At 61.2% G+C, this 57,296-nt stretch carries 53 protein-coding genes (1 of these 53 running past the window's edge); 22 read left to right on the plus strand and 31 right to left on the minus strand.

Translation table 11 applies throughout. The features are described from left to right. Positions 1-524: 524 nt before the first annotated feature. Both VGN12_00250 and VGN12_00255 read right to left on the minus strand, forming a co-directional pair. Positions 525-2,438, minus strand: coding sequence for a tetratricopeptide repeat protein (locus VGN12_00250; GenBank protein HEY4307853.1), 1,914 nt, complete (start codon positions 2,436-2,438; stop codon positions 525-527). 100 nt (positions 2,439-2,538) lie between these two features. Further along, a complete protein-coding gene (locus VGN12_00255) occupies positions 2,539-4,779 on the minus strand; it encodes a tetratricopeptide repeat protein (GenBank protein ID HEY4307854.1) in 2,241 nt (746 codons plus the stop codon). Between the two features lie 179 nt (positions 4,780-4,958). Between VGN12_00255 and VGN12_00260 the strand changes: the two genes are divergently transcribed. Together VGN12_00260 and VGN12_00265 are read left to right on the plus strand one after the other, a co-directional pair. Then, positions 4,959-6,158 (plus strand): serine hydrolase, encoded by a 1,200-nt coding sequence (locus tag VGN12_00260; protein HEY4307855.1) that lies wholly within the window; start codon positions 4,959-4,961, stop codon positions 6,156-6,158. A 289-nt stretch (positions 6,159-6,447) separates the two neighbouring features. After that, positions 6,448-6,714, plus strand: coding sequence for a hypothetical protein (locus VGN12_00265; protein ID HEY4307856.1), 267 nt, complete (start codon positions 6,448-6,450; stop codon positions 6,712-6,714). A 557-nt stretch (positions 6,715-7,271) separates the two neighbouring features. Here VGN12_00265 and VGN12_00270 read toward each other — a convergent pair. After that, a complete protein-coding gene (locus tag VGN12_00270; protein ID HEY4307857.1) occupies positions 7,272-7,634 on the minus strand; it encodes a PilZ domain-containing protein in 363 nt (120 codons plus the stop codon). A gap of 395 nt (positions 7,635-8,029) precedes the next feature. On the opposite strand from VGN12_00270, the gene VGN12_00275 reads away from it, so the two are divergent. Both VGN12_00275 and VGN12_00280 read left to right on the plus strand, forming a co-directional pair. Then, positions 8,030-8,635, plus strand: a complete 606-nt coding sequence (locus VGN12_00275) for a hypothetical protein (protein ID HEY4307858.1) — start codon at positions 8,030-8,032, stop codon at positions 8,633-8,635. Positions 8,636-9,155: 520 nt separating this feature from the next. Further along, entirely contained in the window at positions 9,156-10,895 is a 1,740-nt protein-coding gene (locus VGN12_00280) for an ammonium transporter (protein ID HEY4307859.1), read from the plus strand. Positions 10,896-11,044: 149 nt separating this feature from the next. Here the strand turns inward: VGN12_00280 and VGN12_00285 are convergent, their stop codons facing one another. The 3 genes from VGN12_00285 to VGN12_00295 all read right to left on the minus strand — a co-directional run bounded on the left by VGN12_00285 (position 11,045) and on the right by VGN12_00295 (position 12,805). Continuing rightward, entirely contained in the window at positions 11,045-11,776 is a 732-nt protein-coding gene (locus VGN12_00285; protein ID HEY4307860.1) for a (5-formylfuran-3-yl)methyl phosphate synthase, read from the minus strand. Next, on the minus strand, positions 11,776-12,318 hold the full coding sequence (locus VGN12_00290) for a hypothetical protein (protein HEY4307861.1): 543 nt from the start codon (positions 12,316-12,318) through the stop codon (positions 11,776-11,778). Before VGN12_00290 ends, VGN12_00285 begins: the two co-directional genes overlap by 1 nt. Positions 12,319-12,466: 148 nt before the next feature. Continuing rightward, positions 12,467-12,805, minus strand: a complete 339-nt coding sequence (locus tag VGN12_00295; protein ID HEY4307862.1) for a YnfA family protein — start codon at positions 12,803-12,805, stop codon at positions 12,467-12,469. 31 nt (positions 12,806-12,836) lie between these two features. Between VGN12_00295 and VGN12_00300 the strand changes: the two genes are divergently transcribed. The 3 genes from VGN12_00300 to VGN12_00310 all read left to right on the plus strand — a co-directional run bounded on the left by VGN12_00300 (position 12,837) and on the right by VGN12_00310 (position 16,037). Next, on the plus strand, positions 12,837-13,109 hold the full coding sequence (locus VGN12_00300; protein ID HEY4307863.1) for a hypothetical protein: 273 nt from the start codon (positions 12,837-12,839) through the stop codon (positions 13,107-13,109). Then, positions 13,106-14,680: a sodium:proton antiporter gene (locus VGN12_00305; GenBank protein HEY4307864.1), complete on the plus strand. Its 1,575-nt coding sequence runs from the start codon at positions 13,106-13,108 to the stop codon at positions 14,678-14,680. The genes VGN12_00300 and VGN12_00305 overlap by 4 nt, the downstream gene beginning before the upstream one ends. Before the next feature lie 175 nt (positions 14,681-14,855). Next, positions 14,856-16,037, plus strand: coding sequence for an HRDC domain-containing protein (locus tag VGN12_00310; protein ID HEY4307865.1), 1,182 nt, complete (start codon positions 14,856-14,858; stop codon positions 16,035-16,037). Positions 16,038-16,088: 51 nt separating this feature from the next. Here VGN12_00310 and VGN12_00315 read toward each other — a convergent pair whose 3' ends face one another. From VGN12_00315 to VGN12_00325, 3 genes are all read right to left on the minus strand, one after another. Then, positions 16,089-17,141 (minus strand): DUF6655 family protein, encoded by a 1,053-nt coding sequence (locus VGN12_00315; GenBank protein ID HEY4307866.1) that lies wholly within the window; start codon positions 17,139-17,141, stop codon positions 16,089-16,091. A 250-nt stretch (positions 17,142-17,391) separates the two neighbouring features. Beyond that, positions 17,392-19,326, minus strand: a complete 1,935-nt coding sequence (locus VGN12_00320) for a hypothetical protein (GenBank protein HEY4307867.1) — start codon at positions 19,324-19,326, stop codon at positions 17,392-17,394. Between the two features lie 271 nt (positions 19,327-19,597). After that, a complete protein-coding gene (locus tag VGN12_00325) occupies positions 19,598-20,161 on the minus strand; it encodes a hypothetical protein (protein ID HEY4307868.1) in 564 nt (187 codons plus the stop codon). Between the two features lie 340 nt (positions 20,162-20,501). Here VGN12_00325 and VGN12_00330 point away from each other — a divergent pair, with 340 nt between their 5' ends. From VGN12_00330 to VGN12_00345, 4 genes are all read left to right on the plus strand, one after another. After that, positions 20,502-20,819, plus strand: coding sequence for a hypothetical protein (locus VGN12_00330; protein ID HEY4307869.1), 318 nt, complete (start codon positions 20,502-20,504; stop codon positions 20,817-20,819). Between the two features lie 532 nt (positions 20,820-21,351). Next, complete coding sequence (locus VGN12_00335) at positions 21,352-22,194, plus strand: glycosyltransferase (protein ID HEY4307870.1); 843 nt, start codon at positions 21,352-21,354, stop codon at positions 22,192-22,194. 268 nt (positions 22,195-22,462) lie between these two features. Continuing rightward, positions 22,463-23,431, plus strand: a complete 969-nt coding sequence (locus VGN12_00340) for a ChbG/HpnK family deacetylase (protein HEY4307871.1) — start codon at positions 22,463-22,465, stop codon at positions 23,429-23,431. 40 nt (positions 23,432-23,471) lie between these two features. Then, positions 23,472-24,743: a glycosyltransferase family 87 protein gene (locus tag VGN12_00345; protein ID HEY4307872.1), complete on the plus strand. Its 1,272-nt coding sequence runs from the start codon at positions 23,472-23,474 to the stop codon at positions 24,741-24,743. A 39-nt stretch (positions 24,744-24,782) separates the two neighbouring features. Here VGN12_00345 and VGN12_00350 read toward each other — a convergent pair whose 3' ends face one another. Next, a complete protein-coding gene (locus tag VGN12_00350; GenBank protein HEY4307873.1) occupies positions 24,783-25,010 on the minus strand; it encodes a DUF1992 domain-containing protein in 228 nt (75 codons plus the stop codon). 146 nt (positions 25,011-25,156) lie between these two features. Between VGN12_00350 and VGN12_00355 the strand changes: the two genes are divergently transcribed. Further along, positions 25,157-25,471 carry a hypothetical protein gene (locus VGN12_00355; GenBank protein HEY4307874.1) on the plus strand — a complete coding sequence of 105 codons (315 nt, stop codon included), beginning with the start codon at positions 25,157-25,159 and terminating at the stop codon, positions 25,469-25,471. Positions 25,472-25,576: 105 nt separating this feature from the next. After that, positions 25,577-27,046, plus strand: coding sequence for a cardiolipin synthase (gene cls, locus VGN12_00360; protein HEY4307875.1), 1,470 nt, complete (start codon positions 25,577-25,579; stop codon positions 27,044-27,046). Positions 27,047-27,289: 243 nt separating this feature from the next. Here cls and VGN12_00365 read toward each other — a convergent pair whose 3' ends face one another. Then, positions 27,290-28,114: a PIG-L family deacetylase gene (locus VGN12_00365; GenBank protein HEY4307876.1), complete on the minus strand. Its 825-nt coding sequence runs from the start codon at positions 28,112-28,114 to the stop codon at positions 27,290-27,292. 187 nt (positions 28,115-28,301) lie between these two features. Here VGN12_00365 and VGN12_00370 point away from each other — a divergent pair, with 187 nt between their 5' ends. Continuing rightward, complete coding sequence (locus VGN12_00370; GenBank protein HEY4307877.1) at positions 28,302-28,529, plus strand: hypothetical protein; 228 nt, start codon at positions 28,302-28,304, stop codon at positions 28,527-28,529. A 42-nt stretch (positions 28,530-28,571) separates the two neighbouring features. Here the strand turns inward: VGN12_00370 and VGN12_00375 are convergent, their stop codons facing one another. Next, positions 28,572-29,771 carry a DUF1028 domain-containing protein gene (locus VGN12_00375; protein HEY4307878.1) on the minus strand — a complete coding sequence of 400 codons (1,200 nt, stop codon included), beginning with the start codon at positions 29,769-29,771 and terminating at the stop codon, positions 28,572-28,574. Between the two features lie 228 nt (positions 29,772-29,999). Here VGN12_00375 and VGN12_00380 point away from each other — a divergent pair, with 228 nt between their 5' ends. After that, positions 30,000-30,287, plus strand: a complete 288-nt coding sequence (locus tag VGN12_00380) for a hypothetical protein (GenBank protein HEY4307879.1) — start codon at positions 30,000-30,002, stop codon at positions 30,285-30,287. 14 nt (positions 30,288-30,301) lie between these two features. Here VGN12_00380 and VGN12_00385 read toward each other — a convergent pair whose 3' ends face one another. Beyond that, positions 30,302-30,769 carry a RidA family protein gene (locus VGN12_00385; protein ID HEY4307880.1) on the minus strand — a complete coding sequence of 156 codons (468 nt, stop codon included), beginning with the start codon at positions 30,767-30,769 and terminating at the stop codon, positions 30,302-30,304. A gap of 136 nt (positions 30,770-30,905) precedes the next feature. Then, on the minus strand, positions 30,906-31,328 hold the full coding sequence (gene hisI, locus VGN12_00390; protein HEY4307881.1) for a phosphoribosyl-AMP cyclohydrolase: 423 nt from the start codon (positions 31,326-31,328) through the stop codon (positions 30,906-30,908). A 502-nt stretch (positions 31,329-31,830) separates the two neighbouring features. On the opposite strand from hisI, the gene VGN12_00395 reads away from it, so the two are divergent. Together VGN12_00395 and VGN12_00400 are read left to right on the plus strand one after the other, a co-directional pair. Beyond that, entirely contained in the window at positions 31,831-32,526 is a 696-nt protein-coding gene (locus VGN12_00395) for a glycosyltransferase (protein ID HEY4307882.1), read from the plus strand. A 712-nt stretch (positions 32,527-33,238) separates the two neighbouring features. Further along, positions 33,239-33,910 carry a hypothetical protein gene (locus VGN12_00400; GenBank protein HEY4307883.1) on the plus strand — a complete coding sequence of 224 codons (672 nt, stop codon included), beginning with the start codon at positions 33,239-33,241 and terminating at the stop codon, positions 33,908-33,910. A 105-nt stretch (positions 33,911-34,015) separates the two neighbouring features. On the opposite strand, the gene pheT is transcribed toward VGN12_00400, so the two are convergent. The 8 genes from pheT to VGN12_00440 form a co-directional block, all read right to left on the minus strand. Beyond that, entirely contained in the window at positions 34,016-36,052 is a 2,037-nt protein-coding gene (gene pheT / locus VGN12_00405; protein HEY4307884.1) for a phenylalanine--tRNA ligase subunit beta, read from the minus strand. A gap of 55 nt (positions 36,053-36,107) precedes the next feature. Beyond that, positions 36,108-37,202: a phenylalanine--tRNA ligase subunit alpha gene (gene pheS / locus VGN12_00410; GenBank protein HEY4307885.1), complete on the minus strand. Its 1,095-nt coding sequence runs from the start codon at positions 37,200-37,202 to the stop codon at positions 36,108-36,110. Between the two features lie 344 nt (positions 37,203-37,546). Next, complete coding sequence (gene rplT / locus VGN12_00415) at positions 37,547-37,906, minus strand: 50S ribosomal protein L20 (protein ID HEY4307886.1); 360 nt, start codon at positions 37,904-37,906, stop codon at positions 37,547-37,549. A 195-nt stretch (positions 37,907-38,101) separates the two neighbouring features. After that, entirely contained in the window at positions 38,102-38,305 is a 204-nt protein-coding gene (rpmI, locus tag VGN12_00420; GenBank protein HEY4307887.1) for a 50S ribosomal protein L35, read from the minus strand. Positions 38,306-38,779: 474 nt separating this feature from the next. Next, complete coding sequence (locus VGN12_00425) at positions 38,780-39,187, minus strand: hypothetical protein (GenBank protein ID HEY4307888.1); 408 nt, start codon at positions 39,185-39,187, stop codon at positions 38,780-38,782. Between the two features lie 97 nt (positions 39,188-39,284). Next, positions 39,285-39,674 carry a hypothetical protein gene (locus tag VGN12_00430; protein HEY4307889.1) on the minus strand — a complete coding sequence of 130 codons (390 nt, stop codon included), beginning with the start codon at positions 39,672-39,674 and terminating at the stop codon, positions 39,285-39,287. Between the two features lie 569 nt (positions 39,675-40,243). Beyond that, a complete protein-coding gene (locus VGN12_00435; protein HEY4307890.1) occupies positions 40,244-41,149 on the minus strand; it encodes a tetratricopeptide repeat protein in 906 nt (301 codons plus the stop codon). Then, positions 41,146-41,664: a hypothetical protein gene (locus VGN12_00440; GenBank protein HEY4307891.1), complete on the minus strand. Its 519-nt coding sequence runs from the start codon at positions 41,662-41,664 to the stop codon at positions 41,146-41,148. Before VGN12_00440 ends, VGN12_00435 begins: the two co-directional genes overlap by 4 nt. Positions 41,665-41,781: 117 nt before the next feature. Here VGN12_00440 and VGN12_00445 point away from each other — a divergent pair, with 117 nt between their 5' ends. Continuing rightward, positions 41,782-42,558 (plus strand): class I SAM-dependent methyltransferase, encoded by a 777-nt coding sequence (locus VGN12_00445; GenBank protein HEY4307892.1) that lies wholly within the window; start codon positions 41,782-41,784, stop codon positions 42,556-42,558. A 205-nt stretch (positions 42,559-42,763) separates the two neighbouring features. On the opposite strand, the gene VGN12_00450 is transcribed toward VGN12_00445, so the two are convergent. Beyond that, positions 42,764-43,507, minus strand: coding sequence for an NAD-dependent deacylase (locus tag VGN12_00450; protein ID HEY4307893.1), 744 nt, complete (start codon positions 43,505-43,507; stop codon positions 42,764-42,766). Positions 43,508-43,881: 374 nt separating this feature from the next. Here VGN12_00450 and VGN12_00455 point away from each other — a divergent pair, with 374 nt between their 5' ends. Next, on the plus strand, positions 43,882-45,471 hold the full coding sequence (locus VGN12_00455; protein ID HEY4307894.1) for a hypothetical protein: 1,590 nt from the start codon (positions 43,882-43,884) through the stop codon (positions 45,469-45,471). A gap of 77 nt (positions 45,472-45,548) precedes the next feature. Here VGN12_00455 and VGN12_00460 read toward each other — a convergent pair whose 3' ends face one another. The 3 genes from VGN12_00460 to floA form a co-directional block, all read right to left on the minus strand. After that, on the minus strand, positions 45,549-47,150 hold the full coding sequence (locus VGN12_00460) for a C25 family cysteine peptidase (GenBank protein HEY4307895.1): 1,602 nt from the start codon (positions 47,148-47,150) through the stop codon (positions 45,549-45,551). Positions 47,151-47,280: 130 nt separating this feature from the next. Continuing rightward, positions 47,281-48,066 carry a formylglycine-generating enzyme family protein gene (locus VGN12_00465; GenBank protein ID HEY4307896.1) on the minus strand — a complete coding sequence of 262 codons (786 nt, stop codon included), beginning with the start codon at positions 48,064-48,066 and terminating at the stop codon, positions 47,281-47,283. A gap of 115 nt (positions 48,067-48,181) precedes the next feature. Continuing rightward, positions 48,182-49,165: a flotillin-like protein FloA gene (gene floA, locus VGN12_00470; GenBank protein ID HEY4307897.1), complete on the minus strand. Its 984-nt coding sequence runs from the start codon at positions 49,163-49,165 to the stop codon at positions 48,182-48,184. Positions 49,166-49,660: 495 nt separating this feature from the next. On the opposite strand from floA, the gene VGN12_00475 reads away from it, so the two are divergent. After that, complete coding sequence (locus VGN12_00475) at positions 49,661-50,221, plus strand: hypothetical protein (GenBank protein HEY4307898.1); 561 nt, start codon at positions 49,661-49,663, stop codon at positions 50,219-50,221. Between the two features lie 269 nt (positions 50,222-50,490). Here the strand turns inward: VGN12_00475 and VGN12_00480 are convergent, their stop codons facing one another. The 3 genes from VGN12_00480 to VGN12_00490 all read right to left on the minus strand — a co-directional run bounded on the left by VGN12_00480 (position 50,491) and on the right by VGN12_00490 (position 52,887). After that, entirely contained in the window at positions 50,491-50,721 is a 231-nt protein-coding gene (locus VGN12_00480) for a hypothetical protein (protein HEY4307899.1), read from the minus strand. Between the two features lie 35 nt (positions 50,722-50,756). After that, complete coding sequence (locus tag VGN12_00485) at positions 50,757-51,902, minus strand: hypothetical protein (protein ID HEY4307900.1); 1,146 nt, start codon at positions 51,900-51,902, stop codon at positions 50,757-50,759. 277 nt (positions 51,903-52,179) lie between these two features. Beyond that, the gene (locus VGN12_00490; GenBank protein HEY4307901.1) at positions 52,180-52,887 is read right to left on the minus strand and encodes a DUF1559 domain-containing protein; all 708 of its coding nucleotides are present in this window, start codon (positions 52,885-52,887) and stop codon (positions 52,180-52,182) included. A gap of 292 nt (positions 52,888-53,179) precedes the next feature. Here VGN12_00490 and VGN12_00495 point away from each other — a divergent pair, with 292 nt between their 5' ends. After that, positions 53,180-54,934: a hypothetical protein gene (locus tag VGN12_00495; GenBank protein HEY4307902.1), complete on the plus strand. Its 1,755-nt coding sequence runs from the start codon at positions 53,180-53,182 to the stop codon at positions 54,932-54,934. Between the two features lie 4 nt (positions 54,935-54,938). On the opposite strand, the gene VGN12_00500 is transcribed toward VGN12_00495, so the two are convergent. Both VGN12_00500 and VGN12_00505 read right to left on the minus strand, forming a co-directional pair. Further along, positions 54,939-55,556, minus strand: a complete 618-nt coding sequence (locus VGN12_00500) for a hypothetical protein (GenBank protein ID HEY4307903.1) — start codon at positions 55,554-55,556, stop codon at positions 54,939-54,941. 184 nt (positions 55,557-55,740) lie between these two features. Then, the gene (locus VGN12_00505) at positions 55,741-56,412 is read right to left on the minus strand and encodes a PEP-CTERM sorting domain-containing protein (GenBank protein HEY4307904.1); all 672 of its coding nucleotides are present in this window, start codon (positions 56,410-56,412) and stop codon (positions 55,741-55,743) included. Positions 56,413-56,913: 501 nt separating this feature from the next. On the opposite strand from VGN12_00505, the gene VGN12_00510 reads away from it, so the two are divergent. Continuing rightward, positions 56,914-57,296, plus strand: the beginning of a protein-coding gene (locus tag VGN12_00510; protein ID HEY4307905.1) for a PEP-CTERM sorting domain-containing protein. 676 nt of this gene lie beyond the right edge of the window; 383 of the gene's 1,059 nt are visible here — the first part of the coding sequence; the start codon lies at positions 56,914-56,916; its stop codon lies beyond the right edge, outside the window.

Genomic DNA, 57,296 nt, shown 5'->3' on the forward strand with positions numbered 1-57,296 from the left:
CGATGCATCGCGCAGTCCAGGTCCTCGGGACGGGCGACAGGGCAAGAACTAGACCCATTTGCCGCCGAACGTCGTTAACAAACACAATCGGCCCTCAGGCCGAAATCGGCTAACCACGACTATGCCACAAACGCTGGCCTAATTTCTAGAGGAAAAAAGAGAAGTTAGTAGTCGGTAGCTAGTAGTCGGAACGAAGAGCGGCGCGGGCGCCGCGAAAGAGTTACTGACTACCGACTACCAGTTACTAGCTACTGCTCCGAGGTAGGGTGCGTCCGTGACGCACCGTCTTTCATTCTTCGTATTTCATCCGCGAAAACCTGCGTCATCTGCGGATCGAAATGTCTTCGATGGCAGTTGGTGCGCCGACAAAGCAATTCGGTGCGTCGCGGACGCACCCTACGAAAGACGCACGCCGGCACGAAATGCGTACGCCGTGAGCTGGCGAAGAAAGAACCCTCGCTGGCGCTTCGGGCTAGTGTTTGCCCCTATTCACTGCTCACTGCCTGCTGCTCTCTGCCGACTTCCTACGGCATGGGGCCGTGGATGACGGCACTCGCTTGTTCGAGATTGGCGCGGGCTGCGGCGTTGTCGGGTTGGATTCTCAGAACTTGCTCGAAGTAGGGGATCGCCCGTGCGGGGGCGCCCATCTTGAAATACACCGCGCCCAGGTTCTGGAGTGCTTCGACGTAGCCGGGTTGCAGGCGGACGGCTTCTTCATAATGTTGCGCCGCTGCCGGCAACTGGTCGCGACCGACCAGCGCATTGGCCAGGTCGAAATGGATGTCGGCCAAATGCGGATTCGTGTGCAAGGCGGCGCTGAACTCTTCGATCGCTTCGTCCGTGTGGCCGGTGACGATCAGGGCCCGGGCCAGATTCTTGCGGGCCTCGATCCGCTCCGGATCGATTTGCAGCGTATCGCGCAAGTGGGCAATCGCTTCGTCGATTTGTGCCGACGGTGAACCGCGACGCAAAGCATCGTTGAACAGAAAGACGCCGATGTTGTTGTGAACGTTCGGCTCGCTGGGGTTCAGACGGAGAGCCTCGCGCGCCAGATCGAGCGCTTCGTTATGGCGTCCGAGCGAATCGACATGCGAGGAAAGATTCGCATAAGCGGCCCAGCCCGACGGGTTCTTAATGATCGTGTCACGATAGAGCGTATCCAGATCGTGGTAGATGAACGTCTGACGATAGGATAGCACCGCGAGAACGAACAGCAGACCTGTGGCACCGACGGTGGCGAAATTCCGGCCGGCCGGCGCGAGCCGCTCGAAGAGTATTGCAAAGCCAGCGGCGGCCAGCGCGATGAGCGCCACGCTGGCGTGATATTGAAAATGGTCCGAGACTTGCGCGAAGCGCATGTAGTAAATGTTGAAGAAGCCCAGCATGGGGAGCATCACGCCGGCGTAGATCAGTGCGGCCGCGGCTGGGCCACGACCGAGACGCGCGCGCCCCGCTAACAGTCCCAAAGGCGCGACAATTGCTGCCAGCGGAAACAGATATTGCCACCAGACGTACGTGTCCAAGGCAAAGCGCGGATAGAAAAACGCCAGCGGCGCGGGCCAGACCAGCTTTTCGACATAAAACCACAAGGAGCGGCCGGCCAGCAGCAGCCGGGCAGTTGGCGAAAGATTCCATTCTTCGCCGTAGGCGCCGACGTGGTCGGTCTCCATGTACTTCGTCACGAGCCCCATGACGACCGAGAGGGCGAAGAAGGGGACCAGTGCAAGCACAACCTTGGGCGAGACGGTTCCGCGTTTCCACCAGTAGATCACCAGCAGCACGGCCGGCAGCGTGACGACCACGGTTTTGGCGAACAGCGCCAGCGCAAACAGCGCGAAGGCCGCCGCATACCAGGCGCAACGCCGCGCGGTTGGCGTTTGCTCTGATTGCAGCGGCGCAAGCGGGGCAAAGCGAAAATAGGCCAGCATCGACAGTAGCGCTAGCGACAGGCTGAGCACGTTCTTGCGCTCGGTGACCCAGGCGACCGATTCGACTTCGACCGGATGGACGGCGAAGATCGCCGCCGCGAACCACGCACCGGGTACCTTGAGACGCACGAGTAATCGCCACACGAGCAGCGCCGCCACGGCGTGCAGCGAGATATTGACCAGGTGATAGCCGAGCGGTTGCAAGCCCCAGAGTTGGTACTCAACCCAATAGGTCGTGTACATCAAGGGGTAATACTGCTGGATCGACCGCGGCACGAGCCACATTTGCCGCAGCCCATCCACAGAGCGGAGCGTGGTGTTGTCGATGACGTTGGCTTCGTCATCCCAAATGAAGCCGGCGTGCCAGACGGGGGCATAGGTGGCGACGATCATCAGGACGATCGCGCCGGCGCCGAGCAGAGTCTGCCAGGGGGCGCGGCGCGGTGACGTGGCAGCGCGCGCTTCGTCTGTTAGCGGCGCTGCTGTGAAAGCCGTAACACGATCAACCATTCGTGCCGCCAAGATAAGCGTTTTCGTGTGCCTTGCGCGGCCAACAAGTCGTGCCGTGTCGGAGGGTGTGCGTCAAAGAAGCCGCGCACGAAGCGAACCTCTACTTCTTTATCTGATCACGATAGGGCTTGCCAGCCGTGTAGAGTTCAAGACGTTCGCGTCCAACTTGCTTTTCCGTTTCTTCCGTTGCCAATTCGAGCGCCTTGCTTTCCCACTGGACGGCGTTTTCAAAGTCTCCCTTTTCAGCATAGGCTGCGGCTAGGATGTCGAGGTCATAAAACCCCTTCCACCCGGTTAGCTCGCACGATTTTGTCGCCATGAGTATGGCTTCATCGCCGTTGCGAAATTGGGGGTCGGGGCATGTCGCCCGCAGCCAGGCAAGACGGCGGAAGCAAGACGAGTGTGTTGGATCAATCCTGATGCCTTGGGCGTAGTCCTCGAGCGCCTTGTCAAATTCGCCCTTGGTCGACCGGACTAATCCGCGATTGTTGTAGGCCAGGGCGTCTGTGGGATCAATTTCGATCGCCAGCGAATAATCAGCGACGGCCTTGTCGAATTCGTTCTTCTTGCACCACACATGGGCGCGCCCGACGATCGCCCGGGCAAACTGCGGATCGATCCTGACAGCTTCGGTATAGTCCTCGATCGCGGCCTCGAGATCTTTGTTCACGTTGCGGGCCACTCCACGATCGTAGAAGGCCGTCGCGCGATTGAAGTAAGCATGGATGAGCGTCGGATCGAACCGGATGACCTCCGTGTAGTCCTTGATCGCAGCGTCGTAGTCCCCTTTTTCGCCGAACGCCCAGCCGCGAGTACCGTAGGCACTGACGCGCTTGGGATCGAGCTTGATGGCTTCGGTGTAGTCCCGGATGGCATTGTCGAGCTGGCGATTTTTGCACCAGGCATCTCCGCGAATGCGGTAGGCGGCAGCATTATTGGGTTCGAGATTGATCGCCGATGTGCAGTCGCGAATTGCCGCGTCATGGTCGCCGCGTTTTTCGAATTCGAGTCCGCGATTGAAGTACGCCTTGGCATACCTTGAATCGATTTTCAGGGCGGTGGTGTAATCGTCAATGGCACGGTCCTGGTCTTTCTTTGCGACCCAGGCCAGCCCGCGATTGTTGTAGGCTCGCGCATCGTCAGGGGCGAGCCGGATCGCCTCGTTGTAGTCCTGGATGGCCTTTTCGACGTCCCCCTTGGTTTCCCAGGCGCACCCGCGATTGACGTAGGCATGCGCGTAGGTCGGATCGATTCTAATAGCCTCGGTGTAGTCAGCGATTGCTTGATCCGCGTTTCCCTTGTCATCCCAGGCAATGCCGCGATCGAAGTACGGTATCGCGTCCGAGCGGTCGGCCGCGGCTCGTTGGCTGAAATCCTGGAAGCCATTGAACAGCTCGCCGAAGCTATTCCGGGCAACTCCACGGTTGGAATAAGAGCGGTGGTCCTCTCGGTTAATTCTGATGGCCTCGCCATAGTCTTCGATGGCATTGTCGTAGTCTCGGTTGGCCATGTGAGCCAAGCCGCGGACGATGTACGCGCTGCCAAACTGTGGATCGAGCGAGATAGCCTTGGTTGCGTCCTTGATGGCTTCGTCGGGCGCGCCTTGGGCAAAGCTGGCGCTCCCGCGAATTACATAAGGCGCCGCGCACTTCGGGTCGAGCTTGATTGCCTGAGTGCAATCCTTGGTGGCCTTGCCGAATTCACGTTTCGTGAAATGGGCGGCCGCACGACCGACATACCCTGCCGCCGAATTCGCATCAAGGCGGATGCATTTCGAATAGTCTTCGATCGCCCTGTCGCAGTCCCACTTAGCCAACCACGTATGTCCACGATTCAGGTGCGACAGCGCATTTTTCGGATCGAGGCTGATAGCTTCGGAAAAGTCCCTGGAGGCTTTGACGATGTCGCCTTCTGTGAACCAGACATTTCCGCGCGCGTAGTACGCCTCGGCGAACTTGGGATCAAGCCCGATCGCTTGATCACAGTCTGCCAGCGCCTTCGGAAAATCTTCCTTGGCAAGCCAGACGATGGCCCGCTTCGCATATGCAGAGGGACTTGCGCGGCCGAGAAGTTTGCCGGAGACGTCGGCCAACGCCTGATCAGCCGTTTGGACGTCACGCTTATTCAGCCAGGCTCGCCCGACCCACAGCCAGTTGCCGTTTACGGCTTCGACCGTCGCTGGGAAGGGGACGAGGTTGATGTCGATTGCGCGGTTGCCGTCGTGCGCCTTTGCACCATCCTTCCAGAAGACTGTGTCACCGATCTGCGGATCAGTGGTGTAAGCAGTCGTCGAATTAGTGATCAAGAATAGCGCACAGGCGGCAGGAACTAATGCCCTCATGGATATCGCGCTCCGCATGCCAGCGTATGGTCCCGAGCGACGATATGATAGGCGAACTCGGCGGCCGTCCCCAAGGCCGAAAGGTTACAAGCGACGGCGTGGACTGCGCGCGTACCGTTGAAAAACTCCGCTGCCGACAATCAAAATTGCGACAGGCGACCTGCACCATACGGTTATCGATGATGAAATCCTACTGGGATTTTTCGATTGTACTTTGCGGCTTAGCGCTCGTGCCTGGGCTGGATGCGACGGCGCTTGGACAACAAGAACCGCGAGGGCAGGTCGAGAGTTCCAGCCGTCGGCCCGATTCGCAACCAGTGCCGGGGCCGGCTGCGTCTGAGAGTGCCGCGGGCGAGGTGCCGGTGGCGCCGGTCGTGAACGCGGTAGTGCGTCCCTGGATGGCCAAGAATCAGGCGCCGGGCGTGATCGTGGTAGTACGGCGCGAGGGGAAGACGCATTTCTTTCCGCTGGGAATGGCAGACGCGGCACGCGGTCGGCCCGTGACGGCAGATACGATCTTTGAGTTGGCCTCGGTGACGAAGGTCTTCACGACAACGTCGCTGGCAATGGAGGTCGAGGCCGGCCGCATGCGACTGAAAGATTCGGTGGCGCAGTACATACCTGCGCTGCGCGGCGGCGGAGACATTCGCGATGTCACGCTGGAAGAGCTGGCCACCCACACTTCCAGTTTGCCGCGCACGCCCGGCGTCAAGGAACCGCCGCAGGGCTGGAACAAGCAGCACGTGTTGCAGTGGGCCGCGCGGTGGCGCGCCCCGTACCCGCCGGGCACTAAGAGCCTGTATTCGAACGTGGCGCTGGGCATCCTGGGATTTGCGATTGCCGAGCGCGAAGAGCGGCCGCTGTTGGCTGTGTGGCGGGAGCAGTTTCTCGGCCCCTTGGGGATGCGGAACACGTTCTTCGAGATTCCGGCTGAAGCCCGACCGCTGGTCGCGCAGGGATACGGCCCACAAGGAAAGCCGGTGCCGCACGATCCGATTGGCGGTTGGCCGGGCGGGGGCCGGCTCTCGTCGTCGGGACGTGACATGGCGGAATTTCTGACGGCCAACATGAACGAGACGCGGAACGTGCCGGCGATCACCAGCGCCATGCAATTCGCACAGCGACCGTTCTTTGCCGCTTCCGAGAAAATGACGCAAGGACTTTGCTGGCAGCGCGTGCAGTTGCAGGGGCAATTGGTGATCGACAAGAACGGTGGGCTGACCGGCACCTCGACCTATATCGGGATGCTGCCTGAGCACCATACGGGCGTTGTAGTGATGGCGAATCGTGGCAAATGCCAGGCGACGGCCGTGGGGCGAAAACTTCTGATGGCCCTGATCGCGCGCGAGCATGACGAAGCCACGCCCGACGAGGAATAGCCCAGCACTGGGCGTTTTTCAGGCTGTAACACGCTTTTCGCTGTCATGTCACGTATGCCGCTCGGCATATTCGTGGGTATTGCCGGCAGCGACTAAAATTGGGGCCAAGAGCGAAGCTGTTCCCCACGCTGAGGGAAGGATCTTTGGCGCGGGAACGTAGGGTCGGTGCGTCGAGGCGGGCTAGAACGCAATTGTTTCGCGGGGAGGGGGCGTTTCAAGGATGCAGGCAATGCGCGGCGGAGCGTGGTGCGGCGTTATACTTCTCGTCTTGGTTGCAGGGCATCAGGCGATGTCTTGGTGTACCGGTTCGGGCACGGTAACAGGCAACGTTTCCGTGCGCTCCGGCGAACTTTCGAGTGCGGACGAGATACGCCGCCTGGAAGATAACGCCATGCTGGCGCGGGCGCTGGTCTATGTCGACACGCATCCGGTGAAGGCCGAGGCCGTCGATCCGCAGAAGACCGACGAACACAAGCAATGGCTGGCGGACGTCGAGCGCGAGCTGGCCCGGCATCGGGTGCCGGCGGTGCGACCCGGGACCGCCGTAACGCCATAGCATTCTGCGGGCCGCTCGACGCGCCTTTCTTCGCCGTACCGCGGCGGATCTGGGCCGCGATTCCCCGCGCGTGCTGCGCTCAATTGGCTTTCAGCTATCTGGAATCAAAAAAATGGCCGCCGAGTGCGTGGTTCTCGGCGGCCTGGTGCGTCGGAAAGATCGCATGCGAAGCGATCGACGGCCGACGCTCGACACAGTTTTGTGAGATGCGCGTTGAAAATAAACGCGGCTTTGAACAAGCTCGCAGACGGGGCTCGTGGCAAGTTCGGCCCCGCAGAAGCAAACTTAGGGCAGGCGAACGAGCGTCGCAATATGCCAATCGGCGGTCTAGAGAAGTGCCATTATTGGCTAAGTAAACGAAAGTGTAAGGTTCGCGTCAGCATGAGGCTGCGAAACGAACTCCGAGCCTGTGGATGACATGACCCACGCAGCAATCCATTTGCTTGCCGGGAGCGAACAACGCGTCAGACGCTGAACGGCAGCGCATCGACGCGACGCGGAATGCGCGCGTAAGCTGCCTGAAGATTGCGGGGCGTTGAGAACGCGGGGCGAAACGTCTAACCGTCGACGGTTGGGACGCCCAGGAATCGACCGCCGCTGATATACCATCCCTCGCCGCACGATTGGCACCAGAAGATTCGCGTCGGCACGTTCATCACGCAGCCGCGGGCCGACGAAATGCGAATGTCGACCACGCCCGTCGGTATCTCGGTGGTGTGCAACAGCCCGATGCCGCTGGCCGAAATGTCACGACTGAACGCTCCATACTGTTCGCCATGCGTGCCGACAATCGACACGGCGCGAAAGAACGGATAGCGAATGCCCCAGCGGTCGTCGCGCTGATCATTGGCGCGGGCCTCGACCAACAAGGGATGCAGGGCGTTCCCGAAGGACCGTAGTTCTTGAATTTCGAAAGGCATGTTCGGATTCCGCCAAGTAAACGAAGCCGTCGAAGACATCGTCAAAAATCTAGCTCACGCCAAGGTGCCGGCAGGGCGTGGGACCTATCGAATCGGCGGTAAAACCCTCGTTTTTGCCGAAAACCCTCGTGTTGCTGGAAGCCGGCGCTGCGGGCTATAGCGATGCCGACCGTTGAAAACGTCGAGGAAAAAGGTGGCATTTGCCGGCCGCGCAGCTGAGCGTTACGGTGTCGCGGTCGTAGATCAGGCCTAACAGGGAAGTGGTGAACGAGCGCGACAAAACGCCATTACTTGGTTAAAATGCCTGCGGATGTGAAGTCTGCGATTGATCGTCGCGCTGCACCGGGACGGGCTTCACCGACTGGGGCTGCGGCGCATTTAACTTGGAACACTAGATGCTGGCTCAACTTCGCGGTGCCTTTACGGGCGTGGCCTTTTTATTGCTGTCGGGGGTGACCCTGTTTGCAGCGGCGCAGGCGTTTTCGATCGGGCTGCCGTCGGCTTTGCCGTCGCACACTTCGGCAATGATCGCGGCGCTGGCGTCGCAAGACATGTCGCGCGACTCGAAGTCGGACAAGGTCAAGATGGGGGATCGCGTGCAGCGCGAGCTATCGGAAGAGGTTGACTGGCCGGCCGAGCTGGCCGCACTGAAGGAACCGCAACGACAGCGGCTGGTCGAAAACGTCACCGAGCTGGCGATCGCCTCGTTCGATAACAAGGTGGAACGCTTTCATCAAAGGCGCGAGCAGGATCGGCCTAAGTTCGTCGGTAAACAGATCGACGAGATCGTCCACTGGGCCGTCGTGCTGGACCGGGTTTCGCGGACCGAGGGAGAACCGCTGATCGGGCCCGCGGCGCTTGCCGGGCTGATGGCGCGTATCAAGCAGTGGTATGCCAGCGCCACGCCTGACGAACTGGCCCGCCTGCAAGCTTTTCAAAAGGCAGTGGCCGACGAGTTGCCCAAGCGGCTGATGCGCCGCATGCGCCCTGGCGAGAACTGAGGCGCGGCGTGACCGAGTTAGGGTGATTGCGTGTACCCGCGCGCCGGGCTGTTCCCTGTAACACGCCTAGCCCGGCCTTCGGCGGGCGGCGGTTCAAAACAGCACCGCCAGACGGGCTTTTCTTCCCTATCCGCAAGGCGCATGCGGTGTCTTCACGTACTTGCTCGGCGCGAAGGCAATTAGGTGTGGCGCTCGCGCGTTTGTTACATGTCCGTCGCTCTGACGGATGCGCTCTGAACCTCGACATGCCTGCGCGGGTTGCATCCCATTAGGCGACGCGGGATCGCGCATTTGCGCGTCTTTAACTTTGCATAGTCCTCGCCCATTCGTTGCTCAAGGAATCGGCATTCGCCCGCGCGCCGCGCATTTCAAATTTGTAATTGAGGGTGCAAGTGGATGGGGCGTAAGCGGTTGGGTTAGCTAGCGCAGGCCCTCGATCGTGCTGGCACATGGCTTGCGGCCGTCGGCGCGATGCGGAAGCAGTGTCCCCTATTTCGTCCTTCTTCGAGGCGTACGTTCCATGGAAACCAGATTGTCTGCGCTAGTGCTATGTCTTGTGTTATTGGCTCCCTCGATCGCGCTTATGCCTGTGGCAGCTCATGCCCAGGATGCGGCGCCGGCAGCTGAAGCGCCCCCCGCCGACGCGGCGGCGGCACCTGCCCCTAATTTGCCCCCCTACTTCACGGCGATCACGCCTCCTGATGCGGAGGGGAAAGAGCAGGCTCCTTTCTGGCCCGATGCTGGGGGCGGAAAGTCAGGGTCTTGGGCTGTGCCGTCGGGCGATACCGCCGGTGGAGGTGACGTCCCCGAAAAGCTGACGATTCCGGATATCTACGATCGGGTGGCCCATAACCTGTACTCGATCAACATGGTCTGGATGCTTCTCGCCGGCTTCCTGGTGATGTTCATGCAGGCCGGTTTCATGCTTGTCGAGACTGGTTTGTGCCGCGCTAAGAATGCGGGCCATACGTCGGCAATGAACTTGCTAGTTTACCCGTTGGGATGCATCACGTTTTGGGCTTACGGATTCGCGATCGGTTGGGGCAATTGGTACAACGCCCCGGTTGCTCCGGGTTGGTACTCGCCGCTAGGGCCGGGTACCTCGGTTCTGAACGGTGGCATTGGCATCGAAGAAGATTCGGCCACGCCGGGCATCTACAAGTACGGCCTGCTCGGCACGAAGGGCTTCTTCCTGCACGGCATGGACGATACGGCCGTGATGGCGTTGTTCTTCTTCATGATGGTGTTTATGGACACCACGGCCACGATCCCCACGGGGGCGATGGCTGAACGTTGGGCGTGGAAAAACTTCTGCCTATTCGGACTTTGGGTGGCCTTACCTTACTGCATCTACGCGAACTGGGTCTGGGGCGGCGGTTGGCTCGCGCAGTCCGGCAAGAATTGGGGCTTGGGTCACGGAGCCGTCGACTTTGCCGGTTCGGGCGTTGTGCATGCGATGGGAGGCATCATAGCGCTGGCGGGGGCCATGGTTATCGGACCGCGGATCGGAAAGTACATCAACGGCAAGCCGCAGGCCATGCCCGCGCATCATATTCCGATGGTCGTTTGCGGAACGTTTATTCTGGCGTTCGGCTGGTTCGGGTTTAATCCTGGATCGACGCTGGCTGGCACGGACCTTCGTATCAGTATTGTCGTGGTCAACACGATGTTGGCTGGTGTGGCAGGCTGCCTCGCGTCGATGCTCACGATGCAACTTCAGGGGATGAAGCCAGATCCCTCAATGATGTGCAACGGCATGCTGGCCGGCCTTGTGGCGATCACGGCGCCCTGTGCGTTCGTCGATAGTTGGGCAGCCGTCGTGATCGGCGGACTGGCTGGCATCATTGTCGTGTTCAGTGTCTTCTTCTGGGATAAACGGGGCATTGACGACCCGGTCGGCGCCATAAGCGTACACGGCGTCAACGGTATATGGGGTTTGATTTCGCTCGGTATTTTCGCCAACGGCAAGTACGGTGGCGGCTGGAATGGCGTCGTCCGAGAGAAGTTCACCGAGAACGGAATGGATGGCGTCCGTGGAGCACTTTTCGGAGATGTATCGCAGCTGTGGGCCCAATTGCTGGATGCCGCCGTTGTGGCTGTCTTCGGATTTATCATGGCGTATGCCTGGTTCAAGATCAGCAACCTGATTACGCCGATCCGTGTTCCCGCCGAAGTCGAGTTGGAAGGGCTGGACGTGCCTGAAATGGGTGCGCACGGCTATCCCGACTTCTCGCTGACCTCGCACGGTACGACTTCCTAGCAGAAACCTCGCGATCTGCTTGGCTCAAAGAGATTTCTGGCTTCCGCCTAGCCAGAAGGACGGCCCGCGCTTGGGCGGGCGGTGCAAACCGCTCGTCCAAGACGGGTTTCATCCGTTGATGGTCGGCATTACATCAAGCTTGAGAGGCTCTAGATCGAGGCGCTGTGCCGGCCGAGATTGCGCCGAGCGTCGTTGACCTGTTCGTGAACTAGATGCACAAGGGCTCGCACCCGGTCGAGTGATAGAGGGCCGGTGCGTTCTTTCGCGCACGCAGCGCCGCGGACGGCGACGTAATCGGGCGCACAGGGGAGCAGTGTCGTGATGGCCTGCACGTCGAGCGACCCGGCGAGCACGGCTAGCATTCCCAGTTCTTGCACGCGTGCGACGTGCTGACGGCATTCCGCGAGACTCCACAGGTCGAGCAATCCGCCTGAGTCTTTGCGCCAGGTGTCAACCAGGATGGCGCGGCAGCCTGAGCGCGCAGCGACTTGCAAAACCTCGGCCGGCGGCGGCGCCTGGGCCCGGTCTGTGTCGGCATAGATCACGGCCACGGCAGACGTCGATGCCGGCAAGCGGGCGATTGCTGCGCTAAAGAGTTCAGGCCAGTCCAGGCGAGACGCGCAGCCAGATAGTCCGAACTTCGCCAGTTGGACTCCCGAGGGCAGGGGGAGCGTGGACGGCGCTTCCAGCAGCTCGCCCAGGGCCGCGCTTAACGGCGCGCGCCCTGCAACGGCCGTGACGACGTCGTTCATCGTTGCGGCATCGACCGGGCCGAGCGATCCGCGATGCGGTTCCTTGAGATCGATCAAATCCGCGCCCGCGGCGAGCGCGTAGAGTGCTTCGTGACGGTCGCGCACGCTGACGAGCAGGCCCGTGCTCATTATTGGGCCTGCGTGGCTTTGAGATTGGCTTGTGCTTCGGCCAAACGCGTATTGAGCCGGGTCACGAGCGCCAGCGACAAGGGTTCGCACCAAGTGCCCCGAATCGTGACGTAATGATTGCACCACGAGCCGAGGGCCGGTTTGACTTCGCGCTGTGCGTAGTCGGTTGCGCGATCGGCCAAGCGGATGACGACGGTCGAGACCTGCGAAGCCGAGGGCTCGTCTTTGCGCAGGTAGCTGGCACCCTGTCCCATGAGAAAGCCCTCGACCAGCGGCAGCGGCACGCGAAACGGCGGACCGGAGCGCATATAGAACAGGACCTCGTCGCCGCGCAAAGCGATTCTGGGTTGGCGCAATTGCAGAACGAAGGCGATCGTGAGTAGCACGGCCGCGGTGGTGACCGCGATGCCGAGGTAGCGGGCCCACAGCATGGTCGGCGAAGCGAGCAGTAGTAACAGGATGCCGCAAATCAGGCCGAATACGGGGAAAATCAGCGCAAACAGGATCGCGCGACGATTCGTGTGCAACCAGACTTCGGACATCGAGCGATTGGCTAGAAAATGGTTCCGATTTTCACGCAGCCGGCGGACTGCCGGTCACGAATGTTAACAAATCGAGGCCTGCTTCGCACGGCCGGGGCAGGCTTGCGGGCTGTCATGTACGGCCAGCGAATTCGATTCTCGCCCGGACTCATCCACGCGGCGCGAACATGATCACCGCCATTCCGGCCAGGCAGAGCGCCAAGCCGAGATAGTCCCATCGCGCGGGCCGGATCCCATCAACGGCCCACAGCCAGCAAATCGCGACGGTGACGTAAACACCGCCATAGGCCGCGTAGATTCTGCCCGCGGCTTCGGGGTGCAGCGTGAGGAGCCAAGAGAAGATCGCCAGGCTCAGTGCCGCAGGCACCAGCAGCCATGCCGAACGGCCCTGCCGTATCCACAGATACGGCAAATAGCAGCCGACAATCTCGGCGACGGCGGTGACTACAAACAGGCCAGTTGTCGTCACGATTTGCTGAGCAGTCATGGGAGCAAGTGGTGCGGGGCGGAGTGGGTTCTTGATGGCAGTTATTCTACTTGCCCTTCGTCGCGATCTCAAAATTGACACTGTTTCAAAAAGGGGCGTTGAAGCTGCGGCGCGACGGCTGGAGTTTCCCGAGATTGCGGTTATCGTATTAGCAAGATTCGAGGCACAATCGGTGCGCAGCGCGCGTGCCGGCGTCGAGGCGAGCGACGGAATGCCTGATCGAAAGCCGCCGGTTTCCGTAATCTCTGCGCCACAGCGCAGGCGGTTAACCGCGATGCCACTTGCCGACCTAGCACTGACATGACAAACGAGCCTGCCGCCGTCTCCGATTCTTCGCGCACGGTCATTTATTCCTTAGCAGCGATCCTCTGCCTGTACGCGGGAAGTGTTGTACTGGGACTGCCGCAGCAGGGCACGGCGCTGACGATTGGCCATGCGGCCGAGGGCCACGGCGAGCACGCTGCTGAGCGAGACGGCGCAGCGGCTCACGATGCCGGGCAGTTGGCAACGCCGCCTGGTTATTTCATGGTGCTGCCGTTTGCGCTCTTGTTGGGGGCGATTGCGGTATTTCCGCTTGCGCACGTGACTGAGCATTGGTGGGAAAGCAACCTGCACCGCTTTTACGTGGCGGCGGGGCTCGGGCTGTTTACGCTTGCATACTACGCCGTGATGCATGCGCATCCGGTGGATCGCCATTTCTTGGGGCACGCCGTTATCGCGCCGACGAGTGGCGGTATCTCGCTGGCGGTGCCGTGGACCATTTTTCAGAATGCCATCTTCGAAGAGTACGTTCCTTTTATCGTGCTGTTGTTCAGCCTGTATACGATCAGCGGCGGCATCCGTATCGAAGGGGATCTACCGGCTCATCCGCTGACGAATTCGATCTTCATAGGGATTGGTGCGGTGCTGGCCAACGTGATTGGCACGACCGGCGCCGCGATGCTGCTGATTCGGCCTCTTTTGGAAACCAACAGCGAGCGGCGGCACGTCAAACATACGGTCGTCTTTTTTATCTTTGCCGTCTGCAATTGCGGTGGCTGCCTGTTGCCGATTGGCGATCCGCCGTTGTTTTTGGGTTACTTGCAGGGAGTGGACTTTCTGTGGACCGTGTCGCTGTGGCCGCAGTGGCTGCTGGTGAACGCCTCGCTGGTCGTGATTTATTACGCGTGGGATCATTTTTTTTGCTACCCACACGAAAGCAAAGTCGATATTGTCCGCGACGAAGCGCAAATTCGGCGGATGCGCTATCGTGGGATCTGGCCGAACGCGGGATTGCTGCTGGCCGTGGTCGTGGCGGTGGCCCTGTTGGATCCGAGCAAGACGTTGGCCGGCACCACGTGGCATCCCTGGCTGTTTTTGCGCGAGGCGGTGCAACTGGGGCTCGTAACGCTGTCGCTGTATCTCGGCGAACGTGCGGTGCGTCGCGACAATCAGTTCAGCTACGGCGCGATTGTCGAGGTGGCGGCGCTGTTCTTTGGCATCTTTCTCTGCATGCAGCCGGCCCTACAGATTCTGGCGGTGAAGGGGAGCGAACTGGGGATCGACGTCCCCTGGAAATTCTTCTGGAGTACCGGCGCGCTGTCGAGCGTTCTGGACAACGCGCCGACATATTTGGTCTTCTTCAAGGCGGCTCAATCGTTGCACGCAGGGGGTGAGTCGATGGCCGGCGTCGACGTCGAGATTCTGGCCGCGATCAGCCTGGGGGCGGTCTTCATGGGGGCGATGACATACATCGGCAATGGCCCAAACTTCATGGTCAAATCGATCGCCGAGAAGTCGGGCGTGCGGATGCCGAGCTTCTTCGGCTACATGCTTTATAGCCTTGGCATTCTGCTGCCGCTGTTCGTGCTGGTCACGTTTTTGTTCTTTCGGTAGTGCGCTGAATCGATCGTTTCGCGACCGGCATTCTCGCCTCAGGTGGCGTCCGACGACCGGGGCGTCGCTTGGCTCTTGGCGGTGGGGACATTAAGATGGGCCCGCGATAGCACGAGCGAGGCATCCGCCGCGTTCGGCGTCGCTGAGCACATTTCTGCAGGATGCACGTGTCCCCGTGAAGCATGAGTTGATAACGACCGATCAGCAGCTGGCCGAGTTGTGTAGCGTTTTGGCCACGGCGCCGCGGATCGCCTTCGACACAGAATTCGTCTCCGAGGACACCTATCGGCCGCAGCTTTGCCTGGTGCAGGTCGCCGCGGCCGGTCGGCTGGCGGTGATCGATCCCTTGAAGGGGGCGGACCTGAAGCCGTTCTGGCAGATCCTGGCCGACGGGGATCACGAAACGATCGTTCACGCCGGGCGGCAGGAAATCGAGTTCAGCCTGGCGGCCGTCGGGCGGCTGCCGAAACGATTGTTTGACGTACAAATCGCGGCCGGCATGATCGGCCTTGAGTATCCGGCCAGCTACGGATCACTGGTTTCGAAGATCCTGAACGAGACGCCGCAAAAAGGGGAGACGCGCACCGACTGGCGCAAACGGCCCCTTACGGATCGGCAAATCGAGTACGCGCTGGCCGACGTCGATCATTTGGACCAACTGCGCGACAAGCTCGGCGAACGCCTCGCGCGATTGAAGCGCACCGAGTGGTTCGCCAGCGAGATGACCGATTGGATCGACGAAGTGCAGAACGCCCAGAACCGCGAGCGGTGGCGCAAGGTCGCCGGCAGCTCGGGGCTGCCACCGCGCGGATTGGCGACGGTGCGCGAGCTGTGGAACTGGCGCGAGTCCGAGGCCGCGCGACGCAATTGCCCGGTGAAGCGCATCTTGCGCGACGATCTGATCGTCGAGCTGGCGCGGCGCCGCTCGGTAGATCCCAAACAGATTCGCGCCATTCGCGGCATGGAACGAGGCGACCTGGCCCGATCGCTTCCCGATCTTTCGGCTGCGATCGATCGCGCCTTGAAGAAGCCCGACGACGAATGTCCGCGCGTCGTACGGACGGACAACAATTCTCAGTTGAATCTGCTGGGGCAGTTTCTTTCGTCGGCGCTCGGCAGCATCTGCCGGGCCGCGGAGGTCGCGCCGAGCATCGTCGGCACCGCTTCGGACGTACGCGAGTTAATCGCGTTCCGCCTGTCCGGCGGTAAAGGGGACGCGCCGCTATTAGCACAAGGGTGGCGCGCCGAGGTTGTGGGGCAAGTGCTGGAAGACTTACTGCGCGGAAAACTATCGATCCGCATCGTCGATCCCCGGTCCGACCAGCCATTGGCCTTCGAGCCGTCGCGCAGCGAGTAATTGCGCTCTGCGCGAATGCGCTGCAGCAGAGGGACGGAACGCGCGACGGTTCTATTTCCCAGTGCCGAAGAAGGATTTGCCGTCGCCCAAGGCGTTGAAGACCCCGGTCGTTGCGACGGGGGCCGGCTGATCCAGCACAACGCTGGGGGCCGGGGGCGGAACCGGTGCCGGCGGCGGAGCGGGCGCGGCCGCTGGCTTGGCGATTATATTCGGCGGCGGAACGATCACGGCCGGCGCGTTGGCCGAAGGCCTGTCGTCCGGTTTGCTGGCGAGCTGGTCAACAGGTTCGTCGTATACCGCTTCCGAGGTCACGGGGATTGCCGACTTGGCGCTGGCGGCGACGCTCTCTTCGCGGAACTTCAGCAGTCCGCGCTCGTTGGTGCCGCGCGCTTCGCCATAGATCGAGCCGCGCTGATAGGGCCCGGCACCAAAGAACCAGGTGTTTTTTGCGTCGGCAATCACGGGGAACGTGCCGGACTGCCAGATCGGTTTGCCCGTCTGCTGGTTGTAGGCGAACAGCGCGATCTTGGCGATGCCCGCCTGGTTCGTCGTTTTGGCGAAGGGGATTTCCGGAATCGCTGACGGCACGCCGGGCGTCCCCAGGTTCGGTAGCGTCGTGGCGGGCACACCGATCATCACGCTACTGCTGTTGGTCCCCAGCACGCCGGCCCGGGCTTCGACGATGTACTTGGCCGAGGCGCGATCCGGTTTCAGTTGTACGCCATTCGAGAGTAGGGCCTGACGTAGCGTGCCAATTAGATAGTTCTGGTCCGCATAGCCCACGAGCCGATCGGTATCGAGAAAGACTTCTTTGCCGGCCAGCGGTTGCAGATTGATTTCGTTGATCGCCTTGTCGATGGCCGAGGACATCAACATCATTTCGGTGGCGGTCCGCGCCGAATCCGAGCTGCGCGTCGCACCACAACCTACGAGTAACGTTAAGAGCAACGTTCCGATCATGGTCCGCGACAGGGCACGTGCGCAGCGCGGCTGCGACCGAACCCAGCGTGGGTTCAGGCGTACCTTGCGCGGCGCAGAGTATCGCGCCAGTCGTTGCGGACGTTCTTCGAGCATCACGGCCTCGGGTGACTCGGCACCGATCAAAACGGACCGATCGGTTCCCTGAAGGGGCCGCGGAGTATAGCGAAACGGCCGAGCGCGCTAAACCGTGATTTGGTCCGCGATGCGAACCTGGGCAGAATCGCCCGACGTGGCTGATTCGCGAGATTGCAGAATGCGGGCGGGCGCGGCAAGCGATCGCCGGCCCGAATTCTCGTGGAAGCTCAACGACTCGCTGAAACTCGTTGTCGCAAAGAGGTCGCTGCCAGCAGTCGCTAGCAGCGGCATCAGGAAATTATTCCGCGTCGCCGGCCGGGGCGTCATAGAAGTGGGTGGTCTCTTCTTCCGTCAGCTTGGTATCGAGCGACGGGCAGTTGAGTTCGGCACGGAACCGATGGGTGCCCGGCGTCTCGGCCTTGGCTTTGATCTTGTAGACCACCTCGCGCCCCATCTCGAGCGATCCGATCGTCTTCAAGACCACGATGCCTGGCTTGAGTTCGTGCGGGCCACCTTCAACCGAAATCGGCTCGATGCCGTTCGAGAAGTAAGCAGTCACGTCGATTGATTCGGCACTCTTCGAGCCGCGATTGCGAATGTGTACTTCGTACGTCATGTCCGTGCCCACGGCGACCGGGCCGCTCGGATCGACGACTTCCAGCGTCAGGTCAGCGACCGACTCGACGTGTGTCTTGGCCACGGCCGACTGCTGCACGTCGCGATCCGCGACGCATTGCACTTCGACCTGGTTCGAACCGGGCGATTTCAACGTGCATTTCATCGACAGTGTCACCTCGCCATCAGCCTCGAGCGAACCGACGGTCCAGTTGACGGTCTTCGACTCTTCGCTGTGGTGGCCGGACGAACTGCTCGACAGGTACTCGGCTCCTAGCGGCAGCCGGCAACTGATCTTAAGGTTTTGTGCCGGGGCGTTGCCTGTGTTCTTGACGAGGATGTCAAACGTGGCGGGTGTGCCAGAGTACTGCATCTTCGGTCCCTTGGCCGTGACGGTGAGAGCCGCGCGGCGGACCGTGACTTCCTCTTCGAGGATTACCGAAATGTCGCCGGCAGCCTTGGCCTCGGCATGGATCGAAACCTGGCCGGCCTGGCGAGCGATCAATTCGATTTCGATCGTCTTGCTTTCGCCGGCGCGGAGCACGCCCAGCGGGTGGCTGGCCGGAGGCCCATCGCCCGGATTGAGCGGCATCAGAGTGATGACGACGTTCTCGGCGTCACCGGTGCCGGGATTCGACAGGTGCAACTTGTAGGTCGAACGTTCGCCGAAGGCGACTTCCTTCGCACCGTCGATATTCAACGCCAATTTCGGTTCTTGCACTTCGACCGTGGTCTGGCTGGCGACCGGGGCCTGTGTCCAGCGCACCGAGAGATCAAACGGCTGGCTCTTGCGCGGCACGATGTCGAGCGACAGTTCTTCCTTGCCTTGTGCGGCGAGCGTGTTCAGCTTCCAGCACAGTCCGTCGTGGCCGGGGGCAGGCTCAGTCGAGCCGGTGGTTCCCTTGGCTTCGACGACTTCGGCAAACTCGGGAACGGCGATCGTGACGACGACTTCGCGAGCGGCCACGGCGCCGGTGTTCTTCAGCACGAGCTTGTACGTCGATTGCTTGCCGATGGAAATCTTGCGCGGTCCGATTGTTTCGACACTGATGCTGGGGCTGGCGCCGCGCACCGTGGTGTCGACGGCGGCCGGCTCGGCCGCGGGGGGCGCTATCGCGGCATCATCCAGGGCCGGATTCACAGCGCGGGCGACGCGCGGAACGGCGTTTCCAACGGGGGCATCAGTTTCGGCGTTGGGTTGTGGTTGTGGTTGCGGACGACGTGCCGCCTGACCCAACGGCGGTGCATGAGCGGTGGCCGAATCATCGACGACGCGGCGCTTGCTAGCGGCTTGTCCCGCGGGGACGTTGCGCTGTGTGTTTTGCTGACCGTTGGAACGGGCAACCGGTGCGACACCATCGTCTTCGTAGGATTCGTAAGTTTCGGTGGGGCGCGCGACACGGCGTTGTTGCTGCTGCGCATTGCGCTGCTGCGGCCGGCCATTTTGCGGGCGATTGCTCGATCGATTGTTACCGACCAGCGACCGGCCGAACTGCTCGACGCGTTGCGGAATGCTCATCCCCTGGTCGTCGTCGTTTTCGTTCTGGGCATGCGCCTGTGCCAGCGGCAGCGCCCCGGCGACGAACAGAATGGCCAATACGCGGAGTTTGGAAAGCATGATATCTTCCTGCATTTGCGCCAGCTTTAGGCAGTTCGTCGAATTTATCGTCCGGGCGAACCGGGCGAGTTTAATCGGATTGTCGCAACGCTCTGAATACACCGGTTGATAGCGGCGCGCGCCAGCAGATTAAAGTGCGGCCTGAGGTCGCGGTGCCAGCGAACTGTCACCGTGCGCCCGACATGGTGTGCACGAGAAGCGGCGTCATGGTGCGTTGCGCACATTAATCCCTCTCCCCCGCGGGGGAGAGGGTTTTTTTTAAGGACTCTGATTAGTGAAGCGGCGGTTTCGCGCTGACTTGGTTGTCACTCACGTGTCCCACGGCTTCGCGGAAGGAGCGGGTGGCCACCATTACGAAGCTGCCCACGACGAAGCCCAGGAATCCGCCGAGAATCCCGGAAGAAACGCCCCCCAGAATGATTCCGGGCAGATTCGCCGGTAGCAGCAGCACAAGCGCCGCGGTGCCCAGCAGTAAACCGGTCATGGCACACAGCGAGATGACCAGCAGTAATCGGCGTCCGAAGCCGCGCGTGTCGCGCAACTGCGTGGCCGGCGCGCAGCAGGCCGACGCATCGAGCGCGGGAACGTCGGACAGATGCGTGATCGGGCGCTGCCTGCGCATGCCCGACGGGGAATGATGCGTTCCGAAAGCATTCGCCGCTACGTGCGCCGCGGCCATGATCAGAAACCAAAGGATGGCCGTGCCCCACACGGCGCCGAAGCGCAGAAACACGAGAGCCAGCAGCGCGCACACCGTCATGCCGATGAATAACGAACGTGTGCTGAACTGCAGCGCTTTGCGAATCGCGCGATCTTCGGGGGAAATATCACTCATGGGCGCTATCGCCGAAAGAAGGTCTCCATGACAAATCGTAACACACGGCGCGGCAAGTTGCAGCATGCGTTGTGCCATGCGAATCCGTGCCACCAGTAACCAGGCGCGTGCGCGTGTGAACGCCGCGGTGGATCATGGGGGCGAAGTTGCTGGCAGCGCGACGGGCTGTTGTGTGGCTGCGCACATGCCTGTTCGCTGATGCATTAACACGAGCGCGGTGCATGATCTTTTTTCGCGCGGAAGAATTGCCTTTACATTCGCGCGGCATTTGGTTACTTTCGGCTTCCGAGTGGGGACCAAGGAAGGGTGACGCAATCTCAGATCGGGAGACCCCCAGGTCATGAAGACCGAGCTGCGAGAGGCGATGACCTCCGGCGTGTATGTCGAATTTCGCGATGCCCAGGGAAACACCGTTGGGCAGGCCCTGTATACGGATTGGCGGGGTCGTCCCGTGCCGGCCGTGGGCGATCTGATCGCTTGCCACGCGCAAGTCTCCGGGGCGCGACTGGCGGGCAAATTATCAGGCCGCGTTATCTCCCGGCAATTCGAACTGCAGAGCGAACTAGATGGTTCGCCCTGCGTGTGGGCACAGTTGATTGTCGAGATCACCAACGGCAATGCTCGATCGCGGCGGGGAGTGACGTTCTCGCTGAATTGATTGTGGGGCCGGTTGGGACACGACAGTTCCGACAGATCCATTGATCGACGGTGGTGATACGCGATCGATGTTCCGCGCGGGCCCGGCTGACAATCTCATTGCATTCGAATCGCCGGCAGGCCCGCAGGGGCAATTTCGACCTGGATGCTCCTCGCTAGCATTCTCGTGCGATTTTGTTTTCTCGGCGCCCTTCCAGCATGCGCGCTTGATTTGCCGATACTCGCAATGCGCGCGACACGATGACACCGGAAATCCACGCCGGTGTCCGGCGGCCGGGGAACAGGGCGTCCGGCATTTCAGTACGACCTACGGCCGTCGACGATCATTTGCCTTACGCGGCGATAGCACCGCGGGACAACTGTGGTTTCCGCATTTGCGTCGTTGGGGTATAGTCCCGCCCGCGCGGCTTGATGTTCGGCCGACAGTAAAGCTCGTAACGATACGTGCCAGCAGTCGGAATGCAGGCCTAATAGGCGTGGCCAGTTTGATACCAGCAATAGACGGGGACACAAGGGGCGAACAGCGTGGGGCCGTGATCGATAACGATCCGGTTCGTGCGCTGCTGCGCACCGCGGAACTGGCGGCGTCGCTGCCGGCGACCGATCACGAGTTCACTGTGATCATCCCCGCCTATAACGAAGAACGGCGCTTGCCCAATTCGCTAGCCGAGTTGGGCGCGTTCCTTGATTCTACGCGGCTCGATTACCGTGTCGTCGTGGCCGACGATGGCAGCACCGATCGCACGCCGGAGCTCGCGAGCCAGTTCGGTCGACGCTTTTCAACCGTCAGCTTGCCGCAAAATGGTGGCAAGGGATGCGCGATCCGCACAGCGATGCTGGCCGCCACGGGGCAGGTCGTGGCATTCACCGACGCCGATCTGCCGTTCCACCTGACCGCGCTTGTGCAAGGCTATGAGCTGATCGAGGAACGAGCCTGCGAGATCGTCTTCGGCAGCCGCCATTTGGCGCAATCGTCGCACGTCGCCCAGCGAAACCTCACGCGCCGCATTGCCTCACGCGCGTTTCACGGCGTGGTGAAGTGTCTGGTCTCGACTGACGTAACGGACACGCAATGCGGCCTGAAGCTGTTCAGCCGTCGTGCGGCGGTCGAGATCTTCTCGCGAACCACGGTCGATGGCTTCGCCTTCGATACCGAGGTGGTGCTGCTCGCAAGGCGTTTGGGCCTCGCGCATCGTTGCCTGCCGGTGTCGCTGGTCAATGAAATGGCCTCGACGGTTTCTCTAGCCCGGCACGCCTTGCCGATGTTGCTGGACGTGATCCGGATGCGTGCACACGTCGCCCAGATGCGGCTGCCCCCGCCGCTACCGGCCGACTGGGGACGCCTGGTGCAGGCGCCGCAGCGTCGCGCTGCGTAAGTCCACACAACTGCGGCAGTGGGCCCCTTCGTAGCTGGCACTTCCTTCGCGCCCCAGTGGCAGGCCTTTTTGTAGCTGGTCTCTGTGAGGCCGGAAATTTGCATCGCTGCTTCCGGGTTCACAGAACCCGGCTACAGGATTTGGCATGGGCAAAACCTGGCAAATCGTTTATATCCAGCCCGTTTCATGGCCGACGGGGCCGTGCCACAAGTTCTTCGTCGACCTCTAGAAGCAATTCCTCTGAGGCCGAATGTTCGGGGAAGAAGTTGTGCTTACGATTGTTCTACATGCCGATGATTTCGGCCTGAATCAGGCTGTGACGGACGGAATCCTGCGCGGGTTCACCCACGGTCTATTGACCAGCACGTCGCTGTTGGCCAATGCGCCGTATGCTGCGCGCGGAATACGCGCGTGGAAGCAATTTGCCGGCAGCACTGCCGAGCGGGCCGCTCGCGGTAATCCTTTACGGCGCGAGCTCGACGAAGCCGGCGGCCCTTTCGACTTTGGTATACACCTGAACCTCACGCAGGGGCGACCGCTGACCGGGCGGCGCTATCCCAGCGAATTGCTCGATGGCGAAGGACTGTTTCCCGGCGTATTCGCGTTGTTTGCGCGCCTCGCGCGACATGGAGCGAACAAGTTCGCGCCGCAAATCCGCGACGAGCTCGCCGCGCAAGTCGCCTGCGCCGCCGACCACGGCGTGTCCCTTACGCATCTGAACGGCCATCAATACATCGAAATTTTGCCGGCTGTGGCGCCGCTCTTGCCTGACCTGCTCGCGAAGTTCGCCATCCCCGCGGTCCGCGTCAGCGTCGAGCCGGCGCTGGCACGTAATACGCTGGGACACGGCTTTCGCTTGAGTGCCTGGCTGTTGGCGGTCGTCAAGCGACACTACGCACGACGGGCCGAAACGATGCTACGTCGTGCCACCGCGACGCCGGCGGCGTTCTTCGGCACCGCGCACGCGGGGCGCGTCGATATTCGCACGATCGATCTGTTTCTCGGCGCGGCGGGCCAGAATCGCGTCGTGGAAATCGGCCTGCACCCCGGACTCGAAGACGAGCGCATTCGCCCCTCGGAAATTTGCGAAGGGTGGCACGATCCGCTCGCCTCGCATCGGCCACGCGAGTTGGCCTTGCTCGAATCCCCCTTGCTGGCCGAACGGCTCCGCTCGCGTGGCGTTCGGTTGGGCCGACTTAGCGATTTACAACCCACGATCCTGTCTTACGCCGCCTGAGGAATGAAAACCTCGCGCGGCAGTCTTGAGGACTGTTGCAATGCTCGCAAGTGTGAAGGCAGCCGGCGCCGCATTCGTCAAACACACGGAAGTTCTTCCCGTGCGGGGTGGCCGGCCGACCTGGCTGTTTCGTTGTGCGGTGTCGTTGTGGATTGTCTTCGCCGTGATCTGCGGCGTTAAGGCCGTGGTCTCGCCGGTTAAGCACAACAGCTTCGACGTCTTCCAACACGGTTCGTCGCTGTATCTGGCCGATTTGAATGTCTACAAGGGAACGCACCACGAATTTCGTTACGGACCGACGTTCGCGTTCTTTTTTTCGCCATTCACGCTGCTGCGTGCGTCGCTCGGTTCGCTCGTCTGGATGTCGTTCAGCCAGGCGGTATTTCTCTGGTCGCTGCGCGTGCTGGTGCGCGAGATTCTGCCCGGCCGGTGGAGTCCGGATCAGGAAGGACTGTTCTTGCTACTGGTGTTGCCGCTGGCATACCGGGGACTTTGGACGGCGCAGACGAATACGCTGATCTTTGCCCTGGTCGTGGCGGCATTGCAGGCGATTCGCCAACGGCGTTGGACCCGCGCAGCGCTGTTCCTGGCGTTGCCGGTGCATATCAAGATCTGGCCGTTGGCCGCGGCGCTGTTGATCATTGCCTGCTGGCCGCGGCAGCTTGCTGCGCGATTCGCCGGCATGTTCGCCCTGGTCACTGCGCTGCCGCTGTTGACCAAAGGTCCGTCGGCCATCGCGGCGCAATACACCACTTGGTTCGCCTCGATCAGGGGGCCGATGCAAACCAGGCACGACTATCATGACATGTGGACCGTGATCGAAGCCTTTCATCCGCCGCTCCCGTCGGCGTACGCCATGCTGCAACTGTCGACCGCGGTCCTGGCGCTCGCGCTCTGCTTGTGGCAAGCCGGCAAGAAGCTGGGCGGCAAGGACGCCGAGCTCATGCAGTTGGGGACGTTCGTATTGGCGACGTGGGCTACGTGGCAACTGTTGTTTGGCCCCGGCACCGAACGGGCCACATTCGGTATCATCGCGCCGCTGGCCGCCTGGGGATTGGTGACTACTTTCAGCATCGCGCGGGGGCGTGTCGTGATGCTGGTCGCCTATGCATTGATGGTGCTCGGAGGCTTTGGCCAGGTTGAGCGCGCGCTACTGCCATCGTTCCCCTTGGCTGCCGCGTTACACCCACTGGGCGTGCTGGTCTTTGCCGGTTGGCTGGTGATTTACGCCCGCGACTGGCAATCGACGCCTCGCAAAGCATCCGCGCGATCGCTACGGTACTGGCCGAGCCGAGGGATGCACGCCACCTAGGGCAGCGCCGATGCTGCATAGAAGCACGCGACGAGGGCTTTAGCGCCGGTCGTCCAAACGCGCAAGGTCCGGGTCCGCGCGCAATCCTTCGCGCGCCAGCTTGCGGCGGATCCACCAGTGCGGATCGTACTCCTCGTCGAAGATCGGGTGGGGCCGGCCGAGCCCTGGCAGATTGTCGAATTGCCCGGCGGCCTGCGCGGCGCGGATCTTGTCGTCGGCGATAATCTCGATCGCGCGGCCTGACATCCAACCTTGATCTTTGGCCATGGCGTTCCGCTCTTGCGAATTAAGATCCTGAGGCTCGCCGGCAGGGCTCACATTATTCTACGCCGTCAGTCCCTGCGGACCACGGCCGGGATATACTCTCGCCTGAGCGCTTAAGAATTCTCATCCGCGAAAAAAGGGGGGGCATCATGACGCCTCAACAATTGTTCGGCGTCGCGGTTCGGGCGATCGGGTTGTGGCAATTGATTGAGATTATTAACGCATTGCACGGCGCGGTCTCAACCGTAGCCATGATCGTCGCGATGCCTAATGTCCATGGCTTCGAAGGACCGCTGGATCACTTACGGGCATATTTTATTGTCGGCATCGGTCTAATGCTGAGAGTTGCAATCGGCTGCGTCCTGTTCTTCAAAGCGGATCGAATCGTCGCCCTGGCCTATCCCGCCTGGAAAACGTGTGCCGAGCCCCAGACGGACGGCGGCGACGTTCATTTCCCCCAATGAACATCCATCGGCCTGCAAGCTACGCTTACTTGTCGCCAGCCTGGGGCGATTTTGTCGGTCCAGGGTTTCATCTCCTCATCGCAACTGCATCGCGAAATTGATTTCATGCTCGACGAGCTCGATCCGACAGGTTGGTACACCACGTCGCTGCTGATCGCCGATTGGCTGATTCGCCTGGGACTATCGGTGCGCGTCATTATGCGCGGTCGGCCCGTAGGTTTCACGCTGGCCTGGTTGTCCGTGATCCTGATCTTTCCATTGGGTGGCGCGGTGCTGTACCTGATGTTCGGCGAGCTACGGCTCGGACGACGCCGCGCGGATTGGGCCGAACGCATCCATGGTCCCTATCGCCAATGGCTGGCCGATCTGAACGGCCGCGAGCAAGTCGATTGGCGGCCGCTGGGCTCCGAATCTCAATCGCTCAGCCAGCTTTGCGATAGCGCGGTCGGTATCCCGGCCCTGCCTGGCAACGAAATGCGGCTGCTCGACAACGCCGAGGAAACGTTCCGCGCGCTGGTGGTCGATATCGACGCCGCGCGGCGCACCGTTCACCTGGAGTTCTATATCTGGGCCGTCGGCGGCACGGCTGACGAAGTGGCCGCAGCGCTGTTGCGCGCCGCGGCGCGGGGCGTCACCTGCCGCGTACTGGTCGACGCCGTGGGCAGCCACGAATTTCTGGAAAGTAATCTGGCCCGCCGGCTTCGCGAGGGGAAAGTCCACCTGCACTCGGCATTGCCAGTGGGGCTGTTCCGCATGCTGTTCTATCGCCTCGATCTGCGCATGCATCGCAAGATCGTCGTGATCGATGGCGAGATCGCTTACACCGGCAGCATGAACCTGGTGGATCCGCGCTTCTTCAAGCAAAACGCTGATGTCGGACAATGGGTCGACGCCATGTTGCGCATGCGCGGGCCGGCCGTCGAAGCCCTGGGCGTTACCTTCATTGAGGATTGGGAGTTCGAGACCGGCGAAGGGGTCGAGCAACTGCGTGAAACGGGGGACGTACACGCCGTCGCGACCGCCGGCGAATCCGCTGTGCAAGTCATCCCCTCGGGCCCAGTGCTCCCGGTGCAAGCGATCCAGGCGATTCTGTTGCAGGCGATCTATAGTGCCCGCGAAGAGCTGGTCCTGACGACGCCCTATTTCGTTCCGGACGAATTGATGCTGACGGCGTTACTGTCCGCGGCCGGGCGAGGCGTGCGCGTGACGATCATCTTGCCGGCCCGTGTCGACTCGCGGCTGGTTCGCATGGCCAGCCAGGCCCACAAAGGTGATCTTTTGGCGGCCGGCGTGCGGATCATGCTCTTCGAGAGCGGGCTGCTACATACCAAGAGCGTGACGGTCGACGACAAGCTGAGCCTTTTCGGCAGCTTGAATCTCGACCCGCGCAGCCTGCAATTGAATTTCGAAATCACGCTGGCCGTCTACGATCAGGATTTTACGAACCGGCTGCGCGCTCTGCAAAACAGCTATATCACGGCTTCGACGGCCATGGATCGCAAACGATGGGAACGCCGCTCGTTCCGCGTGCGCTTCGTGGATAATGCGGCCCGACTGTTGAGCCCGCTGTTGTAGGCGTGGGTGATGGAGTTTCACCACGGAGACTCGGAGGAACGGAGGACATGCAGAATGGCCAATGTCTAAAGTCTAATGTCGAAAGAAATCCGAAAAGCTTAATGACGAATGAAGGACAGACTCGCACCACGCCACGCCTACTTCTATCATTCGTCATTGGTCATTTTGTTTTCTTTCGACATTTGAGGTTAGACATTCGACATTGCCGCGGGAACTCTGAGCCTGCGTGGTGCAAATTCCTCTTTAACTTGGAACGAAGGGGAAGAGCCGCTGGCGGGCGTTGGCGTCGAGCAGGGCGGCGTATTCGCTGATTTCGAAGATTTCGGCGTACTCGATTTTCTCGCCGCGCTCGCGGCCGTAAGTGGCGATCAATTCCTGGCGGTAGCGATCGGCTTGCGGGCGCAGGTAGGCCAGGTACCAATCGCGCAGCCAATCGCGGCGGGCCGACGCGTCGGCGGGAACCTGGTCGAGGATGCCGCGATTGAATGGCAACCACTCGAACACCTGCGAGGCGTGGCAGGCGAGCATGTCGATGATCGCGTCTACTTCGCCTCCCACGTCGACGACCACGTCGCCGCGCAGCGGATTGGGGCGCGTGAACCGGTCGGGCAGATAGGCAATCACGGGCGGATGCCGCAGGATGGGGACCTCGGGCACGATCGTGGGGACCGTTACGAGGTACGATGCGTCGCGCACCACGTGGCCACAGGCGCGATGGTCGGGATGATAATCGTTGTCGCGATGTGTCAGAACCAAATCGGGCGCGAAGCTGCGCAGTTCGCGAATCACCTGCCAGCGCAGATCGAGCGAGGGCTCGAGTTGGCCGTCGTGATTCGGCCACGGCGTTGCTTCGGCGCCGATACGGCCGGCCGCGGCGCGCATTTCGTCGGCCCGGCGGGCGGCCAGCGGCTGGCCTGAAAGTTCATGATGCCCCGCGTCGCCGTTGGTGAGTGAGATGATTTTCACCACGTGGCCCAGCGAGCGATAAATCGCGGCCAGGCCACCGGCGTAAAACTCGGCATCGTCGGGATGAGCACCCAGGATTAATAACCGCAGCGGTTCCGACATGCGCCTGACACCTATTAGCTAGTTCGTGGAGCGATGATGAAAAAAGTGCCGCGTCGTTTGCACGCGGACGAGCAACGTTACCTCGGTTTGCGTTAAGCCGCTGGCGGGGCAGGCGGACGGCAGATTATGATAGCGGGTCGACGCGGGCAGATGGAGAAAGATCAACATACGGAGCGCGGTTATCGCCATGAAGTTCATCGAGATGACCGGACGGACGCTGTTGCGCGTGGTGAGCGAGAACGAGATTTCGCCCGAGCAACTGCGCGAATGCGGGGTTAAGGAAGAGAGCCTGGTGCGGGTCAACCCGCAAGGGGATATCGAGCTGCGCCGCCATGACCGCTGGGATGTGATCGGCGGGTTGCTGGGAGAGTTCGGCGCCCGGGTACACCACGAAACGGGCCTCGACTGGGCCTGACGGTGTGGGTAATCGCGTTGCGCGATCACCTACGCGGCACATTTATTTCTCAGAGGGCGTCGCGGATGGTGTCGGCGCGGCCGGCTCTTTGATGGCGTTGTAATACGCCTTGAAGAGCGCGTCGATCAGGGGCTGATCGACCAAGCCGGGCGGGTGGCCGAGTTTGTCTTCGGCCGTCGGCAGCCCTTGCTCGGCGCGGAATCGGTCGACCGCCGCGGCCGTGGCGGTGTCGAAACGATCGAGATCGGGCTCGTCATTACGTGACGGGAACTCCGCGCGGTCGGGCCATAACAATTTCAAGCGATGCAGCATCTGCTTGAGCTGCACGACGTCGCGCCCCTCGACGATCGCGAACGTGCGATGCCCGAGCCGTTCGTGGATGGCGTCGTACTGGCGGCGCAGTTCGCCGACCGGCTCTGAATGCTCAGCCACTTGCAGGGTTTCGACGATGTGGTCGTCGGCCACGCCGGCGTGGTGCTCGTCGGCCACGACGAGCGAAGCGGATTGCATGCGGCCTTTGCGCTTGTCGCCGCCGGCGTGTTGGCCGGCATCGAGTGCCGCGATCAAACGATCGGCCAGCGGACGCTGGGTACCATCGGTGGCCTCGAAGCTGTCGGCCACGGCGTCGATCACTTCGCGGCCGACGAGCAAGTTCCCCTGCACGGTGTAATTCTTTCCCTGCCGCGAGCTGGCGTAGACGCCGTTTTCCTGACCGGTGAAAGCGGCGGTGCGGCCTTGCATGTCGATGATGCCCAGTTGGCGATGCTCGCGGTTGATGTCGTCCGCGAGCAGCTCGTCGATCGCTGCGGCGGGCGTCTTGCCGGCGGCCAGCAGATCGAGTCCCTGGCGACCATATTTGACGGCCGTCGTGGCCTGGGTTGCTACGGCGCCGACGCCGGCGCGAACCCACGGAACGTAACGCCCGACCTGCGTGACACGCGTAGTGACCGCTACGCCGCACTGCGCGGCCGTGGGATCGATGGCGCAGATCGAGAAGGTGTGAAACTCGGGATCGAGCACGGCGGCCGGATCGCCGTTCTGATCGTTTGTCGAAACCGCTATCGCAGACTTCTGCGCGTTGGTTGCAATTGCTGGCACCGCTGGCACACCAGGCGCCGGCGCTCGACGAGCGTGAAGCCCTAAGCCGATCGCTGCTACCAGCGCTGCAATGACTGCCAGCGCCGCGCCGGCCTGTGCCGCGGGCGAAAGCCGGTACGATTTTTTTGATTGCAGCAGCGGCATCAGAAATCCCGATGGCACTTGGCGGCTACTAAGTGATGCGGCCTGTTGAATAGGTAGTTTGGGCACGCCGGGCAGAGCAGTGCAAGCCGGAAGTTGGCGAACCGGACGACTTGTTCTTGGCGCACGTTAGTCGCTTGTTGAAAGAGGGTTTGCCGGAGGAGGGCCGATTCAGGCCGCATACCGGTAATCCACAGATCAAATCATTGTGTCGGATCGAGGGAGGATGCCATGAACAGCAATAGCAACGTGGGTGTGTTCGGCTGGATTCGCGAGGGGGTGCGTCGAGCCGTACTGCTGGGCTTCTCGGACGCGGTCGAACAGATCGGCGCGGCCGACGACAAGGATGCGCTGCACCCGCAATTGCAAAGCTTGCTGCGCGAAGCACCGCGTCGTCTGCCGAGCGAAAGCCGTGCTCCTGAACCCTCGTCGTTGAGCCGCGGCGAGCGCAAACGCCTGGGACGCACGTTGGGGCAATCGCACGCACCATCCGGCGGCGCGACGACTCTGGACGGTTGAAGTCGGGAGGAGCGTTAAGCGCTCTTCACTTCGAAAATCGCTTCGATCTCGACCGAGATGTTGCCGGGGAGCGAGCCCATGCCGACGGCGCTGCGAGCGCCGACGCCGTGGTCTGCGCCGAAGACCTGCGACATCAGATCGCTGAAGCCATTGATGACGGCCGGGTGCTGTTGAAAATCCGGGGCGGCATTGACCATGCCCAGCGTCTTCACGAGGCGCGTGACGCGGTCCAATGTGCCGAAATGGGCACGCAGCGTGGCAAGAATCGCCAGGCCTGTCTGCCGCGCGGCGTCGTAACCGGCCTGTTGGTCGATCTCGGAGCCCACCTTGCCGGTGATCAACGTGCCGTCGGACTTCAGCGGTCCATGTCCCGACACATAAGCGACGTTGCCGATGATGGCGACGGGCTTATAAACGCCGGCCGGCTTGGGGGCCGGGGGAAGTTGCAGTTTCAGTTCGCCCAGTCGTGCTTCAGCGCTCACGATGTGGATCTCCGTCGATAGATTGAGCCGACTATCGCAAGCCGATTGCCGGCGGGATTTCGATTCTAGCCGCCGGGACATGCGTGTCCAGAGGAACGAGCGCGCGGCCGGAGCGCGGTAACATTCATCGCATGATCTATTTGCGCCCGTAGATCGTGGCGGGGTCGGCCAAGCGCTCGGCGATGATCTTTACGCCACCCGGGGCAATTTTGCCGTCGTGGGTGGTGACCTCGCGGAAGAAGCAACTGCGATACCCTTCGTGACAGGCAGGGCCTTGCTGCTCAACCTTCAACAGGATCGTGTCCGCATCGCAGTCGACGAGAATCGACAGGACTCGCTGCACGTGGCCGCTCTCTTCGCCTTTGCGCCACAGGCGTCCTTTGCTGCGGCTGAAATAAACAGCCCGGCCCGTAGCGACAGTTTCGGCGAAGCTTTCGGCGTTCATATACGCCACCATCAGGACTTCGCCCGTTTGGGCGTCCTGCGCGACGGCCGGCAACAGACCGTTGCCCTTGGCAAAGTCGGGAATCGGTGCTTCGGCAGAAGCTTGGTTGGACACGGGACCTCGAGCGGAGGGGTGGTGCGCCCGGTGCGGCTATCGCTGGGACAGATCGGCCGGTTATAGCGAGCGCCCGTTGTGGCGGGCGGTTGCGCGACAATGCCTAGCTTACCGGTAATGCACGGCGGACACCACTTCGAGAGGGGAGTTTCCTGATCGAGGTTCGCGGTCGCACGGACGAGTCATGGCGCGGGCTGTGAAAGCCGGCGGCGCCACGCATACCTGCCGCGCAGTCGGTTCGTTCGCTGCCGGTGGTAAGTCAGGCTTCAGACGACCCTTGGCACGCTGATTGGAGTTCACCCGGCGAGGTTCCGATGCTTACCGAGCGAGGCGGCGTTGGTTGAGAGCGTGAAGGAAAAACGACAGAGGCGCGGGCCGCGGGATGTTTGCGGACTGGGGCAAACGTACCGCTGGTTTGCGCCTTGAATCTCTGCCCGATGATCGCTCCCACGCCTGGCCCGCGTTACCCGACAAATTTGCCGTTCGAGAAAGGGTTGCCGGCTTGAAATCTTCCCTCACGATGATCGTGCCCGTTCGCAACGACGCGGGCTGCCTGTCGCACATCTTCACGCACGCGTTGGAAATCCTGCCAGAGCTGACGCCACGCTGGAACCTGGTGTTGATCGACGACGGGTCGAGCGATGCTACGCCCGAGGTGCTGGCGGAACTGGCGCGCAACTATCCCCAAGTGTCGGTGCTGCATCACTCGGTGTCGAAGGGGGATAGCGCGTGCTTTCGCCGGGGCGCGCTCGTGACGCATAGCGACCTGCTGCTGATGCGCGCTAGCGACTGCGACCTGGACCTGACAGGGATGCAGAAAATGTGGAAGCGCGCGGCATCGCATCCGCTGGTCGTGGCGCGTTCGCATGGTGAAGACGCGCGTGATCGGATCGCCCTAGGGGGGCGCCGCAAGCCACGCGCTACGGCGCGTGGGCCGGGGCTGCAGTTGATTCAACGGCGCGCCTTGTCAGCATGGCTGGCCGGACACGAGGATCATGATCTGCAGGGATATCTGCAAGCCAAACGCTATCCGCAGCACGAGGTCGAATTGCGACGCTGGGATATGGCATGGCTGCCGGCGCAGCAGCTCAATTCCACGGTGTTTGTGCCGCAGCATTGCGATCGTGGTGAAATGGCGGGCCGCCCGAAACGCCCCAACTATCTGCTGCGGCTGAAGGCGTTCGCGCTGGGGGAATAATCCCCTGGGGCATCTTATGGAAACTTGGGCGCAGAGAATAACGCCCTTGGCCGCGATGCGCATCGATCGCGCATGCAGCATTTTGCATTGGTTCATGCGCTAAGTAACGTACCGCCTAAAGGTGGGGCGTTTCATGAGGATTTCATGATCGCGCAAGGCCGGCAATCATAGGCTGCGCAACAGGCGCTAGTTTGGCGGTGCGGTGCCAACCGACATGCGCAATCCTTGACCAGGTTGACGTCGAGTAGACCGACGCGCGCGATTTTACAAATCCGCGCATAACCTACTTGTCGGGCGCTTGTCCCCCTCACCTCGGCTGGCTATGATTCCTGTCGGAACTCGATCACACCACATCTACGAGTTCCACTACGGGGGAGTACAGTCCGCGGGTCAGCCGAGGACAGTGCTGCGACATCTCAGGCAAGTCGTGTTGCGGCGCAAGTCATGCGCAAAGGGCTTTGTCCCGTTGCGCCTGGAGAAGACTTGGCGTCATGCATTTGAACTGTGGTTCCCCGTGCTTGAGGCAGCGATATCAGGGCGGTTCGCCGGATCTTCGCGCGGCCAGGAAACATTGGCTCGCTCACTTTGACGCGTGCCGTGTGGAGGCCGTGAACCGCCCTGCTTTTTCGTACGTAGGGATGTGGAATCGTGCCGGCAGGGTTGCCGTCGTGGATCTACCCGCATCAACCCTGGACAGGATCGAGGTACTGGCATGAGTATTTCGGAATTGGGGTCCGGCGCATTTCCTACCGTGAAAGCGCCCCCCGCTCAATCAGCCGCCACGCAACCGGCGGCTCTCGACGCGACAGCAGGACATTGCGCGTCGTCCTATAGCTCTAGTCCGCCGTCGCCAACGGCGGCGACCTATGGTGCAACGGCGCAACGCCCGGCCCCTTTTAAGCCGGCGCCGTCGAATCCGCCGACGGCGCGTGTGGCCTTGCATCGCATCGCGGCGGTACGCCAACAGCAAGGCATCTCGTTGCGCGGGCTCGCGCGACAGTTGCGGACCAGCATCCGCGACCTGGAGATCGAAGAAGAAGAGACTTCCGACCTGCGGTTGAGCCGCGTCTATTGGTGGCAAAGCGTGTTGGAAGTGCCGATCTCGGAATTGCTGGTCGATTCGAATTCGCCGTTGTCGGCGCCGGTTATGGAGCGCGCTCGCCTGGTACGGATCATGAAGACCGTGGCCGCGATCGCCGAAAAGGCCGACAATTCGTCGATCAAACGACTGGCGCAGACGCTGGCTTCGCAATTGGTCGAGATGATGCCCGAGCTGGAAGGCGTAAGCCCCTGGCACAACGTGGGGCAGCGCCGAACGCTAGACGAGTTGGGGCGAATCGCCGAACGTCCTTATTCGGACGACATCTGGCGCGAGATGGGCTGAGGGTAGGGTGCGCTGTGCGCACCACGAACCTGCCATGATGCGATAAGCCGGAAACGAAATACATGGTGCCCACAGGGCACCCTACAACTCGTGCCCGAAGGGCGCTCACAGCGCGCGCAAATGTGCGCCGAGTGTCTTTGCCGCCCGGGCGACAATTTCTTCGCGGATGGCATCGGCCCGTTCGCCGGCTAGCGTGCCTTGCGGGTCGCGCAGCTTGATCGAGAGCAGGATGCTTTTCTTGCCCGCCCCCAGTTTTTCCGCATCTCGATAGGTGTCGCGATAGGCGAGCTGTTCGAGATTCGGTCCAGCTCCGGCACGCACCACGGCGGCGATCTCGGCCCAGGTGACCTGCTCGTCGACGACCAGGTTCAGATCGCGCTCGATGGCGGGGAATGTGGCCAGCCGCTCGTACTGCGGGACGAGATTGGCGAGCTTGTCGAGGACGGACAGCTTTAGCTCCGCGACCGTCGACGCTCCGCGCAACTCGAAACGGCCTAACCCTTCACGGCTGACCTCGCCCAGGAATCCGAGCCGCTGGCCAGCGACCAGCAACTCGCAGGAACGCGCCGGTTCGAGCAGCGTCGACGCGGCACCGGTCACCGTTGGGAGCGGCGCGACCTCGAGCGTGGCTTGCCTGTTAAGCCGTGTCACGACGGCTTCGATGACCCCCTTCAACGCGACGAAGTTGCCGCCGCTGGTGATGGCCAGCATTCGTTCTTCGTCAGGCAGACCTGTGGCGCGCGACAGATAGACGTGCGCCATCTCAAAGAGCTCGATTGTCGGATTCGAAAGTGTCTCGTTCGTATGCCGCGCGGCCAACAGGCTAGGCACCAGGCTGCGGCGCAGAAAACTGGCCCGGCGCAGAATCGGCATCTGGGTCACCAGCGGCGCCGCGTCGGTCCAGGGACTGAAGGCGGCAGAGAGGTCTTCCTCGACGACGCTGAGCGTCAGCGCTTCATCAAAGCCGGCCGCAACTAGCACCTGACGCAACTGGTCGTGAACCTGGTCCTCGCGACGGCGGGCCGAGGCGGCCATCGGCACGCTGACGTCCTCGGGGATCTCGTCATAGCCGTGAATTCGCGCCACTTCCTCGACCAGGTCGATCTCGCGCGTCAGGTCAGCGCGCCAACTGGGCGGCACGACCTCGATCTGCGCGGCGTCGGCCTTCAACTCTTTGTTGCCGAGGTCCGTCAGGATCTGCCGGACGCGGGCAGGTGGAATATCGATGCCCAGGACGCGTTTGAGTTGCGATAGCCGTAGCACGACGGGGGGACGCGCCGGCGGTTTCGTGCCGACGTCGATCACGCCTGACGCCAGCGTCCCGCCGGCCAGTTCCAGAATCAAACGGCAAGCGCGGCGGCTGGCCCAATCAACCCCTTCGGGATCAAGGCCACGCTCGAAGCGGAACGATGAATCGCTGTGCAAATTCAAACGTCGCGCGGTGGTACGAATCGACATCGGGTCGAATGCCGCGGCCTCGATCAATACGTCGCGCGTTTGGTTCGTGACCTCGGTATCGGCGCCCCCCATGACACCGCCGATGCCGATGGCGCGACGGGTGTCGGCAATCACGCAGACGCCAGGGCCGACCGCATAGTTGCGATGGTCGATCGCCAGCAGTTGCTCTTCGGCGCGTCCCTCGCGAACGATGATCTCCCGGCTGGTGATGCCGGCGAGATCAAAGGCGTGCAGCGGCTGACCGCACTCCATCAACACGTAATTCGTAATGTCGACGATGTTGTTGATCGCCGCGATGCCAAGGGTCGCCAGCCGGCCGGTCAGCCAGGCGGGGCTGGGGGCGACCTTCACACCCTGAATCACGCGGGCCGTGTAGCGTGGGCAGAGTTGCGGGCAGTCGATGCGCACCCTGGCCAGCGTGCCGACTTGCGGGCCCGTCTCGGGCAGGTCGACCGGCGGCAGCTTCAACTTCTGCTCGAACAGGACGGCCGCCTCGCGCGCGATGCCAATGTGCCCCAGGCAGTCTGGGCGGTTGCTCGTGATTTCCAGATCGATCGCCAAGTCGCCGCCGACCGCTTTGGTCTCTTCGTGGTTGAGGCCGGCCAGCATCAACCGGCGCGCAAGCTCGGTGTCCGGCATGTCGAGTTGGACGTACTCTTTCAACCAGTTCCAGGAGACGATCATGGCAAGCTGCGAAATTCGGGAATGATAGTGGCGTCACACGCCGCGGCGGACGAGGTCAAAATTGCTCGAGAAAGCGGACGTCGTTCTTATAGAATTCGCGAATGTCGGTGACGTTGTGACGGCGAGCGCACACGCGCTCGACCCCCAGGCCAAAGGCGAAGCCGCTCACTTCTTCGGGATCGTAACCGACAGCCGTCAGCACGTTCGGGTCGACCATGCCGGCGCCCCCCATCTCGATCCAGTTGTCGTTCCAGCTCATGTCGACTTCGACGCTGGGCTCGGTGAACGGAAAGAAGGACGGACGGAAGCGAATGTGTACGTCGCCGCCGAAATAACTGCGGGCGAATAGCCGCAGCACGCTTTTCAGATCGGCCATCGTTACGTGGCGATCGATCAGCAGCCCTTCGATCTGATGGAACATCGGGTAGTGCGTGGCGTCGGCCGTGTCAGGGCGATAGACCCGGCCGAGCGAGATGATGCGCACCGGCGGCGGCGTCTTTTCCATGACGCGAATCTGCACCGTGCTGGTCTGGCTGCGCAACAGCAGCGGTCCGCCCGTGTCGCGGCCAGCGGCCGGTTGTGCGGCAGCCTCCGTCACCTTGCCTGACGGGGCGGGGGCCGTGACGGCGGCCGTGGAGAGATAGAAATTTTCGAGCGGGTCGCGCGCCGGATGCGCGGCCGGAATGTTGAGGGCCTGAAAGTTGTGCCACTCGTCCTCGATCTCGGGCCCGCCCGCGGCGCTGAAGCCGAGCCGGCCCATGATCTCTTTCAGGTGTTCGATCGTCTGCGTGATCGGGTGCAAGTGGCCGAGCCGGATCGCGCGGCCGGGAAGCGTGGCATCGAATTGCGGGCCGGCGGACGGTCCCCCGCGACCTGCCTGCGATTGATGTTGCTTGAGTCGTAGCTCGGCGGCGGTGAAGGCGGTTTCGAGCGCCTCTTTCACTTCGTTCAAGCGCTTGCCGGCGGCGGGCTTTTCGGTTTTCTCGACCGTGCCCAACCCCTTTTGCACGTTCTTCAAACGGCCGCTCTTGGCACCGAGGAACTCGATCCGCGCGGCCTCGAGCGCCGCGGCATCGGCGGCGGCGGCAAACGCGTTTTCGGCGTCGTTCAGCAGACCATCAAGTTCGGCCACGAATTCAGCGAGAGCCATGTTGCGATAGACACGGGGCCATCGATGCAAAAACTAGCCAGCAGCGTAACCGCCGGGCGAGAAACGTGACAGAGCTATTGGTGCAGTCGCCTTGGAGTAGGATGCACTGTGTGCACCATGAACCGAGGTTTGGGCATTGGTGCCCACTACGAAGCGACAGTACGATCGGTTCCGGTGTCGTGCTTTTTCGCCATCAGGCGAATAGCACGCCGAATCTGAAGCGCGGTACACAATCGCCTGTAGTCCGAGACACCGCAGCAGGCGCACGGGTGCGCGCAGCACCTCGCGTTTTGTCACCCGAGACCGTTCAATTGCAACGTCTGGAAACCGCCGATCGATCGTGATCAGGCAGCTTGCAGGACAGCCTTGACCTGGGCCACGACGGCGTCGAAGCCGGCGGGATCGGCGATGGCCATTTCCGAGAGCGACTTGCGATCGAGCCCGATCTTGGCCTTTTCCAGGCCGTGGATGAACTCGCTATAGCGCAGGCCGCGTTCGCGGACGGCAGCATTGATGCGGATGATCCACAAGCGGCGGAAGTCACGCTTGCGGACGCGGCGATCGCGGAAGGCGTAAACGCCGGCGCGAACCAACGTTTCCTTGGCTGTACGCAGCAGCTTGCCGCGGCCGCCGCGGAAACCCTTGACCTTCTTGAAGAGGCGCTTCTTCGCTTGCGTGCGAGCGGCGCCTTTGGTCGTCCTCATGGCAGTCGACTCCTAAGTCTCACGCTTTCAAGGCCTTCCCTGCTTAAGAGGGAATGTTTGTTGCCCGGCGTGGTGTTTTAATTTTTTCGAACGTGAGTGGTTTGTCGTTTCTCCACTCTTACCGATGGTTAGTAGCATCTGGTGCCCACAGGGCACCCTACAACCTGTGCCCCTCGGGCACCTTGCAACATCAAACTAGTAGCTGTAGCCGCGGAGCGCTTCTTTGATCCGCGTGGCTTCCATAGGAGCCAAGGTCCGGGTACCACGCAGCTTACGGCGGCGCTTCTTGCTGATGTGCGTCGCCAAGTGGCTGGTGCCGGTGCCGCGGTGCATGACCTTGCCGGTGGCGGTCACGCGGAACCGCTTCTTCGAACCCTTGTGTGTTTTTTGCTTTGGCATGGCTTTGATTCCACCCAGGGGGCGGCAAGTTGGCGATAAAGGAAACCGCGATTATAGGGGAAACCGGCCGGCCGTCAAAGAGGGTAAAAACGGGCGGAAGGTCGCTCGGCCCTGCGAATCGCCGTCGGCCGGAAGTCGTCCCCGCGATAGAATCTCGACGTGACATATCCCTCGCTGCAATTCGGACTTCGGTCGGTCGTTGCATTGATAACCGTGGCGGCGATCTCGGCAGCGATATCTGCTCCGTACGTGAGAGGATGGCTCTCGGAGGAGCAAGAGGCGGAATGGATCCCATTGCCCAAGACTCGATGTAGCTTCCACAATCCGCCACCGCCACCGCCACCGCCGAACATGAACAACGTCGAATACTATCGATCATCACCATGACCCGCGACCACCTGCACCACTCCGCCCCCGACGCAAACGCCCCTCGAATGGTAGCCGACGTCTAAAAACGTCGCGGTCAGCCCGGGTTTAATCGAAGTTCGGCGTGCTGACGCTGGTCGTCGATCCTGTCGGCGTCGCGATATGGTGAACCGCGGCGATCTTAGCGTCCGGGAAGAGCCGCTGCGCCTCTCGCAACTGATCGATGTCACGCGTCGTGAGCGTCGATTCCGATGTCGCCTCGCAAATGACAAACATGCAGCGGTCAACGCGCTCGTTGAACAGCCCCAGCAAGCCGGGCGGCGAGGGCATATCTGCGAACGACACTGCCACACCCCGCGCTTCTGCCGCTCGCTGCTGCTGGGCAGCGAAAGCTTGGCGCTCGTGCATCCAATTAACGTCGCGGGCAAGAAACGCGGCGAAAATCGTCACCGCGACCAGCATCGTCCCCAACCCGAACTGAAGTCCGCGGCGGCGCGTGGATGATGCGGTGTGCATGGTTTGAGTTTCCGATTTTGCCAGGCAGCCGTAAAGCAAAAAAGCCGCCCCCGAGGCGTTACCTCGGGGGCGGCCGAATCGTACGTCAATTAACCACTTAACTGCGGGCTGCTTTGCACTCCTTGGCGCACTTGCGGCACGTCTCGGCGCACATCTTGCAACAGTCCTTGTCGGACTTCTCGCACATTTCGGCGCACTCGTTGCACATCTTCTCGCACAGCACGCACGTATCGTACGCCAGCGGCGACCCTGACTCGCAGAGTGCGGCGCAGGCCAGGCAGAAGTGGTGGCACGCCTCGCACTTCTTGGCGCATTTCGGATTGTCCTTCTTGCAGCAATCCTCGCAGTTTTTACAGACCTCGGCGCAGGAACGGCACGACTTTGCACAAGCGTCCGAAACCTTGCCCGCGGCTTGCGCGGTACCAACAAAGGCCAGGCTGCCAGCAAACGTAGCTAATAGAACCAGTAGTGAACGACGATTGGTCATGGGTAATGTTCCCAGGGAAAGATAATGCTGCTAACGCAGCGGTTCAGCGAACGACGAACGCGCGCAGCGCCATCATCAATTCAGCCAGCGGCACAGCCGGGGCCGAATGTCGTTCGTGGGGAGAATGATATTGGCAAGAAAATGCGGCGCATCGCTCGGCGCCGATAGAGTCACTGGTAGCGTGAAGATAACTGCGACTGCGCCAGACTGTTCAATCTCCGGCGATTTTGCTAATTGCGCACGGGGATCATTGCATTGGCACTTGCACGGGCGCTGTTTCGCGGGCGCGTGGCTGGCGGCTTTGCAACCGCAACATGATTCGTGCGTGGCCGGCGACGCTTTGCAGGCCGCGCAACATTCGGTCGGCAGAAAGGGAATCGCGCAACACCAGCGGGGCGGAAGCAAAAGCACGCCCACGACCAACAGCAGCGTTGCGGTTCTTAATTGACGCACGGCAGCAGTCTCCCTCGTCTGATTTGACTATACCTCGCCCGTTTGGGCGAGCCAATATCAAGGGATTTTCGACGAGTTTTGCATTGCCGACTTTTGCCGGAATGCCGGGGCGCGTGTTACTCGAGCGGTAATATTAAATCCTCGATTTCGCGTGCAGCTTCATCGGCGGCGAAGATGGGGGCCGCACGATGGCGCGCGGCGACGGCGTCGGCCTCGCGTCCCGCTAGCGAATACATATTCGCCAGGCTTTCCAAGGTCGTCGCCACGAAGATGTGTTTCGGGTCGCGAGCCTCGACGATGGTGATAGCCCGCTTGTAAGCGGGCTCGGCCTCGTCGTACTTCTTTTGATCCGTACAGGCGTTGCCTAGCTCTACCAGGGCGAACCATCGCGCCGAGTCGTCGGGCGTGGGCGACTTGTCTTGAACGGCGAGGATCTTGCGGCAGAGCCGCTCGGCCGCATCGGGTTTGCGCTGAGCTCTGCACGCAATGATCCAGTGTTGCAGGTTTGCGACGGCTCCAGGATCGTCCTCGCCTATGGTTTTGGCGAAGATGTCGTCGGCGCGGGCGAAGAATTCATTCGCTTTGTCGTGATTGCCCAAAGCCGTCTGCGCGTCGGCACGATCGGCGAGGCACATCGCGACAGTTGGATGCACGGCGCCTTTCGCCTTTTCGAGAATCGCTTGCGCGCGGTCGAGCAGCGCGTCTGCCTCGGGGTACTTTTCCTGGGCCTTGTTCACCGCGGCCAGAAAGTAAACGCTGCGCCCGACCTCGGCGTCGTCGGGCCCTAGCGCTTTCTCATACAATTTCACGGCGTCTTCGGCCGGCTGCTCGGCCTCGGCAAATTTGCCCCGAGCGAATAATTCCTCAACGCGGCTACGTAACAGCGACGCCTTTTCTAGTTCGACTTGCCGGTCGTTTGGTTGTGGTTCGCCGGCAGGGCACCAGCCCACCGCCCCGAGAGTGAACACGGCCACGATCAGCAGGAGGCGCACTGATCCAAAAGTTGATTTTGTGTGGCTCATCGTGGTTCCGATGCAATGTGACGGTTGCTGGCCACGGGTGTCGGGGGCCAGATGTGCGCTTCGGGAAAGTTTTTCTTCACCGTGCGGAAGTCGTCCTGCGAGAAGTTGGGGGGCGGCAGATAGATCGTGCCGACCGCTCGATCGCCCAGCCATTGGCGAAACGAAGAGACCCGCCCGCCCGCTGCGCCGTCGCTGACCAATTCGGCGGCCGCGTAAACCGAACCGCCGCGGGCCGTGATATCGTCGGCCAGTGCGTTGCGCGTGCGGACCAGGTGCATCTGCCAGACGAACGACGCCGCGATCAGGGCTACGAGCGCCGTGCCGACCAGCAGGGCGCCGAGGCCGAATTGCGGTTTGCGCCAGCGGATATGCGAGACGAGGGTCATCCTCTTAATTCTAATCAACGCGTGACGCCGCAGAATGCGGTTATCTGACGTCTGTTCGACGCGGGCCGATCCGCCCGGCGGTGTCGGTCCTTGCGGTTCGGGCAGTTTCTCGGGGGTTGAACGTGCCACTCGCGTCGCCCCGGCGGCGGGTCTAGGATGGACCGATGTCGGGGCCGTATCATTAATGCCCCGGTCGTGATGCGGCCCCCGATTCGCGATTCTTCATCGGGAGAAAAGGAGTTCTGCGTGCGCCTGCCCTGCTTCAAGCTCTTGATCGTGGTGGTTGGCTGGTGGCTGCTGGCTGTCTTCGCCGGACCGGCGCGCGGGCAAAACGCCATCGCCGAGACGCCATCCGCCGCACCGTCGGCCGATACGGCGCGGGATGAACCGCTGCCGGCTCCTTTGCAGTCCTATAAAGGGCGCGGGATTGCGCCATACATGACGTTTCACGGCGCCGATTGGCTGGTGCGCAAAGAGCGGCAGAGCGAAGAAGATTGCACGCAGTTGATCAAGGCCTTGAAGATCAAGCCGGGGCAAACCGTGTGCGACATGGGATGCGGCAATGGCTTTTACACGCTGCGCATGGCCCGGCAGGTGGGCGAGCGGGGCAAGGTGCTGGCCGTGGATATTCAGCCCGAGATGTTGAGCCTGCTCGACAAGCAATTGAAGGGTAAGAAGATCAAGAATGTCCAACCGGTCCTGAGCACGCCGATCGATCCGAGCCTGCCCGAGGGGAAGGTAGATCTGATTTTGATCGTGGATGTGTACCACGAATTCTCTTACCCGGAACAAATGCTGCAGGCGATGCGCAAGAGCCTGGCCCCCGGCGGGCGGATCGCGCTGGCGGAATTTCGGCTCGAAGATCCGACGGTGCCGATCAAGCTGGAACACAAGATGACGAAGGATCAGATCTTGAAAGAGTACCAGCCGAACGGGTTCAAGCTGGTCGAGCAATACGACGAGCTGCCGTGGCAGCATTTGATGTTCTTCGAACGGGACGACGCGGCGGAGAAGGGGGAGTAATTCTCTGCACGCGTCGCATCGCAAAATCCCTCTCCCCTGTGGGGTAGAGGTTAGGTGAGGGGGTTCTTCTACGGGCGTCGCGTTTGAGTTGACGATCAGTTGTTGCGCGCCCTCACCCTGCCTTCTCCCGGAGGGAGAAGGGTTAGGACGCTGCGAGGCGAACTCGTGGTGCAGGCGACTCTTGTCATTGCCGATCGAGCGCTCGCTATAGTAGCCGGTCGATCTCGCTTAGTGCCTGACCGATCGATTCGTGCAGGACCAGGTCCGCCAGATCGTCGAGCGGCGTCGGATCGCGATTGATGATCGCCAGCTTTGCGCCGTGTTGCTTCGCTATGCGCGGGATGCTGGCCGCTGGTTCGACGACCAGGGACGAGCCGAGCGCCAGCAGGACATCGGCCTGTCGCGCCAGTTGAAACGCGTTCTGCATCACGGTCGGCGGCAGCGCCTGGCCGAACGAGACCGTGGCATGTTTCAACCGGTCACCGTGACAGGCAGGGCAGGGGGGGACGCGATCGGTGCGACGAAATTCCTCGACCAGCGGATCGACGGCGAAGCGCTCGCGGCAGTCCTGGCATTCGATCATCATCGCCGTGCCGTGCAGCTCCAGCACTTGGCGGCTGCCAGCGCGCTGATGCAACTCGTCGATGTTCTGCGTAATTACGCCCACCAGGCGCCCTTGCTGCTCCCAATGGGCGAGCGCCTTGTGACCGGCGTTGGGTTGCGCGTCGCGAAACTCGAGTTGGCCGGCGGCCTTTTGCTGCCAGTATTCATGCCGTGCTTCGGCGCTTTCCATGAACTCCTGATACATGATCATGCGAAAGCGGGTCCAGATTCCGCCCGGCGAGCGGAAGTCGGGGATACCGCTCTCGGTGCTGATGCCGGCGCCGGTGAAGGCCACGGCCGTTCGCGCGGTGGATAACCAATCGGCAATCTGTTCGTGCGGGTTCATTGGATGCAAGTCGACAGAGAGTGGCCGTTTTATAGGGTGCGCTATGCGCACCATTAGAACCGAATTGGGATTCTGGTGCGCACAGCGCACCCTACGGCCCTCACCCTGCCTCTCCCGAAGGGAGAGGGGGTCATCTTCGACTCTCCGCTGAAAATGATCGGACGGGGAGTTTTTTCGATTCGACGAATGATTTGCGGTCGTCACGAATTAATTACTACAATGAACAGTCGCCGTTTTACAGTAATGTAAGTGGTGTTTTATTTGTACATCGATCACGTTTCTTCCGCAGGATGAATAAACAATCGACGACGGCGCGGCGCGCGTTTCGACGAGAGACGCGGACCGGCGACCGCTGTGCAACAAGGGAGTAGACGTTGCAGATACAACATTTGGTGATGAGCGTGGCGACCGTCTTTGCGGCCTTGTTAGCGCAAGCGTGCTGTATCAGCGCGGCCTGCGCGGAGGGTGATCTTTCGGAAATTGCCGCGAAGGGGAGCGCAAGTGCGCGGTGGCTGCGCACCATCGACTGCACATTCGAAAGCGAGGGCGGGTACTTTCATCATTACTTGCACGATGGCGAGAAATACCGCATCGAGTATTGGAAGAAGGGAACGTTCGGTCAGCCTGACCAGCGTCCCGCATTGCTGTTTGCGTACGATGGGGACAATCATTACCGCACAAATGGCCGCGTTATCAAAATAGCGGTCCCGGAACCCCGGCCGATTCCCATCGCAGCGAATCCTCTCTTCTTGATGTACGAATGGCTATTCTTCGCGAATGATAATTACACCTGGGCGACGGTGCGCGACCTGGACGCCTGGATGAATGCGTTTGCGCACGCGCAGGTCGTCGGCGACGAAGAGGCGGCCGGAGTTCCTTGTCGCAAGGTAGATGTTGATTTCGAGAAAGGACGTGTCACCGTTTGGTTCGCTGTTGAACTCGGATGCACTCCCATGAAATGGACGTCGGTACTACGTGACACAGGGGAGCCGCTGTCGGATGCCATTGTCATGCGGTATCGAACAGTCGATACGTCGGTCGGTCGTATTGCCTTGCCGCTGTCAACGAGCTCTCGGCATGCCTACAACGCCGCCATCGACGAGGCGAGCCTGCGATTGAATGAGCAGATTGATCCGGCCCTGTTTGCGCCGGCCATTCCCGCGGAAGAGCCGCTGGCCAAAGCGGTCCCACTCGTTTGCCGTGACGCGAAGTTGAACGCGATGCGTGCTCTGGTCGTGCTGGAAGGTGACAAAACAAAGAGCACGGTCGATCTCGCGTCGCGACTGCTCGATACCGACGACACGCCCGACGCACGAGCATATCGGCCCCTCTCAGTGTCGGTTGCCCGACAGGCGAAGGAAGTGGCCACGATCGCAGCATGGAAGTGGCCCCACGCTGAAGCGGGAGAAGTTGTGCTGTTGGTGTTAGATGATGCGGCACAGATCGTGGCCAATCAGCGACTCAAGTCCGAGCAATCAGACGCGGCATACGCCGAAGGACAGCGATTTCTCAGCATGCATCGACCAGCGCCGCGAGACGCGCAAGAGCTCTTAACCGCGGCGCGGGACGAGGCCAGGGCCGGTGGCAGGCGGTTGTGGGTTGTCGACTGCGGGCCGCGTTGCGGCAGTTGCTTCCGGCTGACTCGCTGGATGGATGATCAGCGTGCCGTGCTGGAGAAGGATTACGTGCTTGTGAAGGTGATGGGAAGCGTCGACAAGAATTATAAAGTGGTCAGGCCTCTTCTGCCGGGCTCACAATCGCAGGGGATACCCTATCACGCGATCGTCGAGCCTGACGGGACGGTGCTTGTCACGAGCAAGGGGCCGAATGGCAACATTGGCATGCCGAGCGGCGCCGAGGGCATCCTTCACCTCAAGCACATGCTCGAACAGACGGCGCAACGGATCACCGGCGACGACATCGCCACACTCGCAAAATCTCTCGAACCACAGCCGTCTAAGTAGTTGTCCTGTCGCGCTTAGCAGGGCATGCTTATTCCGCTGGCGCGGAAAAAGCATGGTGCCCGGCAACCTACTTTGGCCTACTTCTTCATCGCGACTGATGGTTCGATCGTGATGTCCGTGGCGCCCACGGCTATGTCTTGGACGCCTTGCACGAAGACGCGTACGTGACATTCGCCGCTCGCCGTGGCGGGCACGGCCAGGGTTGCGCGGAACTTGCCGTCGGCGCTCTTCGTCACTTGCGAGACGAGACGCGTGTCATTGGCTCGGGCGTAGGTGCGTTGATATTCCTCGCGCGCCGCGGCCGAGCTCTCGTACTTGGTGCGCGGGGTGGGGCGGAAGGTCAGCCGGTCGCGGCGGACGACCAGCTCGACTTCCACGTCGCCGTCGATGGGCGTGCTGCCTGAGATTTCGAGCGGCTCGCCTGAGCGGATATTTTTCGGGGCTGTTATCTCGGCCGTGGCGGCGCGCGGCAGCTTCAGGAGTGGATCGCCGATCAGATTGAACAGCTCCAGATGCTCGGCTCGTTCCAAGGCCAGATCCACGCTGGCGGGGTTCAGCATTTTCGCGAGTGCATCGATCGTCTGGCTGCGCTCGTCGTCGCGCGGGCGCGAAATCATGGCTCGCTTGGCCGCGGCCAGCAGATCGCCCACCGTCATGCACTCCTCGGCGAAGTAGATGCGCAGCATTTCGGCCCCCAGCACGCTCATTGCGTAAGGCATCGTCACGCGCGAGCCGGCCAGAGCGGCCACAGGGCCATCCTTGGTGCGCAGTAACTCCTCGGCCAGGCAATCGTCGCGCTGATCGAATCCGCCAGTGCTGCAGCAGAGTAAGAGGGCAATCGGCGACCGCGCGCCGCATTGCAGCTTGCCGCAGTCGTCGGTGTTGAAGATGTGATGCTGGCCATCGGGAGTGCGGACGCGATCGACAGTGCGCGTGTGGCCGTGCCCCATGTAAACCCAGAACAGGCAACCCTCGTTGAAGCGATCGACCGTCGAGGCGTGAAACAATTGCGGGTCGGGGCAATACGGGCTGCGCCAACTGCCGTAGGTGACGCTGGTGGCGTAGGCCGGTGGAATGCCGTCGATCAACAGTCGCTTGGCGCTGGCTTCGATCGCGGCGTCAGCCAGCGCTCCGAAGCCGCCCAGGCCGGCCACGAGATTGATACGCCGCCGCCAGTTGCCGGGGGCCGGGCCGCGCTCGTAGGCAAGGATCTTGTCGATCATGGTGCGCAGATCCTCGGCCGAGTCGGCCGGCAGCCGACCAATCGCGACGTCGGGCAATTGATCGTCGTCCAGATCGGCATACCAGTTGTCGCCGGCGATCACCTTCTCGCCACCGAAGCGCATGATGACTTGCGACGGCACATAATGCGTCGGCACCGTGACCAGCGAGTTGGCCGATTGATTCTCGACCGGCGCATCGCCCACGAGCACGATATATCGCAAGGCGCCCTGCTTAGCGATCGCGCGAATTTGCTGGCGAAGACCATCGACCGAGTCAGGCTTGATGACCTGGCAATGATGTCCCTGCGACGCGCGCAATTCGAGCCACGGCGCGAGCGGCGAGCGAAAGGCTTCGGGGCAAATGACCAGCGTGTCAGGCGCGGCTTGCCTGGCGGTAGCTGCCTGCGCCGTGGGAGCGGCGGTAAGGAGCGCGAGAGCGAGCGAGACGGTGAGCATGGTTCGTGATGCTGCCGAGCCGAGAGTTCTGCAGGAAACGTGAGACTCTGACTTTAACGGGCCGCGGTGTGGCGGGGCAAGGTGATTACCTGCTGGCGGCGGTCAATGCTAGAGCGCCAGCGAATGATGATTACGGCTCTTCGGCCAGCACGCAGCGCAGACCGACCGCGTCATCCTTCAGGTCGCGCGGGGCGCGGCGGCGATAGCTGCTGGTCAGCCGATCGGCCGGATCTTTCCAACTTCCGCTGCGCAGGACGCCGACCTTGGCGTCGCCCGATTGCCAGGGGCTGCCATCGGCGGGCGCGTTGTCGTAGTTGTCGTGCCAGGTGTCGGCGCACCATTCCCACAGGTAACCATGCATGTCGTACAGCTTCCAGGCGTTGGGGCGTTTCGCGCCGACCGGCGGATCGTTGCCAGTCGCGTTGCCGGTGAACCAGGCGTAGTCGCCGAGTGCCGCCGGATCATCGCCGAACGAGTAGCGCGTGCGGGCGCCGGCCCGGGCTGCGTATTCCCATTCGGCTTCGCTGGGAAGGCGAATGACGTGTTTCGGCGTGATGAGTTTCGCGTCACGCAGGGCCCCGGTCGCGCGGCGGCAGAACTCCACGGCATCGACATAGCTGACCATCTCGACCGCGTTGCGTGCCCCTTTCCAGCGGCTGGGGTTTTCGCCCATCACGGCCTGCCACAAGTTCTGCGGTACTTCGTACGGCGCGATCGCGAAGGGGCGTGCGAGCTTGACGCGGTGCGCGGGACGCTCGGCGGACAGGCCATCGTCATCGCCCCTCTGATAGGCGGCCGGAAAATCCCCCTCGCCGGGCGTCAATTCAACGAACTCATCGCGAAACATTTTTAATAGTTCGAGCTTCGCGTTATCCGGCTCGGCTGTTACGAGCGCGACGAGTAACAGGGCGATCATGGGCGCGTGGTCCTCGTAGGGTGAGAGACCACGATTCTAGTGCGCCGCCGCGCATAGATACAGCACGGCACTTTCGATGCGACGTCGAATCCCGATCTTGCCGAGAGGTCGGCGCTTAGCTGCCGGTCGTCAAGAAGTTGCCGTCGTGGAAGGCCGCGGCGATGGCCAGCGGGACTTGGGCTTCGGCCATGAGGACGTTCGCGCGATTCTCCGAGACTTTGGCCTTCATCTCTTGTTCGCGAGCGATGGCGAAGGCGCGGCGCTCTTCGGCTTTCGCGCGGGCCACGCGCGTGTCGGCCTCGGCCTGGTCGGCTTGCAGGCGGGCGCCGATGTTTTCGCCGACGTCGATATCGGCGATGTCGATCGAAACGATCTCGAACGCGGTTTGTGCGTCCAGCCCACGGGCCAGTACGGCCTTCGAGATCATGTCCGGATTTTCCATCACGACCAGGTGGCTTTCGGCCGAGCCGATCGAGGTGATGATTCCTTCACCGACGCGCGCGATGACCGTTTCTTCGGTGGCGCCGCCGATCAACTGCTTGATGTTTGTCCGCACCGTGACGCGGGCTCGGATTTGCAGCTCGACGCCGTTGCGGGCGATGGCGCTCAACGTCGACTTCTTCGATTTTTGCGGATCGGGGCAGTCGATCACTTTCGGGCTCACGCTCGTCTGCACGGCGTCGAGCACGTCGCGGCCGGCCAGGTCGATGGCGGCGGCGCGATCGAAGTCGAGGTCGATGTCGGCACGATGCGCGGCAATGATCGCGCGGATCACGCCTGGCACATTGCCGCCGGCCAGGTAGTGGGCTTCGAGCCGCTGGGTGGTGATACCGGCCGCGGGATCGTTGCCGAGGCCCGCCTGCATGGCCATGATTTTCGATTGCACGATCGTGCGGGCGTTCACCTGACGAAAGCTCATCGCGACCAATCGCAGCATGCTGACCTGCGCGTTGGACATGTAGGCCTGAAACCACAGGTTGCCGTAGGTCGCGGCCATGATGAGGAACACGATCAGGATCAGTACCAACAGCACGGCCGTGACGGCCCAGGTGATCGAGTTCGGCACGGCGGCGGCAAGAAGAACTGTGGACGCGGTCATATTCTTATCTGCTGGTGATTGTTGCGTTGGTGTTGATCGACTTTGTCGGAACTGTTGGGCAAGCCAGTCGTCGCGTCCCGCCAGACCGGCGAGGGCCGCGGGGCGGCATTATCGCCAGAACCCCGGCTTCGATAGGATACGTTATTCTACGCGCGGGGGCGAATTCGAGGCGGCCGCCCGGGATTTCAAGCGGAGACGGGCGGGATTGGACACGGTTGGGATTAATCTGCGTCTGCGCGAGGACGCGAGCGCCTTTGGAATCGCCCCGAACGAATGAAGGGTTGGATAATGCCAGCCCCTAGGCACCCAAGACCCGCTGCCGCTGGTTGCAGTTTGGGCTGTCGCACTTAGTCAGGCAGCAGTCATCTTCGTTTGGTTAATCTCTTCCCGCGCTTGCGGTTTACAATGGGGCGATGGACGGGCATTAGCCACATCGTCGTTGCTGGCCCCGTTCCAGGCTGGCGACGACCAATTCGGGGCAGATTCAGTACTGGCATGAAGAAAAGTTCGTCTTTACTTTTGATGCTCTGCATGTGCGTTGGATGCGCGCCGGATGGCTGCATTGCTCGCAGGTCGCAGAACTGGGACGAATACAAGGCGACCGTTCGTTCTGCCCGTGCGGTTCTTCCCATCGCAGTGCAGATGGAAGAAGTATTCCCGATCGCTGACCACTTCATCACGCACTTCGGCTTTGACAGCGGCCCGAAGATGTGGAACACCGAGGTTTTTTTTGGTGGCCGGTACACATTGACGATGCAGGTTGACGTCGAAATCGACTACAAAGCGAAAACGATTACGAAGGTGGTTGGGGAGCCAAAGTTTTACCTGCATGAAGTACAAAACATTCAGATTCTTCCAGACGGCCGTGCCTCGAGTTCGTACAATTCTCGTAACGAAAAGCGGTTTGGCTCCGCAGAATGGGAGAAGATCCGCCAAGCTAATGGAGAACTCTCGACCCTTGGACTGACAGCGAATACGGAAGCCGTTCAGCACTTCGATGAGTACGTTTCGCAGTGGCGGCGCGACCGTATCCGCGTCAGCCTCGTGGAGAAATGACAGTGCCGGTGCAACGCTCCCATGCCCAAAGCGCCTTCCTGCTGCTCGCCGCCAGTTCCCGTCGATTGTTGACCGCTGATCCCCCCGTACCGCGATACCGTGCTAGGCGGGAGTCAGCGGTATCAGACGGTACAAAACCCGAGGAACCAGGGCATGTCACGCGGGGTATTGCGTAACGTTATTATTCATGCGAGGGCGAATTCCGGGCGAGGATTCGCGAGTTCAAGCACGGACGGGTTGTCACACGCCGCCGGCTCCCGTCGTCCGATCTAATCAACGCGCTCGAAAGCCGCGATGGCGGCGTTTACAGAATTGCTGGTGAGCAGGGCACGATCCTCTAGGTGGACGTGTACCGTTCCGTCGCGTCCCAGCGATCGCGCTGGTAGCCTGATGCAAATCTCGGAGAGCGCTTTAAGTCCGCCTCGCGTCGCGTAGATCGCAACGCCCTCGGCGCCGATGCGGAACTCCAACTCGCCGTCAGTGAACCGAGGGGCTTCCAACTCTAACTCCTTCACGAGGCCATTAGAAAACGCCGTTACGCGGATTTGCCGACCTTCTGAGGCCGACGTGCGTAGCTCACAATCACGAACGCCGCGGCCAGCAGGCACAACGCCCAGGTCGATGGTTCGGGCAGCGTGATCAGCACGGCGTCGCGAAATTGCGAGCCTGGCACGTCGGCGAGTCCGACGATCTGATCGCGATCGTTGATGCCGAATACTCCCCACAACGTCCAGCCGGTTGGCATCAGCGAATTGAGCGACGTCATTTGACCGTTTTGCCACAGGAACGGTCGATAGCCATTCGCATCCGAGACGCCGATGACTTGTCCAAGGTCATTAATAGCAGTGGCATAGCTCGTCGGATAACCATTGGTCCCGAGGGCCGTGATCACGCCGTTTTGAATGAGAACGGCTTGTTGGGTATGAGATCCGAGCGTCGGCGATAGGTTGCCGACGATCATCCCCTGATTGTTGATCGCGGTCGCGGTTACGTAGGTTCCTGCCGGCACGACGGGAGACAAGTTGCCATTTTGCCAAGCGAAGCCATTGTACCCGGGGTACATAATCGCGGGCGCTTGCCCTCCCACAACCTGACCGGCGTTGTTGATACCCAGGGCCGCGGTGCCGCCGGTTGTATTCACGTCGCTGATGATGCCATTTTGCCAGATGACAGAATGCGTCGTGCTGTCTGTCGGATAGTTGTCGACGCTGCCGACGATCTGGCCTGCATCATTGATGCCATTCGCGGCGCTCTCCGAAAAGCCTACCTCGGCGGGCAGCACCGCGATCGTCCCGTTTTGCCATTCGACGGCTTGCTTCAGACCATCAGGCCCGACCGAGTAGCCGACGATCTGATCCGAACTGTTGATGCCCGTAATGGCGATCCCGGTCGCACCGGGCAGCGTGGGAAGGGGCGTTGTCACACCGTTATGCCACAAGAAGGGTTCCAGACCGCTTGCCGTGCTGAGAACCCCGGCCACGTCTCCGGCGTTGTTGATGGCGATTGGCGACGGGAATGCTCCGCCGGGTGATGCGGGGACGCCGAAATCGACGATCGTGACGGCCTGGGCGTGTGCGGTGACGAAGGTCGCCAGGATCGTTGCGGCGAGTGCGAGCCGAAGAAACGTCGCCGCTGATCGTTGGTTAGGATTAGGACGTAGAACCAAGCGCGCAGAACCCATATTGAATAACCTTGGAAGATGAAAAGCAGGAGAGAAGCACGTCGCTGACGATCGCGCCGTTGAGGCGATCCTCAGGTAAAGAATTGACGAACTATCTGCTCTTCACTGGCGAGAAAGAAAATCGAGAATACGCGGCGTTTATCGGTGCTGCGTGAAAATGTATTGCGTGAAGTTCCAGTCGTTTAGCCTAGGTAGGGGCCGAATGGGTGTCAAGCTGCTTACGAAGCTCGACGATTGAATATGGCGGCTATGGTCGTTTGTTGTATGTGAAGTTCTCCTACGGCAATGTGACGCTCTCGCCGCCGGCAACAGTGAGTAAGGACCGCAGCAGTTCGGGAGGAGAATTTGGCGGTAAAAAGCGAACCGATCCGTCGCCGAGAAGGACCGAGGCACCACCGTGGTGATGACTTCTCACGCCATAATCCGTTTCCGAATTAACGTTGAAATCGAGCATCTCGAAATCGAGATCGCGCGGGGCCGTCCAAGGTATATTCAGCCCAGTGACTTCGACGACGACGGCGGTCCTTGGTAGCCCGTCAACTAACGCTTCCCGCGTCCTGCTTTTGTCGTACGGCCACGCGGTTTGATCGCCGATCACGGCGACGTAGTTAGTCGTGCCCGGAGGCGCGTCTTTGTCGTCAGGGCAACGCAGGGCATCCGGCATCTTGTCAATGAGCGGTCGATTATGCGGGCCGTCCCACGGCTCATCGAAGTCGTACTGACTGGCGAGTCCGTCGCCGAAGTAGGGAAGCAGTAGCGCACGCCAACTATGCATGGGCCGGCCGTGACGATCGACGACATACGCCGGCGGCAATGCATCGTAGACGTCATAGTAGTTTGATAAAGCCAGCCCGATTTGCTTTAGATTGTCGCTGCACCGCGCGCGACCCGAAGCTTCACGAGAACCAACCTCCGGCATTAGTAATGCGATCAGAATGCCGGCAAACACCACGAAGAGAATCAATATCTGAAGAAGCTGCGACACGGACCGTGATTTAGGCGTGTGAGGATGCATGCATCGATTCTATCAGCGCGTGCGCCCTGCCGAGTACTTGTGCGGTGGCGGATGCCGCCAAACGGCTCTGCCCGGAATCTGGTGGCGTCGGACGGCAGAAAACCTGCGGAAACGGGCATGCCAGATGGACGATCGTGTATACGATATTCTACAAGTGCGCGCGGCCGAAGGCTGTGGCTTCCGAGAACCGCCGTCGTGGCGCGACAATTAAGTTCGCTCGCGAACGTCAGTACGCCGAGTTCGTTTTTCATCCAGGTCATTCATGTTCAGACTCACAACTATCCTTTCCGTCCTGTTGGCTGTCTTGGCGATTGCGGTCCACGCGCTCGCGGCGGAGCAAGAGGTTGTTGACGAAGCCGCGGCGATCATGAAAATCGAGTTGCTGGGTGGTAAGGTGCTGCGTGACACGGCAGCGCCTGAGGGGCCGGTTGTGGGGGTCGACTTTTCCGGCAGCGGCCGGATCAACGACCGGTACTGGCACCTGTTGAAATCTTTTCCGCAGCTACGGCAGCTCGACTTGCGCGAAACGCCGATTACAGATGCGAGCCTGAAGCGGCTTGCCGAGCTGCCTACGCTGACGACGTTGAATCTTGCCAATACGGCGATCACCGACGCAGGCTTGCGCGAACTGGCGGCGCTGCCGGGCCTGACGGCGCTTGATCTGGGCGAAACTCACATCACGGATGCGGGGCTAAAGACATTGGCCGCGGTGAAAGGCCTGGAGCGGCTTGAGCTGCGAGGCACGCGAATCAAAGATGCCGGGGTTAGCGAGCTGCGGGCGCTTGAGAATTTGAAATCGCTCGGGTTGCAGTCGACGCCGATTACCGCTGCCAGCCTGCCGGTTTTGGCGAGCATGCCAGGGCTGACGTCGTTGGATCTGAACTACACCGACGTTTCGACCGCGGGACTGACGGCGCTACGGCACCTCGAAAATTTGACCACGCTCAAGCTGGCCGACACGAAATTGACAAGTGATGACGTAAAAATCATCGCCCAAATGCGTGGTCTGACACAACTCGACGTCGTGTTCAACCTGCTCAAAGATGCCGACCTGGCCGAGCTGCGCGTGCTGACGAACTTGCACGAACTGAATCTCGGCAACAACATGCCGATCTCGGACGCCGGGATCGAGCAACTACGCGATTTGAAGGAGTTGACGACGCTCAAACTATCGCAAGCCCGAATTACAGATCGGGCTTTGACGGTGCTCAGTGGGTTTACCAACTTAACGACCCTCGATTTATTCGGGACGAAGATCTCGGACGCGGGGCTGGATGAGATCGCGAAGCTCAAGAACCTGACGAGCCTTTCGCTAGGCGGTACCCCGGTCACCGACGCCGGGCTGAAAAAACTGGTTGGGCTTACGAAGCTGACAACGCTGAATCTCAATAACACCCGCGTCACCGACGAGGGGCTGGCCGCGGTAGGCGCGTTTACGAACCTGACCGAACTGCAACTCGTGGGCTCGCAGATCACCGGCGAGGGGTTGAAGGAGTTGTCAGGGCTATCGAACCTGTCGATGCTCGCGATCGGCAACACGCACGTCAAGGATGCCCATCTCGGTGCGCTGGCCAGTTTACCCAAGCTAACGTCGCTCTACCTGGATGATGCGATGATCACCGACGCCGGATTAAAGGAGCTTGGCAAGTTGAGCAACTTGGAAGAACTGAGCGTCGGAGACAACGAAGTAACGGATGCAGGCGCGCGCGAGATCCGTGGATTGACTAAGCTCACCTTTCTCGAACTTGGAGGGACTAAGATCACGGATGCCGGTCTCGAAGAATTGCACGGGCTCGCGAACCTGCGCAGGCTCGACCTGATCGGCTGTGAACAGATCACGATGACCGGCGTGCAACAACTGCGTGAGCTACCTCGCCTTGCGCAGCTGAGTCTCAGCGAGTCAGTCGTCACCGGCAACGGTTATAAGATCCTCGCGGCGATCGAGAATTTGACGACGCTCGTTTTCAATCTCAATGGGACGTACACCGTAATCAAAGCGCGGCCGGCGGCGGAGTAGTCGCTTACTCGTCTGCCAGCATATTTACAGGATATTGCTCGCGCAATTGTTTGAGATAATAGCGACCTGCCATCTTGTTGCGCACTCTTTCAAGCTCGGTCGTCGGCCTCGGATGTTGCGGGGTATGCGTTGCGATCCAACTCAGGGCAATCGCGTTCTCGATGTACGACTGCTTCTGATTGTCCAGCGACATAGGACCATTCGCTGTACTCGCCACGAGTTCGTCGCGAGACTGCAGGCCTTGCTTGCGAAGTTTCTTCGGGATTTCTTTGCGCTCGAATTCCTCGCCTGCGGCTGTTTTGATCTTGTTGAATTGTTCGCTCGGTATCTGCTTGCGGACATCGAGCATCACTAATTTGATCTCGATCAAATGATTAATTCGACCTTCGGTTAGTTTCTTGCGAATGTTGTCGTGCTGATCGACAGGAATCTTTTTTGACTGCTCGAAGTCGAGAATCACCTGATCGACGAACGGCACGACATCCCGTTCCAGGATCAGCTCATCGCCGACACTTGCCAAGACCTTGGGTTCGCCGGCACCCACCGCGTCTTCGGCAGATGCCAGTGATTGACACAGTATGGTCGCTACGAGTAATCCTAGGCGAGTCGTCAAGCGGCGCATGTGCGTGTCCTCACGTGGCGTGGCATTACGGGCCGTAACGTAGGAAGCAGGATATCCGTGGCAGAATGAACGACGCGCGCGGGAAGGTAGCATTTCGACTACCGCAGGTCAACGCGACGTATGCACCGGCGGGGTCAGCCTGGCCGGCTGACAGCGAAATTCCCGGCCGGGCGACGCTCAATTGTTACCTGCGCCGGCGTGCCGCGGCGAACAACAGCACGCCTGTGGCGGCCAGCACCAGCGTGCCGGGCTCGGGCACGAGCTTGAATTCCGACAGTAGTTCCGGCGAGAAGACGGACGGGCTTTGGAAGAAGTAGTAGATCGACGAGGGGAGCGTTCCGATGCGCAGATCGTTCACGCCTGCGCCTTGCAGATCGACTTGTCCCGCGTTGACGAGACCGGCGTACAGGTCCAGATGTGCCGTGCCCGAGTAGTACGCCAGCGTGATGGTTTGATCGAGCGGGGTCCAGCCCAGGCTGGTCAGGAGTGCCCCGGCGCCGGGGTTGGTGTCTTCACGCACCGCCGTGATCACAACGGCCGAGGTCGAAATGGTGACGCGATTCGATCGTAGCCATTCTTCCGAAGTCTCGCCGATGCCGTTGAGCTCGGTGTAGTTGGTGGTGAACTCCGAGCGGCGCTGCAGGTAGATCGAGCCGTCCAGGAAGCTCGGCGCGGCGGTCATCAAAGAGTTCGAGATGTTGTGCAGCATGCGCGGCTGCTCGGACAGATGCGCAGTTTCAATCGACTCGTTGCCGTAATGCGTCAACCAACTGACGGTGAAGGGGACGGCGTGCGCGGCACGGCCACCGCCGAGCGTGATCAGTAGAAACAGCAGCAGACAAGATATACGTCGCATGGAAACACACTTACGGAGTTGGGGGGGTGGCGAGGCAGGTAGCGGTTCGCTCGGCGAAGGTGTTCATCGAGCGACAACGGCGGATGGCCCAGCGCGCAGAGACGCGCGATTTGCGGTAAGAAACGCGAAAAGGCTCGCGAGATTCCGCAGGAGCCGTCGGCTACCTGCTCTGCACTAGCAATTCTCTGTTCCGAGAGAAATTAGGCCCGGGGGCCGCTGCGAAAGAGCAACGGGTGGGCCGATCACTCGTTTATAAACGCGATCCGAAACGGACGCAACGAATCGGTTCCGGCCGAGACGCGACGGGGCCCGGCACCGTTAAATGAGTTGCTAATGGCAGGCCATATTGAAAATGTCTGCGGACCTGCCTAAAGTACGCTGTCTTTCGACCTGGGGCAGGTGCAGCTAATCAAAGCTTCTCGCGAATTCTTCGCCCACGACTTCCACACCAGGTGATTGCATCGCCTGGGCTTTTCCACGGGAAGTCCTCCGATGTGTCGCATGAGCGGCAGTTTTGTTTACTTGCACCAGGGGAAAGTCATGCTTCGAATCAATTCCACGCTTGCGATCATTGCTTCACTACTTTTTCCCGCCCTGGCCTCGGCGGCACAGCCCACGACGGCGACCGGGTATGCCATCTACGGCGCCGGCAACGTCGAGCTGACCAGCTATTCGACGTCGATCGGCCCGATCTATGCGGGCGGTAACTTGGCGCTCGACTTCGGCTACGGCATCCAGCGGTCCAGCCAGAACTCGGGCGATATGTATGCGCGCGGAAACCTGACGCTTGGCAACTTGAGCGACGTGACGGGGAATCTGTACGCGAATCATAGCGTGACGCTCGGTAACGATGAGTCGGTGACGGGCAATATTCGCTACGGCAC

The sequence above is a fragment of the Pirellulales bacterium genome (genome assembly GCA_036499395.1).
Taxonomy (GTDB): Bacteria; Planctomycetota; Planctomycetia; order Pirellulales; family JACPPG01; genus JACPPG01.

Bases quoted from the DNA above. Each gene is read 5' to 3' on its own strand.
- VGN12_00250 (HEY4307853.1), bottom strand. From the start codon at position 2,438: ATGGTTGATCGTGTTACGGCTTTCACAGCAGCGCCGCTAACAGACGAA.
- VGN12_00255 (HEY4307854.1), bottom strand. From the start codon at position 4,779: ATGAGGGCATTAGTTCCTGCCGCCTGTGCGCTATTCTTGATCACTAAT.
- VGN12_00260 (HEY4307855.1), top strand. From the start codon at position 4,959: ATGATGAAATCCTACTGGGATTTTTCGATTGTACTTTGCGGCTTAGCG.
- VGN12_00265 (HEY4307856.1), top strand. From the start codon at position 6,448: ATGTCTTGGTGTACCGGTTCGGGCACGGTAACAGGCAACGTTTCCGTG.
- VGN12_00270 (HEY4307857.1), bottom strand. From the start codon at position 7,634: ATGCCTTTCGAAATTCAAGAACTACGGTCCTTCGGGAACGCCCTGCAT.
- VGN12_00275 (HEY4307858.1), top strand. From the start codon at position 8,030: ATGCTGGCTCAACTTCGCGGTGCCTTTACGGGCGTGGCCTTTTTATTG.
- VGN12_00280 (HEY4307859.1), top strand. From the start codon at position 9,156: ATGGAAACCAGATTGTCTGCGCTAGTGCTATGTCTTGTGTTATTGGCT.
- VGN12_00285 (HEY4307860.1), bottom strand. From the start codon at position 11,776: ATGAGCACGGGCCTGCTCGTCAGCGTGCGCGACCGTCACGAAGCACTC.
- VGN12_00290 (HEY4307861.1), bottom strand. From the start codon at position 12,318: ATGTCCGAAGTCTGGTTGCACACGAATCGTCGCGCGATCCTGTTTGCG.
- VGN12_00295 (HEY4307862.1), bottom strand. From the start codon at position 12,805: ATGACTGCTCAGCAAATCGTGACGACAACTGGCCTGTTTGTAGTCACC.
- VGN12_00305 (HEY4307864.1), top strand. From the start codon at position 13,106: ATGACAAACGAGCCTGCCGCCGTCTCCGATTCTTCGCGCACGGTCATT.
- VGN12_00320 (HEY4307867.1), bottom strand. From the start codon at position 19,326: ATGCTTTCCAAACTCCGCGTATTGGCCATTCTGTTCGTCGCCGGGGCG.
- VGN12_00325 (HEY4307868.1), bottom strand. From the start codon at position 20,161: ATGAGTGATATTTCCCCCGAAGATCGCGCGATTCGCAAAGCGCTGCAG.
- VGN12_00330 (HEY4307869.1), top strand. From the start codon at position 20,502: ATGAAGACCGAGCTGCGAGAGGCGATGACCTCCGGCGTGTATGTCGAA.
- VGN12_00345 (HEY4307872.1), top strand. From the start codon at position 23,472: ATGCTCGCAAGTGTGAAGGCAGCCGGCGCCGCATTCGTCAAACACACG.
- VGN12_00350 (HEY4307873.1), bottom strand. From the start codon at position 25,010: ATGGCCAAAGATCAAGGTTGGATGTCAGGCCGCGCGATCGAGATTATC.
- VGN12_00355 (HEY4307874.1), top strand. From the start codon at position 25,157: ATGACGCCTCAACAATTGTTCGGCGTCGCGGTTCGGGCGATCGGGTTG.
- cls (HEY4307875.1), top strand. From the start codon at position 25,577: ATGCTCGACGAGCTCGATCCGACAGGTTGGTACACCACGTCGCTGCTG.
- VGN12_00365 (HEY4307876.1), bottom strand. From the start codon at position 28,114: ATGTCGGAACCGCTGCGGTTATTAATCCTGGGTGCTCATCCCGACGAT.
- VGN12_00370 (HEY4307877.1), top strand. From the start codon at position 28,302: ATGAAGTTCATCGAGATGACCGGACGGACGCTGTTGCGCGTGGTGAGC.
- VGN12_00375 (HEY4307878.1), bottom strand. From the start codon at position 29,771: ATGCCGCTGCTGCAATCAAAAAAATCGTACCGGCTTTCGCCCGCGGCA.
- VGN12_00380 (HEY4307879.1), top strand. From the start codon at position 30,000: ATGAACAGCAATAGCAACGTGGGTGTGTTCGGCTGGATTCGCGAGGGG.
- VGN12_00400 (HEY4307883.1), top strand. From the start codon at position 33,239: ATGAGTATTTCGGAATTGGGGTCCGGCGCATTTCCTACCGTGAAAGCG.
- pheT (HEY4307884.1), bottom strand. From the start codon at position 36,052: ATGATCGTCTCCTGGAACTGGTTGAAAGAGTACGTCCAACTCGACATG.
- pheS (HEY4307885.1), bottom strand. From the start codon at position 37,202: ATGGCTCTCGCTGAATTCGTGGCCGAACTTGATGGTCTGCTGAACGAC.
- rplT (HEY4307886.1), bottom strand. From the start codon at position 37,906: ATGAGGACGACCAAAGGCGCCGCTCGCACGCAAGCGAAGAAGCGCCTC.
- rpmI (HEY4307887.1), bottom strand. From the start codon at position 38,305: ATGCCAAAGCAAAAAACACACAAGGGTTCGAAGAAGCGGTTCCGCGTG.
- VGN12_00425 (HEY4307888.1), bottom strand. From the start codon at position 39,187: ATGCACACCGCATCATCCACGCGCCGCCGCGGACTTCAGTTCGGGTTG.
- VGN12_00430 (HEY4307889.1), bottom strand. From the start codon at position 39,674: ATGACCAATCGTCGTTCACTACTGGTTCTATTAGCTACGTTTGCTGGC.
- VGN12_00435 (HEY4307890.1), bottom strand. From the start codon at position 41,149: ATGAGCCACACAAAATCAACTTTTGGATCAGTGCGCCTCCTGCTGATC.
- VGN12_00450 (HEY4307893.1), bottom strand. From the start codon at position 43,507: ATGAACCCGCACGAACAGATTGCCGATTGGTTATCCACCGCGCGAACG.
- VGN12_00460 (HEY4307895.1), bottom strand. From the start codon at position 47,150: ATGCTCACCGTCTCGCTCGCTCTCGCGCTCCTTACCGCCGCTCCCACG.
- VGN12_00465 (HEY4307896.1), bottom strand. From the start codon at position 48,066: ATGATCGCCCTGTTACTCGTCGCGCTCGTAACAGCCGAGCCGGATAAC.
- floA (HEY4307897.1), bottom strand. From the start codon at position 49,165: ATGACCGCGTCCACAGTTCTTCTTGCCGCCGCCGTGCCGAACTCGATC.
- VGN12_00475 (HEY4307898.1), top strand. From the start codon at position 49,661: ATGAAGAAAAGTTCGTCTTTACTTTTGATGCTCTGCATGTGCGTTGGA.
- VGN12_00485 (HEY4307900.1), bottom strand. From the start codon at position 51,902: ATGGGTTCTGCGCGCTTGGTTCTACGTCCTAATCCTAACCAACGATCA.
- VGN12_00495 (HEY4307902.1), top strand. From the start codon at position 53,180: ATGTTCAGACTCACAACTATCCTTTCCGTCCTGTTGGCTGTCTTGGCG.
- VGN12_00500 (HEY4307903.1), bottom strand. From the start codon at position 55,556: ATGCGCCGCTTGACGACTCGCCTAGGATTACTCGTAGCGACCATACTG.
- VGN12_00505 (HEY4307904.1), bottom strand. From the start codon at position 56,412: ATGCGACGTATATCTTGTCTGCTGCTGTTTCTACTGATCACGCTCGGC.